The organism is Allokutzneria sp. NRRL B-24872, from assembly GCF_002155965.1.
Taxonomy (GTDB): Bacteria; Actinomycetota; Actinomycetes; order Mycobacteriales; family Pseudonocardiaceae; genus Allokutzneria.
Window position 1 is genome coordinate 1 of record NZ_MUMH01000149.1, and the last position, 42,513, is coordinate 42,513.

The window sequence follows — 42,513 nt, forward strand, 5'->3', positions numbered from 1 at the left end:
GGGCGGGCGGCGAGCAGGTTGGTGGGGGCGATGCCGGGGTGGGCGAGGTTGCTGGTGATGCCCCAGCCGCCCGCGTTGCTGCGCCTGGCGAGTTCGAGCCCGAACAGGCCGAGGGCGATCTTGGACTGGCTGTAGGCCCTGTCGCCGCTGTAGGAGCGCTCCCAGTTGAGGTCCGCCCAGTTGATGGCGTGCCGGTTGGCCGAGACGCTGATCTGCGAGGTGACCCGGGCGCGACCGGCTCGCAGCAGCGGCAGCAGCGCGGTGACGAGGGTGAAGTGGCCGAGGTGGTTGGTGCCGAACTGGAGCTCGAAGCCGTCCTCGGTGGTCTTGCGCTCGGGCGGGGTCATGACGCCCGCGTTGTTGACGAGGACGTGGATCGGCTCGTCCTCCGACAGCAGCAGCTCGGCCAGCTCGGTGACCGAGCGCAGCGAGGAGAGGTCGAGTGAGCGCAGTGCCACGTTCGCTTCGGGGGTCCGCTGGCGGATCGCGGCGATCGCGGCCTCGCCCTTGCCGGGGTTGCGGACGGGCATGATGACCTCCGCCCCAGCGGCGGCCAGCCGCGCGGCGATGCCGAGCCCGACGCCGTCGCTGGCGCCGGTGACCACGGCGCGCTTGCCGGAGAGGTCCGGGACCGTGATGTCGATCTTCGTGCGGGCCATCTGGGCTCCCTGCTCGTCGCGGCGTCACCCCACGGTCGCCCACCGCCGGGAGTTCGGCGACGGCGGCGCGGTCCGAGCCGGGTGAAACCGCCGGAAAGGGGACAAGCGGGTGCGGTGCGCGGGGCGGCCGCCGGGCAGGCTAGTTTGCCGGGGTGAGCCTCCTCGATGACGTGGCCGAGCGCGACGGCTGGCGGTGCTGGGTGTGCGACCAACCGGTCGACCCCGGTGTGTCGGTCAACGACTCGCTTGGGCCCAGCGTCGACAGCCGCACCGCCGACCGCAAGGCCAAGGTCGCTGAGCGGCTGGCGCACCGGGGGTGCAACACCCGCAAGGGCGCGGTGAAGGTGGTCATCGCCTGGCCGGAGCACCTGCACGTGGCCGACCCCGCGCCGCTGATCACCGTCGCGACCAGGCTGGAGCGCAAGGGCGGCCGGGAGCTGGTTGCCCGGTGCCCGACCAGACAGGACGCCCAGGAGGCGGCGGACTGGCTGGTGGACCGCTTCTCCCGGCTGGTGCCGGGGCTGCCGGTGACCGCGACCGTCGAGCCGGGCGGCGGGCAGTTCCTCCTCGTGCTGGCCACCGGGCGCCGCTGACCGGTGATCAGGTCGGCGGGCGGCCGAAGGCGCTGCGGAGCTGGAGCCGCACTCGCCGACTCGCCAGACGCACGGGCAGCACCACGGAGTCCCGAACCCACCGCGCCGGGGCCACGACGGACGCCCGGAACAAGCTCCGCGCTGCACGCCCGATCGGGAGGAACACCGCGCGGTGGACGAACTTCGCCGGATTGACGATCCCGTGCCGCACCACGGCGGTGATGCCGCGCCACAGGGGCAGCGCCACGCGGTGATACGCCCACCTGCCCGCCGAAGCGAACAGCCGGGCGATCAGCCAGAGCAGCTGGCCAACTCGGCGGAAGACCCACACCAGCGCGGAACCGAAGAGCCGCAGCACCGTCCACAACGCTGCCCCGATCCACCGGCCGACAGGCGCGAGAACTGATCGCCACAGCCATCGAACCGGGATGACGGCGACGGACACGACGGTGACGACTGCCTTGCCGAGGAAACGCCAGGTGGCTCGGACACCGCATCCGATCGGGACGAGCACCGCCCAGAGCGCGCGCCCGAACGCGACGGCGGCCTTGCGGATTCCTTGGCGCGCAGGACGAATCATGACGCGCGACAACACGCGGAACGACCAGGCCAATGCGCGCGACGATGCTTGGAACAACCAGACGACGCCGTTGCCCACAGCGCGAAAGCCGCTCGCGGTGGCGCGCCCCGAAGCTCGCAGGTAGCGCAGCACGAAGCGACCAGTGGCGCGCAGAGCGCGGTTCACCGGGCGCAGGAGGTAGTCCCGGAGGAAGCGCCCGATGACCGCCAGCACCGTGCCGATCGGGCTGAGCACGTAGCGCACCAGGAACCGGCCGAACAGGACCAGGCCCCATGCTGCGGGAGCGAACAGCCAGCGGACCAGGAACCCGGACATCGCTCGGCCCACCGCCTTCGTACCCCTGCCGACCGCGCGGACCGGGCGCACGAACAGCAATCGGCCGATGGCCTTGAGCCATTCCCAGGCGAGCGTGATCGGCACGACGATCACCACGGAGATCGCGCGCGCGATCCACACTGCCCACCGCGGGGCCTGAGGGTCCCTCGTGTCGTCGCTCACGACACTTGAACGCACGGGAAGCGCGTTCGGTGCCGTCAGCCCGGACCTTCGGGATGGGTGAGGTCGTAGGCGCGGGAGAGCTTCTGCGGGACCACCATCCGCCACGCGTCCACGACGAGTTCGCGGGCCTCGGCCGCCTCCAGCTCCGCGAGGTCGGCGTGCACCCAGTTGAACCGCATGTCCGACTCCGACGGCAGGTGGAACTTCTGCGGCTCCGCCGCGACGAACGCCGCGCGCTCCTCCTTCGGGAACGCGAAACCCATCACGGCCTCGTCAAGGGAGAACGCGACGTAGACGATCTGCTTGACCCGGAACTTCAACCGGCCGCGCACGAAGACCGGGTAGGAGCGCTCCAACTCCGCGCCCAGCGTGCGCACGTCCTCGACCGTCGCCATCGCGCGCCTCCAGAACGTCCGCCCAGGACGCATCCTCGCTCGCGGGCGTCGGCGGGGTCAATCGCACTGTCAGCGGTGTCAGGATGTGGTGATCGCACGATCGACCTGAGGAGCGCCGTATGACGCGAGTGGTCGTGCTCGGGGGAACCGGGCACATCGGCGGGTACCTCGTGCCACACCTGGTGGAGGCCGGGCACGAGGTCATCGTGGTGAGCAGGGGGCGCAGCGCTCCCTACCGGTCGCATCCCGCGTGGAGCTCGGTGAACACCGTTGTGGCGGACCGGGCGGCGGAGGAGCGCGCCGGGGTCTTCGGTGACCGGGTCCGGGACCTCGATGCCGACGTGGTGGTCGATCTGATCTGCTTCGACGTGGACAGCGCCCGGCAGCTCGTCGAGTCCCTGCGAGGGCACATCCAGCACTTCCTGCACTGCGGAACGATGTGGGTGCACGGCCACTCCGCCGAAGTCCCCGTCACCGAAGACGCGCCGCGACGCCCGTTCGGCGAGTACGGCGTCCGCAAAGCGGAGATCGAGCGGTGGTTGCTCGATGAGCACAGCCGCGACGGGTTCCCGGCCACGGTCCTGCACCCCGGCCACATCACCGGCCCGGGTTGGGCGCCCATCAACCCGCTCGGCAACCTCGATCTTGGCGTCTTCCACGCGCTCGCTGCGGGGGAGGAGGTCACGCTGCCCAACTTCGGGATGGAGACGGTGCACCACGTGCACGCCGATGACGTGGCGGGCGCGTTCGTCGCCGCGATGGCGGGCCGCGCGGACGCTGTGGGGCAGAGCTTCCACGTTGTGTCGCCGCGAGCGATCACGTTGCGCGGCTACGCCGAAGCGGTCGCGGAGTGGTACGGCCGACCTGACGAGCTGGCGTTCCTGGGATGGGAGCAGTGGCGCTCGCAGGTGCCGGAAGCCGAGGCCGCGCTCACCAACGACCACATCGCGCACAGCGCCCACGGCAGCATGGCGAAAGCACTGCGGCTGCTGGGTTTCCGGCCGAAGCACACGTCGTTGGAAGCGATCCGGGAGGCGCTGGACTGGCTCGTCGCCCGCGGTGAGGTCCCGCCGTTCAGAGCGCGCGGCTAGGTTGCCCGGCATGGGGATTCACGAGCGACTGGGCCTGACCAGGGTGATCAACGCCAGGGGGACGTACACGCCGTTGGGGGTGTCGCGGAGTTCGTCGGCCGTGGTCGCCGCCGTCGCCGAAGCCCTGCCGGAGTTCGTCGTGGTGGAAGAACTCGCCGACCGCGCGAGCGACGCCCTCGCCGACGCGACCGGAGCGCAGGCGGGTGCGGTGGTGCACTGCACAGCCGCGGCGATCACCGTCGCGGTGGCGGCGGCGATGGCCGGAACGGACGCTGAGCGGATCGCCGCCCTGCCGGACGCGACCGGCATGCGCGCCCGCGTCGTGGTCCCCGAGGGGCACGCGGTGGACTACGGGCAGTCCAACCTCCAGGCGATCCGGCTCGCGGGCGCCCGCGTTTCCGTTGTGCGAGAACTGGAATCAGCGTTCTCGGAGTCCTCCGAGGACGTCGCGTGCGTGGTGCTCGTGTCCTCCCGGTTGGCCGAGCCGATCGATCTCGGCGCGGCGGTCCGCCTCGCGCACGACCACGCGGTCCCGGTGATCATCGACGGCGCCGCGCAGTTCCCGAGGGTCGGGGAGCTGCTGGCGACGGGGGCGGAGGCCGTGTTGGTCAGCGGCCAGAAGTACCTCGCGTCGCCCACTGCGGGACTGGTGCTCGGCGCACGGGAGTTCGTTCGGGCGGTTCGCGCCCAGGACGGCGGGATCGGTCGCGGGATGAAGCCGACGAAGGAGGCGATCGCTGGGGTCATCGCCGCGCTCGGGGAGTGGCGCGGCGCCGCGTGGGTGGAGCGTGAGGCGGAGAAGGTCGCGGCTTTCGTGCGCGAGGCCGCGAAGATCCCGGGGATCGCGGCGCGCGAATGGCCCGATCCCGCTGGGCTCCCGGTGACCCGCGCGGTGCTGACCGTCGAGGACGCGGACCGGCTCGCGGCGGAGCTGGCGGCGGGGGCACCGCCGATCTTCGTGATGAAGCACGGCGAGGAGCTGGCCCTGGAGCTGGTCACGTTGAACGACAACGAAGTGCGCGCGATCCTGGACCAGCTCCGCGCCGCGACAGGCCCTATGCGGTGTTGACGTGCAGGACGACGTCAGTGCCGTCCAGCAGTGTCTGGTCGAGCGGGAAGTAGCCCCGCATCGGGTTGAAGGGGGCGCGCTTGCGGCCAGGTGCGACTTCGGTCGTCAGCCCCCACACGGGGAATCGGCTCTGCAGAAGGCTTTCGTAGGTGTCAGGCTCGGGCTCGGGCAGCTCGATGGTCGTGCTGGCGCCCAGGCTGGAGACGATGACGCGGTACCGCTCGCCGAGCAGGGAACCCACGATGGCGCCTGCGGAGTGGAAGGTGACGTCGTTCGCTCCCATGGACATGGTGCTCGGACTGCGTTGCAGGTGGAGGTTGTGCGAGTAGACCAGCGTCGGGCCGCGCCGCGCCTCGATCGCGCGGATGTCGAGCAGGTGTTGTGCCATAAGGGCGTCCCGCGTGGCCGTCAGCAGGGGAAGCCGCTCGGCCCGGGCGAGCGGTCGCGCGCACTGCTTGTGGTAGCGCAGCAGGTCGAGCGCGCCGGCGAGGTGGATCTTCACCCGCAGCCACTCCTCGCGCGGCATCTCGGGCGCGCGGGCGTGGAGCGTGGTCATCATGTCGTCGGCGATCACGCGCAGCTGGGCGGCCTCGGCGGTGGCGCCGGGGGACGCGGCGGGGTCCATCACAGCCTCCGCGCGGCTCCACCTGTCGTCCGCGCCGACCAGGTCCGCGAAGTCCACGTCGAGCCCGAGGCGGTCGCGGGCGTAATCGAGGTAGGGGCGCGGGCTCGGCGCGCTCATCGTCTCCGTCGGAGCGTCGAATCCGTGCAGCGACAAGCGCTCCGGAGTTGGGCGACCCTCGTTGTGCTCGCGCATCCAGGCGACGAGCTGGCGGTTGCCCTCCAGCAGGCCGAAGTCGTGGGAGAAGCCCGCGCGCATCACCTCGTCGAGCGTGCCGACGCCCTCCTGCACGTAGTCGTTCACGGCGAGCGCGGCCACCCGGTCGATCTCCAGGGCCACGGAACGGAAACCGCGCTCGACGAGCTGGGGGAGGAGTTCGTTGCGCAGCCGCGCGAACGCGGGTTCCTGGTGGGTGGGCTCGCCCCAGCCGAGCAGCTCGCACGAAGGCGGAACGAATGCGCTGATGTCCTGACTCATGAGGTTAAAATGTATCGTTGAACACCCGAGTGAGACTTCTGCCGGAAAGCAGGTGCTCCATCTCCGCGAAGTCTCAAAGCAGCGGCAGCCTGCGGTGTCCTGGAACTGGCACCTGACCTGCGCCGCCGGTGATGCCGAGATCGACGTGATCGCCTCGCCGGACCTGGAGGGCTTCCTGCTGGAGGACGACAGCGGTCGCTTCGAGATCGAGGCCGACGCGTCGACCCTTCCCGACGCGCTGGCCGAACGCCTCTTGAGCTAGGGCTGCTCGTCCCGCCGACAAGGTTGGGGCGTCAGCGTTTCCGGCTGCGGTAGGCGCGTTGTTGGCACCTTCGCGAGCAGTAGGCGCGCGGACGGCCCGAAGCGGGCTGCTCGATCGGTCCGCCGCACGTGGCGCAGGTTTCGTCACGCGTTCCCTCACGCTGCGCGATGCGCGACTCGACGCCGTCGAGCAGGAGCGCCAGACCGAACTCGAACGGGTCGGACTCCTCGAAACCGCCCGTCTCCCACAGCGCGGTGAGGGTCGGGTAGCGGCTCATCCGCGACCAGAGCCCGTCGCGCGCGCCCCAGAACTCCTCGTGGCTCACCCCGCTGTCCCGCTCGGCGCGCGCCGCGTCGACCAGCGTCAGTGCCTCGGCGTTGAGGAAGCGGCCGAGCAGTCCCGCCGCCGCCACGACCTCCGCAGGCGGCAGGGGGGTGCTCGCCAGGATGGTCAGCAGGTGCTCGTAGTGCGCCAGCGCGTTCGGCCCCGGCAGGTGCCGCGTGCTGTGCTCCTCGGCCAGCCACGGGTGGCGTTTGCGCAGTTCCCAGCCGTGCCGGACGGCGGTCTCCATTCGCTCGCGCCACGGTGCGCCGGTGTCGTCGGGCGCGGGCGCGGCCAGGACGGCGTCGCGCATGAGGTCGACCAGGTGCTCCCGGCTGGGCACGTGCCGGTACAGCGACATCGTGGTGAAGCCCAGGTGCTCGGCGACCTTGCGCATGGACAGGCCCGCCAGGCCCTCCGCGTCGGCGACCGCCACCGCGGCGGCCACCACCCGGTCCGGGCTCAACCCCGGCCGCGCGTCCTCCTCGCGCCACAGCAGTTCGACCCGCTCGTTGTCCTGCGTCACCTATTACCTCCTGTTTATAGTATAAAGGCGTTTATGGCATACACAACCGAAGTTCACGTGGCCCTCGACGGCGACGACGACGCCCCCGGCACCCGAGAGCGGCCCTTCGCCACGATCGACCGGGCGCGGCGGGCGGCCCGGGAGGCCGTTGGCGACGTGGTCGTGCACGTGCGGGCGGGCACCTACCCCGGGCCGTGGGAGTTCATCGAGGAGGACTCGGCCCGGCAGGGCGGTCGGATCACCTATCAGGCGAACGGGTTCGGCACGCCCGCGCAGGAGGAGGTGGTGATCGGCGGCGGGCGGGTGATCACCGGCTGGCGGGTGGGCGGTGACGGCGTCTGGGTCGCGGACGTCGGCACGCTCGACACCCGCCACCTCACCGTCGACGGCCGCCGTGCCGACCGGGCGGCCATCGACGGGATTCCCGGCGAAGTGAGTGAAAACGGCGATGGTTACGTCACGGATGCTCGTCTCGACTGGGGAGCGGGCGTCGAGTTCGTCCACCGGGGCGTCTACCCGTGGACCGAGGCCCGGCTCGCGGTCGAGTCGGTCGCGGACGGCACGATCACCATGAAGCAGCCCGCCTTCTCCTGGGCCCGGCAGCTCTACAACTACTCCTGGGACGGCCAGGCCTCCTCCGGCCCCGGCCTGCCGACCCGCGTGGAGAACGACCCGTCCTTCCTCACCGAACCGGGCACGTTCGCACTGGACCGCTCGCGGCCCGGCGAGCACGTCCTGCACTACCTCCCGCGCACCGGCGAGGACCCTGCCGCCACCCAGGTCGTCGCTCCGGAACGGGACACCCTGCTGACGGTGACGGGGGCAGCCGGTATCTCCTTCCGCGGCCTGGTCTTCGCCGACACCACGTGGCTGCGCCCGGCCGGTGACCGGGGCTTCCTGCACTACCACGGCAGCGGCTTCCACGACGGCGGCCGGATCGACACCGTGGTCGTCGTGGAGGGCCAGTCCTGGCTGACCGTCACCGGCGAGCCGGAGACCGTCCCGGCGTGCGCGTCCCTGCTCGACACCACCGGCATCCGGTTCGAGGGCTGCCGCTTCACCCGCCTGGGCTCGACCGCGCTCGGCGTCACCGGTGGCGCGGACACCGTCGTGCGCGGATGCGGGTTCGACACCCTCGCCGCCGGCGCCATCACCCTGACCGGGACCCACCGCGCGGTGGTCGAGGACAACGAGGTCCACCGGGTCGGGCTCGACCACTCGGGCTCGCCCGGCATCGCCCTCCTCGCCACGGTGGACTGCACGGTCGCACACAACCGCGTGGACGACGTCCCGCACTGCGGCATCGTGGGCGGCCCGGCGAAGGGCACGCGCATCCTGCACAACCACATCACCGGCGCGATGGGCGTGCTGGCCGACGGCGGCGGCATCTACCTGTCCGGGCCGCAGGGCGAATCGCACGAGGACGGGGCGGTGGTGCGCGGCAACGTCGTCACTGACACCCGCACCCCGTACAACTTCGCCCTCTACACCGACTACGGCGCGGCGTGGGTGACGGTGGCGGACAACGTGGTGCGGCGCGCTGACAACACCGCCGTGCTGCACGTCCACCCGCCGCTGGACAACGTGATCTACCGGGGCAACGTGTGGGACGCCGACCCGGTCGGCAGCGACGCCGTCCCGGACTCGGTCACCTACGAGGACAACGCGACCCTGACCGACGCGGCCGACCTGGACGCCGCCGAGGCACGCGCGCAAGCCGGACCTCGCCGACGCTGACCGCACTCGGCCCGCGGCCCGCCACGGGCCGCGGGGCCCGGGCGGCCTGGTTCCTCCGCCTGTCCTGCTCCAGCTCACCCTTCGTGACGCGGTGCCGCCGTTCGGTGGGTCACGCGCCGATCACGGGCGGGTGACGCCCGCGACCACGCCCGCGCGGGCGCTGTCAACAACGCGTAAAGGACCCGGTCACGGGCGTCAAGGACGCGTCAGGCCACCCAAGAACGCCGTTGTCCTCCTGCACCCTTCCGGGTGATGGCGCCGTCCGTGGCGCCGTGAGTGGGAGAGGAGCACGCCCGTGGCCGACCTGGCCTACGCGTTGCTGCTGATCGGTGTGTTCCTGGTGCTGGCGCTGGCTGTGCGCGGTTTGGAGCGGTTGTGAGTGGCACGGGTCTGCTGGCCAATTCGATCGGCGGCGTGCTCGCGCTGCTGCTGATCGTCTACCTCTTCATCGCGTTGATCAGGCCGGAGAAGTTCTGATGTCATCGACCGTGGCCGGCCTGCTCCAGGTCGGCCTGCTGATCCTCGCCCTGGCCGTGGTGTACCGGCCGTTCGGCGACTACATGGCGCGCGTGTACACCGGGACGAAGCACACCCGGGTGGAGCGCGCGATCTACCGCGTGGCGCGCATCGACCCGGAGTCGGAGCAGCGCTGGGGCACCTACGCGCTCGGCGTGCTGGGATTCTCCTTCGTCGGTGTGGCGCTCTTGTACGTGCTGCAACGCGTCCAGTCGCTGCTGCCCTTCGACTTCGGTCGCGGTGACGTGCCGCCGGGGATGGCCTTCAACACCGCGATCAGCTTCGTGACCAACACGAACTGGCAGTCCTACGTTCCGGAGACCGTCATGGGCCACACGGTCCAGATGGCCGGTCTGACGGTGCAGAACTTCGTCTCCGCCGCCGTGGGCATGGGTGTCGCGATCGCGTTGGTGCGTGGTTTCGTGCGCAGCAAGGCGGATCGGCTCGGCAACTTCTGGGTCGACCTGGTGCGCGGGACCACGCGCGTCCTGCTGCCGATCGCCTTCGTCTTCGCGATCGTGCTGGTGGCCACCGGCGTGGTGATGAGTCTCAAGTCCGGGGTCTCCGTGGACGGGCAGACCGTCGCCACGGCCCCGGTCGCCAGCCAGGAAGCCGTGAAGATGTTGGGCACCAACGGCGGTGGCGTGCTGAACGCGAACTCCGCGCACCCGTTCGAGAACCCGAGCGCGTGGTCCAACCTGATCGAGATCTTCCTGATGCTGGTCGTCCCGGTGTCGCTGACCCGGACGTTCGGCACGATGGTCGGCAACCGCAAGCAGGGCCACGTGCTGCTCGGCGTCATGGGCACCCTGTGGACGCTGATGCTCGCGGTGATCTGGGCCGGGGAGTCCTTCGGGCTGCGTCCCTCGGAGGGCAAGGAAGTCCGCTTCGGCATCCCCTCCTCGGTGCTGTTCGCCAACACCACCACCGGCACCTCCACCGGCGCGGTGAACTCGATGCACGACAGCTTCACCGGGCTCGGCGGCGGCGGAGCGCTGCTGAACATGCTCTTCGGCGAGATGACGCCGGGCGGCGTAGGCACCGGGCTCTACAGCATCCTGGTGATGGCCGTGATCGCGATGTTCCTCGCCGGGTTGATGGTCGGCCGCACCCCGGAGTACCTCGGGAAGAAGCTGGGGCGCAAGGAGGTCACGGCCGCGGCGGTGTCGATCCTGGCCATGCCGACGGTGCTGCTGATCGGAGCGGGCATCGCGGTTCTGCTGCCCAGCACCAGCGCCGCACTGAACAACCCGGGCTCGCACGGCCTGTCGGAGATCCTGTACGCGTACGCCTCCGCCTCGAACAACAACGGCAGCGCCTTCGCCGGGATCACCGTGACCAACGACTGGTTCCAGGCCTCGCTCGGCGTGTGCATGGCGCTCGGCCGGTTCGTGCCGATCGTCGCGGTGCTCGCGCTCGCGGGTTTCCTGGCTCAGCAGAAGAAGGTCCCGGAGACGGCGGGCACGCTGCCCACCACCGGACCGCTCTTCGGTTCGCTGCTGGCGGGCAGTGTCGTGCTCGTCGCCGCGCTCACCTTCGTTCCCGCTCTCGCACTCGGTCCCATCGCGGAGGCACTGCTGTGACCACCCCCTCGACCAGCACCGAACGCCCACAGGTCTCCGCGGGCGTGTTCAACCCCCGACAGCTGCTGACCTCCTTCCCGGAGGCGCTGCGCAAGTTCCACCCGCGCCACCAGCTGCGCAATCCCGTCATGTTCGTGGTGTGGATCGGCTCGCTGCTGGTCACCGTCTTCGCTGTCGCGGAGCCGCAGGGCTTCTCGATCGCGGTCGCCGTGTGGTTGTGGCTCACGGTGCTGTTCGCCAACCTCGCCGAGGCCGTCGCGGAAGGCCGCGGCAAGGCCCAGGCGGAGTCCTTGCGCAAGACCAAGAAGGACTCCGTCGCGCGCAGGCTCACCGGAAGCGGTGCCGAGGAACGCGTTCCCGGAACCGAACTGCGCCTCGGCGACCTCGTCGTCGTGGAGGCGGGGGAGGTGGTCCCGGGCGACGGCGACGTCATCGACGGCATCGCCACCGTGGACGAGTCGGCGATCACCGGCGAGTCCGCCCCGGTCATCCGCGAGTCCGGCGGTGACCGCTCGGCGGTCACCGGGGGCACCACCGTGCTCTCCGACCGGATCGTCGTGAAGATCACCACGAAGCCCGGTGAGTCCTTTGTGGACAGAATGATCGCGTTGGTCGAGGGCGCGCAGCGGCAGAAGACGCCCAACGAGATCGCGCTGACCATCCTGCTGTCCACGCTGACGATCATCTTCCTGCTCGCGGTGATGGCGTTGCAGCCCTTCGCCATCTACTCCGGTGGCGAGCAGTCGGTGATCGTGCTGACCGCGCTGCTGGTCTGCTTGATCCCGACCACGATCGGCGCGCTGCTCTCGGCCATCGGCATCGCCGGGATGGACCGCCTGGTGCAGCGCAACGTGCTCGCCAAGTCCGGTCGCGCCGTCGAAGCCGCTGGCGACATCGACACGCTGCTGCTGGACAAGACCGGCACCATCACCTGGGGCAACCGCCGGGCCACGGAGTTCATCCCGGTCGACGACACCGCGATGGACGCGCTGGTCGACGCGGTGCGGCTGTCCAGCCTCGCCGACGGCACACCCGAGGGTCGCAGCGTCGTGGAGCTGTGCGCTGAGCGCTACGGGCGTTCGGCGGCGGCGACGGAGCACGAGAAGACCGGCGAGTTCGTTCCCTTCACCGCGCAGACGCGGATGTCCGGGATCGACCTCGACGGCAGGCAGATCCGCAAGGGCGCGGCCAGCGCCTTCACCCTCACCCCGGCGACCCGGGCCGTCGTCGACGAGATCAGCGCGGAGGGCGGCACCCCGCTCGTCGTGGCGGAGGACGACGTCGTGCTGGGTGTCATCCGGCTCTCCGACGTGGTGAAGCCCGGCATGAAGGAGCGCTTCGCCCAACTGCGCGCCATGGGCATCCGCACGGTCATGGTCACCGGCGACAACCCGTTGACCGCCAAGGCGATCGCGGCCGACGCGGGCGTGGACGACTTCCTCGCCGAGGCCAAGCCCGAGGACAAGATGGCCCTGATCCGCAAGGAGCAGGAGGGCGGCAAGCTCGTCGCGATGACCGGCGACGGCACCAACGACGCGCCCGCGCTGGCCCAGGCCGACGTCGGTGTCGCCATGAACACCGGCACCTCCGCGGCCAAGGAAGCCGGGAACATGGTCGACCTGGACTCCGACCCGACCAAGCTGATCGAGGTCGTGGAGATCGGCAAGCAGCTGCTGATCACCAGGGGCGCCCTGACGACCTTCAGCATCGCCAACGACCTCGCCAAGTACTTCGCGATCCTGCCGGCCATGTTCGCCGCGATCTACCCGCAGCTCGGCCTGCTCAACATCATGGGCCTGGCCACGCCGCGGTCGGCGATCCTGTCCGCGGTCGTCTTCAACGCGCTGGTGATCGTCGTGCTGATCCCGTTGGCGCTGCGCGGAGTGCAGTACAAGCCCTCCAGCGCGGCAGCGCTGCTGCGGCGCAACCTGCTGATCTACGGCCTGGGCGGTGTCGTCACGCCCTTCGCCGGGATCTGGCTGATCGACCTGCTCGTGCGACTGATTCCCGGGATCGGGTGAGGACATGACCTTCGTCAAACAGGCCGTCGCGGGACTGCGCGTCCTGCTCGTGCTGACCGTGCTGCTCGGCGTGCTCTACCCGGCGAGCGTCTGGCTGGTGTCGCGGCTGCCCGGCCTGCACGCCAACGCCGAAGCCGTCGACACCACGCTCGTCGGCGTCGACCGCGAGGGCGACCAGTGGTTCCACACCCGCCCCTCGGCCGCGACCCTGCCCGCCTCCGGCGGCTCCAACAAAGGAGAGCTGAACGCCGACCACGACGCGGTGGTCGCCGAACGCCGTGCCGTGGTCTCGCAGCGCGAAGGTGTTGCGCCACAACAGGTTCCGCAGGAAGCCGTCACCGCGTCCGGCTCCGGACTCGACCCGCACGTCAGCTCTGCGTACGCCGAACTCCAGGTGCCCCGCGTCGCGCGCGCCAACGGCCTCAGCGAACAGCGCGTGCGGGACCTGGTCAGCGCGAACACCGACGGCCGCGCCTTGGGCTTCCTCGGCGAACCGGGGGTGAACGTGACCGCGCTCAACCGAGCGCTCGCGGCCGTCAGGTGAGCTTCACTTGACCGGGAAGGCCTTGGGATCGCCGTTGCTGTCAACGGCGATCCCGGCGTACTGGCTGACCCAGACCGGAGCGATCTCGACGGTGGTGGAGACGTCCTTGCCGGTCTTGGCATCGAGCACGATCGGCTTGCCGCCCACCTTGCCGTAGAGCGCTCCGTGCCACACGGTCACGACACTGGGGGCGATGCGGTTGGCGGCTTGGTCGGGCAGCGTCCACAGCTGCTGGGCGGTCTTGGAGTCGTAGCCGGTGACCCGCCCGTCGTTCGTGCAGACGAGCACCGACTGCTGGTCGTGGTAGCAGTCGCCGTAGGCCCTGCTGCCGAACCCGCCCGCGCCCTTCAGTTCGCCTTTGGCAGCACCGGAAGCGGGATCGAGGAACACCAGCGACGGCTTGCCGCTGCCGTAGTCGGTGCGGTTGACCACCACCAGCGCCGGGTCGGACGGCACGACGGAGAGCTGGCTCGCCCTGGTCGCGCCCACCCACAGCTGCGCTCCGGTCGCGACGTCCACGGCGGTGGCCTGGTTCATCGACTTGTTCTCGGCGACGTTGGAGTCCTTGCCCACCAACACGTTCCCGTTGAGGCTGCCCGCCTCGTAGTCGTGCCGCTCCCACAGCGTCGCCCCGGTGGCGGCGTCGAGGGCCACGGTGAAGGACTTGTCGCTGTGGGAGTAGCTGGCGACCACGGCCTTGTCGCTGATCGCGGCGACCTTGGTGATCGATCCTTGGCCACCACCGCCGTAGGTGTCCGTGGCGACCTTGACCTTGGCCTGCCACGCCTTCGTCCCGCTCGCGGTGTCGGCGGCCACGACCGTCAACGCCGTGAAGCCGGGCGTGGTCCCCTGACCCGGCTCCGCCGTGGCCACCGCCGCCGCGGCGAGCTTGTCCGTCACCGCGGGCGGTCTGGGGCCGACCGGGTTCACGAACGGCCCGCTCTGCGCGTACGGGTCCGCAGGCCTGCCCTCGATGCCGACGGACCAGTTCTCCTTGCCGGTGAGGACGTCCACCGCCGAGAGCTTGTCCGACGCCACGATGTAGGCGGTCCGCTCGCGCAGGGTCATGAACCGGGAGACCGCGCTGCCCGCGAGATTCGCCCGTAGCGCCGCCTTGGGCAGCGTCACTCCGGCGGTGGCGAACTGGAGGGGCGGATCGGCGGTCTTGGCGGGCGCCACGGACGCCTTCGTCGGCTGCGCGTCCGTCCCCGGCTCCGTCGGCACACCGGGCGTTGCCCCACCGCACCCGGCCAGCGTCACCGCCGCCAGGCTCGCCGCCGTCACCCACGCCACCGTCACCGCTCCGCGCCGCACGCGAGTTCTCCCTTTGTCGGCTCGTCCTCGTTCGAGCGCGGACCCTAGGGCGCCGCGCTTGCGACTTTCTGCAATGCGCTGCTCAGCGCCGGTTCCGTTCCTGGCTGGAGCGTTTCAAGACCCTCTTGTCGACCCGAGCGTCGTTTCCGGAAACCACCCTCATGTTTGGTCCGCGGCTGCTACTTTCCTTGCGGGTGGCCGATTTCCTGGGGGGCGGGACATGGTTGAGGTGGACGAGGCCGAACTCCGGCACGAACTCGCCTGGTGGTGGTGGCCGGTGATCTACGCACTGGCTTTGGCGGCTGTGGACTCCGCCAACTTCGAGCCTTGGCCGATCGGTCTGGCGGTGCTGGTCCCGGTGCTCGGGTTGGTGCTCGCGGTCAGGTTGGTGCGCAAACACCGTCCGGTGCTCGCCGCGCGCTTGGGGTTGCCGATGGTCCCGCGCCGCTCGTTCTCGATGCGGTTCAGTGTCGGGTTCGTCCTCGCGTGGCTTGCCGCCGTCGTGATCGTGCTGCTGGTGATCGGTACGTCACTGGGAAGGTTCGGGTTCAAGGCGAGCTGGGTCCTGCTGACGATGCTGTTCTGGATACCGATCTACTACGCGGCGTGTCGCGACCGGCGCTACTGGCCGTGACCCGGTGTGTCCACAATGGACGGCAAGGTAATTCGCCGCGCTTGAAGGCCGCTCTTGTCTAGATTGAGCGCATGGAGACCATTGCGCACAGTCCGACCGACGGTGTCTACGCCGCCACCAACGACTACGTGCACGCATTGGAGGTGCGCGGCGCGCAAAGGCTGTTGTTCGTCGCGGGCACGATGGGGCTCGATCCGCAGGGCGTGCCCGGAGCCACGATCGAGGAGCAGCTCGCGCTCGTCTGGGCCAACCTGCGCGCCATCCTCGCTTCCGCCGGTATGACGGTCGACAACATCGTGCGGCTCACCAGCTACCTGCGCGACGCCTCCTACGCCGAGGCCAACGCCCAGGCACGCGTCGCTGCGCTGGGTGGGCGTGTCGTCCCGACGACGGCCGTGGTCGCGCAGACGCTCGACAGCCAGTGGCTGGTCGAGATCGAGGTGACGGCGGCGGGATGATGACCCCGGCCGATGCTCGCGAAGCCCTGCTGTTCCACTCGTGCGCGCATCCCGACGTGGACGATCCGCGCTGGCAGCTGGGATTCCTCGGATCGCTGCGCCCCTTCACCGGCCTGCGCGAGGAGAACTTCCACGAGGTCATGTCCGCGCTGCGGAGCCTCGCCGAGTCCCTGGACGCCGACCTGGTGCCGCGCGAGGTGGTCTCCGCCGTGGTCGGCATCTGCCACTTCGCCCGAGCCTGGGGCATCGCCCCCGGAGGCATGCTGCGCCGCAACGGCTTGATCAGCGATGCGGACGCCGCTCGGCTGGAGACGTGGGTGTGGATCATCTCCTACGCGCTGACCATGGTCCTGGACGGCGGTGTCGTGGAGGCCTTCGACGAGTACGACCGGGAACACCGCAAGGGCTGAGGCGGGGTTCGCGTCCCGCCTGGGTGAGCAGCACCTCGTGGTCGCTGGTGAGGTCAGCGTCGGACCGCCCGTCCTCGCCGCGCACGGCTGAGCCCGTCCCCGAACGTCAGCCGAGGACAGTGGCCTCCCGCTGCCGCAACCGTTTCAGGCAAGATGTGCGCAGGGGGGGCGAGAACATGAAGCCGATGAGGCGAACGGCGTTCGGCGCCGTGGTGGTGTGCGTGCTGGCCGCTGTCTCCGCGTGCCGGGAGGAGCCGCCACCGCCACTGCCACCGCCGCCACCACCCGGCGCCTCGGTCACCGTGGTGAACCTGAACGCCGCCATGGGTTTCCAGATGAAGAAGGGCGAGAAGGGCGGCACCAACGCCACCCCCGAGGACATCGCGTTGCTGGCCGAGGACGTCCTCAAACACCCCGCCGACATCGCGAACCTGCAGGAGATGGCGTTGCCCGCGGCGCGGGAGCTGCGCGAGGTGCTGGCGAAGCGGACGGGTGCCGTGTGGGAGCTGAACTGGGCGCACTCGACCTTCGCGGACTACTACGCGGGCAAGGACCCGGCGGAGGCGCCGGTCTGGCGGAACGTCTCCGCCGGTAACGCGCAGCTGATCCGCATCGGCGCGGGTGTCCGCTCGCAGAAGCCGATCACGGTGGACGGCGACCGGCCCGGGGGAGAGCCGGACCAGGGGATCATGCTGCCGTCCTCGAAGGAGCCGGACCGGGGTCGCTCCTACCAGGGGGCGGAGGTCGTCACCGAGCACGGCACGATCGACGTCTACAACCTGCACCTGGCACTGGCCAAGGACAACACCGACGAGGAACGCGCCAGGGACGTCGAGACGATCCAGCGGTTCACCGAGTCGCGCACCAATCCGGCGATCATCACCGGTGACTTCAACGAGGAGCTCGACTCCAGCGATCCCAACTCCGGCGAGCACCACTTCCCCAAGACCTACGCGGCCCTGATGGCGTTCATGGACACCTACGGCTACGCCGACGTGGCGAGGCGCCTTGGTGTGACGAGCAATCGCCAGCCGCAGTACGAGCTCCAGAAGCTGATGCGCGTGCGGATCGACTACATCCTCGCCCGAGGGCTGCGCACCCAGGGCACCGCGAAGATCACGAGCACGAAGTCCGACCACTGGGGCCTGGTCACCACCGTCGAACCGGGCTCCGAGCGCACGGCACCGGCTCCCGCGCCCGACCCCGGGGTGTCGGCGGAGCGGTTCCGGCACGAGCTACCGGGTGGCGGGACGTTCTACTTCTTCACCGCGCTCGACTACATCTGCGCCGTGGTCGACGAACAGGCGGTTTGCCAGGGCAGGACCAAGCCGGTTCCACCCGCCCCCGCCTCCTGCCGCGGCGGGCCCGGTTGGGGGCACGGGATGTTCGTCGCGGCGAGCGGGAAGGTCGACTTCGTCTGCGCGGGCGGGCTCCTCTACGCGCCCGTCGACCGCGCACCCGACGACCGCGACGTCCTCCGCGCGGGGCAGAGCTTCACCGCGCTCGGCTTCACCTGCGCCGCCGAGGCGAAAGGCGTCCGGTGCAAGCACAACGCCTCCGCTCACGGCTTCTTCATCGCGCCGGACAGCAACGAACGGTTCTGAGGCTGAGCGGGTGACCGGAGCGACCGAGGCACTCGCGCAGAGGCCGACCCGCACGGTGTGCCTGGCCGAGCCCGCGACAACGGGTTTCTCGTGGCAGTGCTGCTCAGCCCGGAACGGGTGCCCAGTTCGACGAAGCAGTTCGCCACCGCGCTGCGCACCCTGCACGGCCTGCTGGAGCGAGCCATCAACCGGTGACGAGGTCGGGGCGCGTTCACCACGAGTAGGAGAAGGTGTACCAAGGGCCGCTGATGTACTCGAACGTCGTTCCCTCGCCGCCCTTGGCATCGTTGACCGGCGGCCGGTCCGGGCAGTGCGCGAAGCCGGCGGAGCCGAGGAACCCGGCGTCCTTGATGGCGAGCAATGTGCACCCGGCGGTGTGGCGTGCGGTCGCGCTCGACACGGCGAACAGTCCAACGCGCTGGTTCACCAGTCGCTGATCGGGCGCGGCCGCGACATCGGCGACCAGGCTGTGCAGGCCGGGGCGGTGCATCTCGAAGATCGCGCGGCTGAGCACACCGGAGCCCGCCAGCAGGAGCACTCCCGCGAACACCAGGGGGAGGACCAGCAGCGAACGCAGCTGTCGGAGGTGCGCGCGGCGTGGCTGAGGCAGCGCGAGAACGGCTCGAACGGCCATGACGAGCCACACCACGCCGGTCGCCAGCCAGCCGCAGAACGCCGCCAAGGCGATGCCGAAGTAGCCGCCGGGCGGGCTGACCGCCCACACCGTCAGCAGGAACGACACCACCGCCAACGCCGTCGCCAACCATCGTGCGCGCGACCGCTTCGGTGGCACCGGACGACCTTGAACATCGAGCACGAGCCCTCCTCTGTCCCGTGAGAGACGGCGGAACGGACCGCCGGGTTCCCAGGTGCGGAAGGGGAACTCAGCGCGCCACTAGTTGCACAGGACGGTGGTGATGATGTTGGAGGTGTCGTGCACGCGGTGCCACCCCGGCCGCCACGACACTCCGCTGCCTCGGGTCAGCAGGCAGCCCTTCGGGACGTGCACCGCGTCGGTGTCCTTGAACTTTCGCGATGATGACTGACTTGTGCGACGCCTTCGAGAGTCGGATTCGCCCGCGCAGGGGACCGGTGCACGTTCCGCGTTCGGTGACTTCGCTCGCGCCGTGGCTCGGTGCCTCGGCGGCACCGGCGGGTGCTGCCGAGGCCACGCCCGCACCAGCGACCCCCAGTGCCAAAGCCGCAGTCGCGATCTTTCTGTATCGCATGCCGTTCCCTTTCAGTCGTGTGAGCGAGCCCCCGCTGCGGACTCCACCGTCCACGGCGGGGAAGCTGAGACGAAAACCGGCCCTGTACCAGCGGAAACACGTCGCCATGGAACGCGATGGCGCAAATGAGATTGCTCGTGCGGCGACACTGGTCGGTATGACCGAGCAGTGGGTGCTGGTGCCGCCCGAGAACTTCGAGGACCACGACTGGCTGGTGGCCGAGTCCCGAGGTGTGTTCCTGGCCGGACACCTCGGACACGGAGACCGCCGGTTCCCGGTGATCGTTTACGACCGGCACCGGCTCGCTCTGGACGCTGAGCGCGAGACCGTCGTCGGACTGTTCTACGAGCCCAACCTCATCCTCGTTCCGGAGGTGACCGAGGAGTCCGTCACCAAGGAGCTCGACCGGCTCGCTCGGAACGGTCGTCTGGACTGGCTGCTGGCGCTGACGGCCGAGCAGGAGACCGTGTGGTCGCTGGACCTGCCGGACGCCTTGGACCGGGGTGTCATCTCCGCTCGGCTGCGTCACGGCGAGCGGACGTTCCCGGTGCTGCTGTGCGACCCGGAGGGAGCCGCTTCGGTCGCCGGGCGCGACGTCGGGCCCTACGAGGAGAACATGATCGTGGTGCCGGAGCTGACCGAGGAGACGATGCGGCGCGCCGTCGAGAAGCTCGGAAGCGCCGGTCAGTTCCGCTGGATGCTCAACTGATGGCGTCCCTGGGTTCACCACCGCGGCGCGTCACCGTCGACACCGACCAGGCCCGCCGGTTGATCGGCGAGCAGTTCCCGCGGTGGGCCGAGCTGCCGATCCGGCCCGTGGCCAAGAGCGGTTGGGACAACATCACCTTCCACCTCGGCGACGCGATGCTGGTGCGGCTGCCGAGCGCGGCCGAGTACGCCTTGGCGGTCGAGAAGGAACAGCGGTGGCTCCCGGCGCTCACGCCCCAGCTGCCGCTGCCCGTTCCCGTTCCCCTGGCCCAAGGCGTTCCCGGCGCGGGCTACCCGTTCCCGTGGTCGATCTACCGGTGGCTCGACGGCGAGTCCGCGAGCCCTGACGGCGTCGGTGATCCCGTCCGCTTCGCGCTCGACCTGGCCGGGTTCCTGGCGGCCTTGCAGAGCGTCGACGCCGCCGAAGGTCCCCAGCCGGGCAAGCACAACTGGTTCCGGGGCGGCACGCTGCGCACCTTCGACGACTTGGTGCAGCGCGCGCTCGCGACACTGGGCGGGCACGTCGATGCCGATGTGGTGCGCGAGATCTGGAAGACGGCACTGGAGGCGCCTTGGGACGGTGTGGACGTCTGGTTCCACGGTGACGTCGCACCGGGAAACCTCTTGCTCTCCAAGGGGAATCTGTCGGCAGTCATCGACTTCGGGTCCTGCGGTGTCGGCGATCCGGCCTGCGACACGGCCATCGCCTGGACGCTGCTGACCGACGAGGGACGGCGGGCCTTCCGCGACCGCCTGGCGGTGGACGAGGCGACCTGGGCGCGCGGGCGCGGCTGGGCTCTGTGGAAGACGCTCCACACCTGTGCGCAAACCCTGGGCGAGGCTGATGAGGAAGCCCGGCGCGTCCTCGACGGGATCTTGGCCAACGGCTGACTGCGGAGGGGGCGCCACTTCGACAGGAGTGCAAGCGCCTCACGAGTTCGTTGCCCCTCGTGGTCGAGTCGCCCTACGGTCGGCTCCTCCGATCACGAGGGGGACGAAACATGAAGCGCTCCAAGGCATTCGTCGTCGCGGGGGTCGCGGCTCTCTGCGCGCTCGTCGCACCGGGTCTCGCTGCGGCGGTGCCCGCGCAGCTGACCATCGAGAACTACTGCGGCGGTACCGGGGTCATCAACGACCAGTCGCGCCAGATGGCGTTCCAGATGTTCCACACCGGTTCCGGACCCGGGTGGCGCTCGTACAACGCCCACTACCTCAGCGGGCAGTTCTTCAAGTCCACGCACAACTCCTGCTAGCAAGGGTTTGGCGTGCACGGCGCCGCCGCGGCCACGCGGGCGCTCTCAGTCGGTGACCCAGTCCATGTGCTCGATCCACAGGTCGAGCATCGCCCGATCGCCCCGCACCTCCAGCCCGGAGGCGGTTTCCAGCGAGCCGCGCCTGCTGAGCACGAGCAGCAGCTGGTCGGCCGGGCCGCTCAGCGTGACGTCGGCCTCGCCGCCGGTGCGCTCCAGGACGATGCCGTCCCGCTCCCGGCGCGCCAGCCAGGCAGCGCCCGCGTCGGACGCGTGGAAGTGCAGCGTCTGGCCGGTGCCGCGCAGCGCGTCGGCGAAGTCGGGCCGGTTCTCCCAGTAGCCGCGGGAGGTCAGCGTCTCCAGCCAGTCCTGGATCGCCTCGGCGGCGGGCCCCGGCTCCAGCTCGTAGGTCGCGCCGACCGTCGCGGCGGCGTCCGCGCGGTGCACGCTGATCTCCCCGAACAGCCGGCGCGACCAGAACGGGACGCCCGCTTCGGCTCCGGAGGGGTCCCACACCGGAGTGTCGTCGGAGACGGACTCGAACGCCCGTTCCGCCGCCGCGGCGCTGCCGGTCAGCCAGGCGCGCCACTCGGCCGAGTCGGCCGGAGCCGGGACGTAGCGGGCGAACGCCTCGTCGGGCTGGCTCATCCGCTCACCCACGAGCATCGCCACCATGCGCTGCGTCGCGGCGACGTGGTCGACCAGGTCGGCCAGTGTCCACTTGGGACAGGTGGGTACCGGGGCCGTCGCGTCGCGGCCGTCCACCCAGTCGGCGAACACGCGCGTCTGGTCGACGACGGCCTTCAGGTACGCGGAGGTGTTCATGTGCTTCTCCATGTCTGTCGAACGTGCGGTGTGACGGTCTTGGCTCAGCTCCCGGCCGGGCGGTAACGCAGCTGCACGACCCCGGAGCGGTAGGGCGTCGCCGCGATCAGCTGGAGTCGGATCGGCCCGACGCCGTCGAAGACGCGCGGCCCGGCGGGCCAGAGGTGCGGGTTCACGGTGAAGCAGAACTCGTCGACCAGTCCCTGCCTGGCGAGGGAGTGCGCCAGCTCCCCGCACCCGGAGACGATCAGGTCGCCGGAGTGCTTCTCCTTCAGCGCGGAGACGGACTGGACGAGGTCACCGTCGAGGGCGGTGGCGTTCCAGTCGAGCGGGCCGGAGAGCGTCCGGGTGGCGACGTACTTCGGCATGCTGTTGATCCGCTCGGCGAAGCGACCGATCGTCGGGTCCTCGCCCAGGTGCGGCCAGACGGCCGCCAGGCCCTCGTAGGTCTTGCGGCCGAGGAGCAGGGCGTCGGCCAGGACCAGTTGTTCGAGGCTGGCGTCGTTGCTGTCGGCGTCGAGCTCCAGCCAGTCCTCGGGTGTCGGCGCCTCGAAGGAACCGTTGACGGTGACCTGGTTTCGGACGATGACCTTTCCCATGGCGGTGAGGCTAGGAGCCGCCGCGCCGCGCCCGCATCGGTCGAACGACTTGCCGGCGGACCGCGGGCGCGGCGGCCGTCATAGGTCGAGCTGCCCCAGCTCCGCCCGTCGTCTGACCCGCAGTTTCGGGTACGCCTTGTAGAGGTGGTGGCCGACCGTGCGCGGGCTGAGGAACAGTTCGGCGGCGATCTCCCGGTTGCTCATCCCCTTGGCCGCACGCCGCACCACCTGCAACTCCTGGGGCGTGAGCCCGTCACCGCCGCCGGGGGCGGGTTCTCCCGGAGCGGCCTCGCCGAGCGCGGTCAGTTCGGCGCGCACGCGTGGTAGCCAGCCGTGCGCACCGATCCGGTCGAACACCTCGTGCGCCTCGAACAGCTGCTCCCGCGCGGCGCTTCGGCGGCGGTGCCTGCGCAGCCACGTGCCGAACAGCAACCGGGTCCGCGCTCGGTCGTACTGACCGCAGCCCTCGATGGCCAAGGATTCCTCGAACAGTCGCTGCGCCCCGTCACCGTCGTCGAGCAGGCCCTGGCAGCGCAGCAGGAGCGCGGCCGCCACCGGGCTCCGCGTGCACCGCGCCCAGTCGGCGAGCACGGGCAGGAACCGGTGCGCGCGAGCGGTGTTGCCGGCCCGCACCGCCGCCTCCACGTGGTCGGGGACCGCGCGCACCGTGACGTCGCGGCCGGGCGCGCCCTCGCAGACGCCCTCGAACCGGTCGAGCGCGCGCTCGGGGTCGCCGCCCATGAGGTCGATGAGCCCGAGCGCCCAGGTGGCCTGCGCGACGGCCATGCCGTGCCGCCGCGAGTCGTCGAGCACTGTCGCCGCGAGCCGCTCCGCCCTCGCGCCGTCCCCGCGCACGGCGGCCAGCCATGCCGACACGGCGGAGAGGACGACGGCTTGGAACCGCTGGCCCAGCTCCCCTGCCAGCGCGATCGCCTCCTCGACGTTGCCGTCCGCGTCGCGAATCCGGCCCGTCACCATCTGCGCGAGCGCCAACGGCTCCTGGGCGTAGGGCAGCCAGCCCAGCGCTCCCCGGCCGCGCAGGCGCCGCACGTGGGCGTCGAGCAGCGCGACGGCCGATTCGTCCTCGCCGATCAACAACCCGATGAACCCGGCGTTCAAGCTCTCCAGCGAGTCCCCGCGCGCGGTGCGGAAGGCCCCGCGCATCGGCTCGACGGCGGTCGCGACGTCACCGCAGAGCAGCTCGGCGAAGCCCACCAGCCCGTCGATCACCGGCGTCGGCCCCGAGGGGATCGCGCGCAGCCGCTCCGCGCAGCGGCGCAGCAGGGCCTGGTCCGCCGTGTCCCGCGCGCACCAGGTGGCCTCGGTGAGGATCGAGACGGCGAGGCCCGGCTCGGTCACCAGCACCGGCTCGGCGGCGTCGAGGGCGAGCCGGGTGGCCTCGGCCGGGGACGCGTGTTCGTAGGCCACCTGCGCGCGGACCCAGCCCGCCTCCGCCACGTCCGTGGGCGCGTCGGTCAGCTCGGTGCCCGCGGTCGCCAGCGCGACGGCTCGGTCGAGCTGCCCGGCGTCGTAGGCCGCCCGCGCGGCGGCGACCAGCCGTCTGCCGCGCGTGCCCGGCGAGGTGGTCAGCTGCGCCGCCCGGTCGAGCGCCCTCGCCGCCGCGGCGGCGGCGCCACGCCCTGTCGCCCGTCGCGCGACCTGCTCAAGTCCGTCCGCCGCCGCGTCGTCCGGTCCGCCAGCGGCGGCCGCGACGTGCCAGGCGCGCCGGTCGGCGTCGCGCGGGTCGGACAGCGCGCGGGCGAGCGCCCGGTGCGCCGCGATCCGGTGCGCGAAGGGAGCTTCCTGGTAGACAGCCGATCTGATCAGGGGGTGGCGGAAGACCACGCCCTCGGCCGTGACGCTGACGAGCCGGCCCCGCTCGGCGGGCTCGAAGTCGACGGTGCCGCCGTCGAGCTCCTCGGCGGCGGAGACCAGCGTCGGCAGGTCCGAGCCGTGGTCGGCCGCGGCGAGCAGCAGGACGGTCCTCGTCGGTTCCGCGAGCTCGCGCACCTGGCGGCGGAAGTGCTCCTCCAGGCGCCCCGCCGCCGACAGCGGGGTGATCGGCGCCGGGACCGCGGGCGCGTCGGCCGCGTGGGCCGCCAGCTCGACGACGGCCAGCGGGTTGCCCTCGGCCTCCGTGACGATGCGGTGGGTGACGTAGCTCGGCAGCGCCGCCTCGGCCGTCGCGATGCGGGCGGCGTCGGCGGTGCCGAGCCGGGGGAGCGTGACGCTGTCCACCCCGAGCACGGGGAAGGCGTGCTCCCCGTCCCTGGCGGCGAAGACCAGCGCGACCGGATCGGCGTGCAGGCGGCGCGCGGCGAAGACCAGCGCGTCGATCGAGGACTGGTCGAACCACTGGGCGTCGTCGAGCAGGCACAGCAGCGGCCGTTCGGTGGAGATCTCGGACAGCAGCGACAACGTCGCCGCGCCCGTCAACCCCCGCTCGACCGGCGCGCTGCTCCCGCCGAAAGCGGCCCGCAGCGCCTCCGCCTGCGCGCTGGGCAGCGCGTCCACCCTGTCGAGGTCGCGCATGAACAACAGGTGGAGCGCCGCGTAGGCCACGTCGGCCTCCGACTCGATCCCCACCACCCGCAGCACCCGCATCCCACCCGCGACGCTCTTGGCGTAGTCGAGGAGCGTGGTCTTGCCGATGCCGGCTTCCCCGCGCAGCACCAGGGATCGACCGCGGCCGTCCTTCGCGTCGGCGACGAGGCGGTTGATCCGCGACTGTTCCGCCGCGCGCCCAACAATCACAGCCGGCACGCTACGCGCCGGTGACCAGTCCACATGACACAACTGCGTCGCCAACGCGACACGATTGGTGCGCACAAGCGCGCGGATCAGCTCGGCGGGCGGCCGAAGGCGTTGCGGAGGTGGAGGCGGGCGCGTCGGCTCGCCGAGCGCACGGGCACGATCACGGAGTTCCGCACCCATCGCGCCGGGACGATGACGACCGCCCGTGCCACGCTGCGCACCGTGTGCCCGATCGGGACGAGCACCACGCGGTAGATGACCTTCGCCGGACGGATGACCACGTGTCGCACCACCGTGACGATGCCGCGCCACAACGGAAGCGCCACGCGCCGGTAGGCCCACGTGAACGCCGAGACGATCACCCGGCCGAGCAGCAGCAGCCCTCGCCGGGTTCGGCGGTAGGTCCACACCAGAGCGCGGCTGAAGGACCGGAACACCGTCCGCAGCCCCGCGCCGAAGGACCGCAACCCCGTGCCGCAGAGCCGGAACACCGTCCGCAGCGCCGCGCCCAACGACTGGAACACGGTCCGCAGTGCCGTGGCGGAGAGCCGGAACACGGTCCGCCACGCCGAGCGGGTCCACCGGCCGCCCGGCACGAGCGCGGAGCGCCACACCCAGCGAACCGGGAAGAACACCGTGCGGAGGGGCTTGCCGACGGCGACGCTCACGACCAGCACGCCGCGGCCGATCGGGGCGAGCACCACCCAGACGACACGCAGGAACGCGATGATCACAGCCAGGACAGCTCGCCCGAACGCGTTGGCGCCATTGCGAACTCCTTGGCGCGCTGGGCGAACCACGCGGCGCGAGAGCGCTCGGAACAGCCAGAGCACCCCGTTGCCGAGTGCACAGACACCGCGCACGGCGCCTCGGCCTGACGCACACAGTGCGACACCGATCGGCCGGAGGAAGTAGCGCAGAACGAACCGCCCAGTGGCTCGGAGGGCCGCAGCAGCCGGGCGGAGCAGGAAGCGGCCTGCCGTGAGAAGCCCGCTGCCGACAGCACGGAAACCCCGCACAACGGGAGAGAACACACGCGCTGTCCACCTGCGAACCGCGCGGAACGGACGCACGACCAGGCGGCGGCCCACGGCCTTCAGCCATTCCCAGGCCAGCGTTGCCGGCACGACGATCACCACGGAGATCGCGCGCGCGATCCACACCACCCACCGTGGCGGCTGCGGGTCTTCCACAGCACCCCTCTCGCCCATGACAGGAGAACGTGCGCGTGGTGCCGGTGCCCCGGGGAGATGGGGCACCGGCACCAGGGGTCAGGTTCTGATCGGGACCACGAAGACGTGGCTCATGTCGGAGTTGTGGGTCTTCGTCGAACCGCGCGAGTCCGTCAGGCCCACGGCAGTGCCCTGCACGCCACCGTCCATGCCGTCCTGCCACTTCACCTGCACGTAGGCGTTGAACCGCTGTTCGCAGTCGGGCCGCACCGGGAAGTCGGGCAGGTGCAGCGGCACGTAGTGGTGGTGCACCGAGTACGACATCTCACGGCTCGTGGTGGTGGTGTTGCTGGACTGGCAGAGCTTGTCGCCGTTCCACTGGTTCACGTAGAGCGTGAAGGTGGCCGTCGAGGTCGGTGGCTTGTTGCAGTCCTTGCCCTGACCCGGGTAACAGGTCTTGTACTCGGTGTCGGCGAAGACGCTGAGCTTCTTGGTTCCCGGTGCGAGCGTGAAGAACGGCAGCGCCGGCTCGCGCGCGACGTCCTCCGGGCCGACGCGCACGAGGCCGCGCGGCGTGGAGCGCTGAGCGGGCACACCGGCGGTGGTGTTGTCCACGGAGGTGTCCGCGAACTCGAGAAAGCCGCTGTGCAGCTGGAACCTGGCGTCGAGCTTGTCCCGCAGCGTGGCGGCGCGGACGTAGGCGGTGCAGGTGACCTTCGCGGCGACGCCGGGGTGGAGCAGGAAGCGGGTGGTGAGCTGGACGTCCTCCTTGTCCGGCTCCGCGGACGCGCCCTGCTGCAGGATGTTCTGCCCCGTCACGAAGTTCTGCTCGCCGCCGGGCCAGGTGCACCGCACCTCGTTGTCGAACAGCGAGCGGTAGGTGGCGGAGTTCGCGCGCATCACCGAGCGGACGTAGGCGGTCTGCGTCGCCGACATCTGCAACTGCACGCTGCCGAGCGCCTTGACCTCCTGGTCGAACTTCGGCTGCCCGGGCTCGGGCACCTTCGGCGCGAGCACTGATTGCGCTGTGAAATCGACGCGGGTCGCCGCACTCGCGTTCGCCGCCGGGGGCAGCACCGCCAGCAACAGCGCACCGAGAACGAGGAACGGTATTCGCTTCACCTGTGGTCTCCTCTATCTCTCAGCGGCTACGGCAGCAGGATCTTGTCGATCTTGTCGTTCCAGCTCCCGAGCAACTCGTAGTCGCCGTTGTAGGTCTTGTGCTGGTCCGGCCACGCGCCGAGCACGTTCGTGGCGCGGAAGCTTCCCGCGCGCTTGTCCCTGATGCTGGAGGCCTTGTCGCGGAAGCCCCAGTCCTCCAGCTTCTTCTCGCCCGGCAGGTTCCACTTCAGCATCCGGCCACCGAAATCCCTGTGCTCGTACAGGCACACGTATCCGGAAGGGCACACCTGGCTCGCGGTCTCAGCGTTGGCGGGCGTAATTGCCGTGGCCGTGGCCGCCAGTGTGAGAACGGCGGCAGCGCCGATCTTGAAGAGCTTCATCGATCGATCCCCTCAGAGCGAGAACTTCTGACGGAGCGACCGTAGGAAGCGGTCTGACGACGAGGGAAGAGCCCTGGTTTGACCACGGCCAAACCAGGGCGTAGGCGCAGGTCAGTGATTTGGCCAGCGGGACGGCCGGTCCGGTCAGGGCCTGGCGGAGCCGGTGCAGAACCAGTGCGCGCCCGGCAGCGACGAGCTGTCCTGACTGCTGTCTCCGGCGCGAATGCTCCGGACGTTCTTCTTCGCCGAATCGTAGAAGTGCGCGGCGACCGGAAGGTTGTTGTCGTAGGAGAAAACGGCGTCCTGCAAGTGGTAGATGGCCAGCTGCCAGCAGAAGTTCTGGCGCTGGGTCCGGAAGTTCATGTCGTCGAAGCCGATGTTGCGGTACAGGCACAGCGACCCCGCCTCGCACGGCTCGGCGATCGTGGTCGGCGCCGGTCCTGCCGTGCGCGGCCACAGCACGACCACGGGCAGCAGGCCGAGCGCGGCCACCGCGCCCAGCGCCCACCACCCGCGCCGCCTGGTCCGAGCTGGCGCCGGGGGAGGCTCGGCGGGAGGTTCTGCCTTGGCAAGGACTTGGGCGTTTGCCTGATCCCACCGCTGTCGCCACTGCGCGTGCACCCGGTGCTCGTCCTGGCCGAGCACGCCGACCGCGAGCGGCCGGACGAACTCCCAGGTCGTGTCCCAGGACGGCAGTTGCGCACCGCGCGCCGCCGCCGACAGAGCCGATTTCGACGCCAGGGCACCGTGGTCCTGGCGCATGGCGTCGTAGGACGGATCGCCCGCGTGCTGCTTGAGCTCCCACAACTGCCGGGCGAAGACCGCGGCCGGCTCATCGCCCTCCGGTGCCCTGGACACCCGTCCCCTGCGCCCGGCTCTCGTCGTCTCGCCACCCATGGTTCCCCCCACGTCACGGACCGCCGACCCCGCAGTATGGCAGCTACCCTCTTCGACGAGGGGAGTACTTCCGCTTGGGTCTGCCCGGTCAGTACGGACGCCTGGACGGTGTCCTCGGGAGGCCGCCCGCTCAGGGTGAAGGAGACCTCGAACGCCGAAACGTTCGAGGAGGACGTGTGTCCGCATCTCTCACGATCGCCGCTCCGGTGGCTTCGATCGGCTCCGGTTGGCTCTGGGCCGCCAGCATCGCGGTGCTGCTGGCCCTGCTGGTCGCCGACTTCGCGGTGACCCGCCGCCCGCACGAGGTGTCCCTGCGCGAAGCCGTTGGCTGGTCGGTGTTCTACCTCGCCCTGCCGCTGCTGTTCGGGCTCTGGCTGTGGTCGGCCTTCGGCGGCGCGCCCGCGCTGGACTTCGTCACCGGCTTCATGGTCGAGAAGTCGCTGTCGGCGGACAACCTGTTCGTCTTCATGCTCCTGCTGTCCGCGTTCGCCGTGCCCACCGAGGTCCAACAGCGCGTGCTGCTCTACGGCATCGCCGGAGCCCTCGTGCTGCGCGCGGTGTTCATCGCGGCCGGTGCCGCGCTGCTGCAGGCGGGCACGTGGGCCTTCCTGGTGTTCGGGCTGGTCCTGTTCCTCTCCGCGATCAAGATCCTGCGTCAGGCGCTCTCCGGCGACGACGGCGAGCAGGACACCTCGCGGATGCGCTCGGTTCGCCTGCTGCGCAAGCTGATGCCCGTCACCGAGGACTACCGCGGGACCCGCATGGTGGTCCGGGAGAACGGGCGGCGCGCGCTGACGCCGTTGGCGGTCGTGGTGGTGGCGATCTTCGCGACCGACGTGGTGTTCGCCGTCGACTCGGTCCCCGCGGTCTTCGGCATCACCGACGACCCGTACCTGGTGTTCACCACCAACGCCTTCGCGCTGCTGGGCCTGCGGGCGCTGTACTTCGTGCTGCGCTCGGCGCTGACCAAGCTCGTGCACCTCAACCACGGGCTCGCGATCATCCTGGCGTTCATCGGCGTCAAGCTGGTGCTGCACTGGGCGCACGGGATCTGGCCCGCGGTGCCCGAGGTGCCGACTCCGCTCTCGCTCGCGGTCATCGTGCTCGTCCTCGCCGCCGTCACGCTGACCAGTTGGCTGGCCCGCCGCAGGAGCCTGCGATGACCGTCCACGTGCTCGTCGACGTCGGCGCGGCGCTGCTGCTGCTCCTCGCGCTGCTGATCACCTGCGCCGCACTGAGCGACCTCGGCCCGCATCGCTGATTCCGCTGCGGCGCAACGAAACGGCGTGGTGAGCTCGCACCACGTCGGGATACACCCGCGCGCTCGGCGGCTGTGGTCGCGCCCGCTGTCGGAGTTGACCGCGGTGGCGTGCCTGCACTGCGGGCACACGAAGTTCTTCGCCGCCGACCTGGCGCTGCTCCAGGAGGAGGCCCGGGAACACCCCGAGCGCTTCACCTGGTGAACGCGCGCGAACGTGTCCTAAGTGGACTGAGTGGACGGTGTCGGCGCTGACGACGCCGTCCAGCTGGCGAGGAGGTTCATGGCCCTGCGCGAGGGTGATCCGTCCTCGGTGGTGTAGACGAACAAGGTGGTGTCGGGATCACCGGGCGGTGAAAGGGTTTCGTACTCGACGGTCAGCTCTCCGACGAGCGGGTGGCGCAGCCGTTTCGAGCCGTGCGTGCGCTGGTGGACCCGGTGCTGCTCCCACCACCGGGTGAACTCGCGGCTGTGCTCGCGCAGCTCCGCCACCAGCTCGGCGGTGGCCCGGTCGTCGGGGTCGCGGCCGACCTCGAAGCGCAGGCTCTCGACGGCGGCCCTCGCCTGGTCCTGCCAGTCCACGAACAGCGATCGCGCGTCCTGGTCCAGGAACATCCAGCGGGCGTAGTTGCGCCGTGGCGCCGGAATCCGGTCGAAGTCGGCGAACAACGCCTTGGCCATCCGGTTCGCGGCGAGGATGTCGGTACGGCGGCCGAGGACGAGCGCGGGCTCGCCGTCGAGGGAGTCGAGGAGTTGGTGGAGGCCGGGGCGCACGCGCTGGGCGTCGCGGGTGCGGGGACGGGTCGGCGTCGAGGTCAGGCCGATGAGGTCGTCGAGGTGCGCACGCCCGGCGGCGTCGAGTTCGAGCGCGCGGGCGATCGCCTCGACCACGGCCGAGGACGGCACGATGCGCCGACCCTGTTCCAGGCGGGCGTAGTAGTCGGTGGACACGCCCGCCAACCGCGCGACCTCCTCGCGCCGCAGACCGGGAACTCGGCGCACGCGCCCGTCCGGCGGCAGTCCCGCTCGCGCCGGGTCGACCTGTGCGCGTGCGCGTCGCAGGAAATCGGCGAGTTCGCGGTTGGTCCCGGCCACGCGTCCATTGTCGTCGACGCGCCTCGCCGCCGCCTGGACCTGTGAGTCCTAGGTTGCCGCGACCGAGTCCGCGCGGGGCTCGCGATGGGCGTCCGGAGCGGGCTCGGCTCGGACAGCCTTGAACGGCGCGGACAAGCACCGTCCGCGACCGACCAGCGAAGGATCGATCTCGTGAGCAAGGTTCTGATCGTCATGTCCGCGGCGAGCACGTGGGAGCGCACCGACGGCTCGCTCTACCCGACCGGTTACTGGGCCGAGGAACTCGCGGCGCCGCACGAGAAGTTCGTCGAAGCGGGCCACGTGGTCGACTTCGCGTCGCCGGGAGGGGTGGCGCAGCCGCTGGACCAGCACAGCGCGGACCCGGAGATCGCCGGTCCCGACTGCGCCCGTCACGTCGCGCACGCCGAGCGGGCGCTGCGGGAGTTCGGCCCGCTGCTCGAGCTCGGCGAGATCAGCATCGACGACTACGCCGCTGTCGTCCTGCCCGGTGGGCACGGTCCCGTCGTCGACCTCTACCAAGACGCCGACCTCGGCCGCCTGCTCATCGAGGCCGACACCTCGGGCAAGCTCATCGGCGCGGTCTGCCACGGCCCGGCCGCGCTGCTCTCCGCTGTGGCCCCGGACGGCCGGTGGCACTTCGCCGGGCGGGCGATGGCGGCGTTCACCGACGAGGAGGAACAGCTCTTCGGCACGGCTGAGGGAGCACCGTGGCTGCTGGCCAGCCGACTGCGCGAACTGGGCGCCAAGCACTCCGGCGGACCCGCGTACCAGCCTTTCACCGTGGTCGACGGCACCCTGTTCACCGGCCAGAACCCGGCTTCCAGCGGGCCGATGGCGGACGCGATGGTCACCGCGCTGCGCCAGCGCGAGGCGTGAAGGCACGCCCCCTTTCATCGCAGTGTGAAGCCTTTGCGGGTCGGTTTCGTGACGGCTAATTTGCGCGGAGAAATGCTTTAAAATGTGAAAGGAACTGGGGTTCACGTGGCTATGAGGTTGTTGTCCGCCGCGCTCGTGCTGTCCGCGTCCACGCTCGCACTGGCTGGTACCGCTCACGCGACGGAAAGGGCGGCGGCGAAGTTCCCGTGCGGCTACCACGTCGTTGACGGCTCCGCTTTCTACAACCACTGCGGATCGGGGAATGTCCTCATCCACATCGACAAGTGGCCTTTCAGTGACGAGGAGCAGTGCGTCAGCCCGGGCAACACGATCATCGGCAGGCAGACGTTCACCCCGTTCGCCTACTATCTCCGGCCTTGCTGATCGAGGAACCGTTGGCGCGGCGGCGGTCCTGGTGATCGCCGCCGCGTTCTCCTTCGCCTCATGAGCGGGTGAGGCGCACCGCCGAGGCGAGGAAGAACAGGCCGCCGACGGTGGCGTACCCGGCCAGCGTGGTCAGCGAGGCGTCGGGCTGCGCGGCCTGCACGACGAAGTACGTTCCGACGATCGCGGAGAGCCCGCCGCTGAGGATCATCGCCCACTGGCCGCCCATGGCGCGGCGGCTGACGCCGACGGCGAGCTGGACCAGGCCCGAGGCGATCGCCCAGATTCCCCACACGCGCAGGACCGCCGGGATGCCGGAGGTGACGGCCACGGCGAGGCCGATACCGGCGAGCCCGCTGATCGCGATGTTCACGTACAGGCCGAGGGTTCGTGCCGAGCGGAGGTCGACGACGGCCGCAAGGACGTCGAACAGGGGATAGGCGACGAGCAGGGCGATGCTGAGCGGCCCGAGCGCCGACGCGCTGGTGAACAGCAGGCCCGCCCACACGAGGGCGAATCCGAAGCGGAAGAAGTACAGGCGGCGCAGCGCGGGGGCGGCGGGCGCTTCGGTGGCGGTGGTGCTCACGGGGACTCCTCGGGGGTAGGGAGAACGTTCGTTCTTGCGGTGAGCGTGCCACCTGGCGTGCGCGCGCGTCAAGACCGAACGTTCTCCCTCCTGCTATCCTCGGCTCGTGACGAACGTCCAAGGGCAGGTCTCCGAAGCGCGGTCCCGGCTGCTCGCCACGGCGACCCGGATCTTCTACGCGGAGGGCATCCACTCCGTCGGCGTCGACCGGATCGTCGCGGAGGCGAAGGTGACCCGGGCGACGCTGTACCGGCACTTCCCCGGCAAGGACGACCTCATCGCCTGCTACCTGAAGGAGGCCGACCAGGCCATTCGGCAGCAGGCGGCCGCCGTCGCCGCCAAGGGGATGTCGGCGTCGGAGACCCTGTGGGCCGTCGCCGAGTCGATCGCGGAGGGCATCCGGTCCCCGGGTTTCCGGGGGTGCGCCTTCCTCAACGCCGCCGCCGAGTACCCCGACCCGGCGCACCCCGTGCACCAGGCCGTCCTCGCGCACCGCGAGTGGTTCGCCCGGATGGTCACCGAGCTGCTGGCCCGCGTCGGGGACACCCCCGCCGAGCCCGCCGCGCGGCACCTCGTCCTGCTGCGGGACGGCGCGATGGCCACCGGCTGCCTGTCCGATCCCGAGCCGGTCTGCGAGACCTTCCTCCGAGGGGTCGAGGGCCTGCTGAAGCTCCGCGCCAGCTGAGGACGCCGCCCTCCGGGAAAGGTGTGAATCCCCGGCTGCGGCACCGGCGGCGTCGCTAGGGTCCGCCCCCATGAAGACGAGCATTGTCGTCGCCTTGCTGCTGAGCTTCGTGCCAGCACCGGCGGCGGAGACCTACGACGAGTTCTCCATGATGCGCGCCAAGTCCGCCGGGATCGTCGTGGACAGCGCGGGCAACCCCGCCAGCCAGTGGGCGTGGCGTCCGCAGGGCTCGGACAGGTCGGTGATCAGGTGGGCCGCGCCGAAGGACTGGAACCGGCCGGGTGACGGACTGGAGCACTTCGTCCGCGACGGCGACTGGCTCTACCTGGACGGCTACCAGAACCTGTCCAGCGGCAGCTACAACCCGCAGCGGGTGACCTCCGAGCAGATCGGGGACGGCGACTGCGCCAACCTCCAGCCCCTGCCCAGCCACAACGGTCAGCAGCACTACGTGCGGTGGACGATCCCGGAGAAGGCCTACTGCCTGATCGCCGAGGGGACCATCGCCACGCCGCAGGGTGTCGTCCGGTTCCGGCACCGCCAGGTGTGGTCGCCGCCGACGACCTGCCAGACGCGGTTCCACGGCGCCGTTCGGTGCGTCCGGCAGGTCGAGAGCTGGTGGGACGACAACGGGCACCCCTTCGAGCTGCGGATCGAGCGTTCCCAGGACCTCGGCAAGGGATTGGGGATGGGGCTGGCCATCCGCTCCACGGTCGGCAACGGCAAGCCCATCGACTGGCGGGCCGAGCTGCGCAACGTCTGGACGTGGACCTAGCGATGGCGCAGCGCCCGCTCGCGGAGTCCTGGCGCCTGATCGACAGCTGGCTGGCGAAGCACGTGCCTTCGGAGTTCGCGCTGCTGAACCCGCCCGCGCCGCCGGAGGAGATCGAGGGGGCTGAGCGGGTTCTCGGTGTTCGGCTGCCCGGCGATCTCGTCGAGTCCCTGCTGTGCCACAACGGCATGTCCACCTGGACGACCGTGTTCCCGGAGCAGTCGCCGCTGCCGGTCAGCGGGATCGTGGACCAGTGGCGGACCTGCATGGAGGTCGCGGCGGACAACGACGGCCTGACCGTTCGCCCGTGGGACGACGAACCGTGGTGGCACCCGTTGTGGATTCCCTGGGCGGGCAGCGCCGGTGGCTCGCTTCAGGTGATCGACCTGCGCGCGGGGCCCGGCGAGGGGCGCCTGGGCTGGGCGGGGCACGGCGGTGGCGGCGACTTCACCGAGTCCTGGCCCGATCTGGCGAGCCTGCTGCACGCGGTCGCGCACGCGCTGCACGAGGGCGGGGGAGTCGGCGGGTTGCACCCGTACCTCACCTCGCGGGGCGAGCTGTGGTGGGACGAGCCGGGAAGCGCGGAGCTCAACGGTCAGCCCGTCACCCCCGCTCCGCTGGGAGTGGACTAGGGCGGGGTTCGCGCATTCTTGTGCCGATTGATTGGCGGGGATTCTTTCTTTTGTGTCAGTGATTTTGTGGGGTTCGAACTCGAACGTGGTTCTCCGTGTACTCGAACGGCGGTACCCGCTCCGCTTTGCCTGCGCAAACGTTGAATGCGCGTCGCCCTGGTGTGGCGCGGATACCGGGGGGTGTCCGTGGGGCGATGGGACAACCAAGGGGGATTGGTTCTCATGCGCAATCGCGCGATGAAGCTCGCTGTCGCGGTGTCGGCGTTCGCGGTGGCTCTGGCCGGGCCCGCCGCCGCGGCCGAGACCGAGGAGTCGGCTCCGCAGTCCGCGCTGGGCGAGGGCAGCGGCACGTTCGAGGTGATCGCCACGCCGGCCCCGGGGGCGCCCGGAGCCCTGGCGGTGATCCGCTGCGTCGGCGGCACGGACAACCCGCACAAGTCGCACACCGATCCGCGGCGGGCGAACGTGCACGTCAACATCACGTGCTCGGCGAACGTCGCGAGGATCGCGGTGCGGGGCGCGATCTACCGCGACGGTGCGCTCGCGGGCACCTCGGCCCGCAACCACGTCACGACGGGCAAGCGGAGCGCGGCCAACCACGCGAACACCGCGTGCCGCAACAACCACCTGTACGAGAGCTGGGTGGGCGGGGAGATCAAGTTCCCGCCGAACTACGTGCCGCCGACCGGGCGGATCTCGGCGTTCGGCAGGTCCGCCCGGATCACCAACTGCTGATGGGGAAGCAGATCGCATGACGGCACAACCGGTACCGGCGGCGACCGCTCGCGCTTCGGCGTGGGCGGTCGCCGCCGACCGTGATTTCGGTGGCACGGTGGGAGATCTCGTGCGCGCCCGGTTCCCGGCCCACGCGCGGGTCTTCCACCCCGCCCACCGCGCCGGTGCTCCGGTGCGGTGGAGCGAGGTGGCCGCCGCGAGCGGGCGCGCCATGCACCCGCTCGCGCAGTGGGCGCAGCTGAACCCGCCTTCACCCGGTGAGACCGCGCGGCCCGAGCAGTGGGGCAGCGATCTCCGGCCGATCAGGGCTCGGACGGCGGTGTGGGACGAGGAGCCCGTGCTGGGGTCGATGCCCACGACCGTCGCCGCTGAGCTGGTCTCTGTGCTCACCGGGCACACCAGGACGCCTGGCCGGTGCTGGTTCGCGGTGTGGGACGGCTACGGCGCGCTGTCCTCGCGCTGGCGCGCCGCACCGTCGTTCGAGCTGTTCGGACGTGACCTGCTGCTGCTCTCCGGCAGCATCGCGTCAGCGGCCTTTCCCTTGTCGGACAAGCCTTTCGAGGATCTGTACGCCAACATGTGGTGGCCGAGCGACCACGCGTGGTGCGTGGCGACCGACGTCGACATGATGACCACCTACGTCGGCGGGAGCGTCGAAGCAGTCGAAGCGCTGCTGCGCGACGACGTTCTGGAAGCACTGCCCGCGGCGGCCGAGCACTCGGTGCGGTGGGACTCCGACGTGGTCAACCTCGCGCGGCCCTGACGGCTGTGCTAGCTCCGCGGGCGGGGGAGCAGGCCGGTGGCGAGGACGTCGCTGGCGGCCGCGAGCAGGCGGCGCAGCCCGGCCTCGTCCTGGCGGAGGTCGTCGGGGCGCCAGTGCAGGCTCATGATCCCGTTCCACGTCGCCCACAGCACGGTCGCGGTCTCCTGCGGGTCGACCGCGCGCAGTTCGCCCGCCTCAACGCCCTCGCGCAGCGTGGCGACCAGCCGTGCGTTCTGCTCGTGCACCGCGCGCGCGAGCCTCGCCGCCAGCTCCTTGCCCGCCGCGTAGTGGCCGGGTGCCTGGGGGAAGGCCAGCATCCTGAAGTAGTCGGGATAGCTGAGGTAGAAGCTCAGGTAGGCGTCAGCGGCGGCGTAGATGCGGTCGAGTGCGCTGCCCTCGCGCTGGTAGGCGTGGTCCATGTGGTCGCGGTTGCCCTCGATCGCGCGCTCGACCACCGCGGCGTGCAGACCGGCCTTGGAGCCGAAGGCGTTGTAGATGGACCCGACGGCGACTCCGGCGCGCGCGGCGATCTCCTCGACGGTGACGTCGTCGACGGAGCGCTTGCGGAAGATCTCCTCGCCCGCGCTGAGCAGCGCGGCGAGCGTGCGTGCCTTGCGGGGGTCCATCGCGTCCTCTCGCTCAACGGAGCAGGGCGTCAGCCTATAGCTCGCGCGTCAGAAGGTGTTCCAGCGCGCGGGAAACAGCTTCGGGAGCCTTCTCCATGACGAAGTGCCCGCCGCCCTCGACGAGGGTGAGTTCGGCGCGCGGAATCCCGGCCGCGAGCTCCGTGGCGATCGTGGTGCTGAGGTAGGTGTCCGGAGTGCCCCAGACGATCGCCGTCGGGCACCGGATCTCGCCGAGGGCGTCGGCGAGGTCCTTGCGCGCGGAGACCCGGTAGTGGCTGAAGAAGTGCAGCAGCCAGCGGGCTCCGTCCTTTGTGGACATCCAGCCCAGGTAGTCGTCCAGGGTCTCGCGGTCGATGGCACCGGTGCGCGCCATGCCGAGCCGGTTGAGCTTCGCCACCGGCAGCAGCGGGCCGAGGGGGCCGCGCCCGAGCAGGCTCACCGCGCTGAAGATCGCGTACCACGTCGGCGTGAACGTCCGGTGCGCGCGGCTGTTGAGGATCGCGAGCCTGCGCACACGGGCCGGGTTCCGTTGGGCGAAGCCGAGTGCGAGGAACCCGCCGTAGTCGTGGCCGACCAGGTCGCACGCTTCGACGCCGAGCGCGTCCAGTGCGCGACCGAGACGGGCCACCTCGGTGTCGTAGTCGAAGCGCAGGTCCGTGCGCCGTTCGGACCGACCCCAGCCGAGCCAGTCGAGCGCGAGGACGCGGCGGCTCTCGGCGAGCGCGGGCAGCTGGTGCCGCCAGCAGCGGTGGTTGGCCGGGTAGCCGTGCAGCAGTACGACCGGCTCCGCGGCGGGGGCACCGAGTTCGGTGTAGGCGAGCCGGGCGCCGTCGACCCGCACCGAGCGCATCTCGTTCACATCCACTCCTCGAGAGCACTGTTGAAAGCATTGCAATTGTCACTTTAGCCACGGTCGAAGTTATCTTGCAATGATTGCAAGAAGCCTTGTACGGTCCCGGTTCCATCCACGACCACGAAACCTGGAGAGAACATGCGATTCGCACGAGTTCCCCTGATCGTCGGCGCTCTGCTCGCCGGGACCGTCGCCGCGAGCGGCTCGGCGGGGGCGGCGGCGAGCAAGTGCTACGTCGTCGCGAAGCAGGACGCGCCGATCTTCGACGCGAGTTCGCTGAAGGAGACCGGGAAGCTGAAGAAGGGCAAGACCAGGGACTCCGCCTGCTCGGTCGAGCAGCACGAGAAGGTCCCGAACGTGGTGTACCTCAAGGGGCGCAAGGAACTGGTCTCCAAGGGACACGTCGACATCCGTCGTCGCTGACCGGGTCGTCACGAGGACCTCGGCGGTGCGGCAGTGGCTGAGCTGGCCGACGAGGGACTTCGGGCGGAGCCGACCAGGGACGCGGTGTCCTGCTGGGCCGTCGTCGACCCCCACTGACCGGCGATGATCCGCTCGGCGCGCTGATCGTCCGACTGACCGCCGCCCACGGCGACCGGCGTCGGGTCGGACGCGGGACGGGCCGCCGAACTCGCCGATCCGAGCGCTCGCGTCGGGAACACGGAGCGCTGGCCGCGACACCGCCGCTCGCACTCGGCTGAGGAGCAGGAGAAGCTGGGCGCGAGCGACTGATCGGATCGGTTCGCTGCGGTCGGGCGCGGCCGGGGCGCGCTCGGCCAGAGTCGACGGCGAAGGGGGACCACATGATCTCGGCGCTCAACCGGCTCGTCGACCTCGTCGAGGAGCACCTCGGCGAGGAGTTCGACCTCGGCGGACCGGCCGCGGCGCTCGGCACGACCGAGTACCACCTGCGGCGGATGTTCTCCTCGCTGGCGGGCATGCCGCTGTCGGAGTACGTCCGCCGCCGTCGGATGACCGTGGCCGCCGCCGACGTCGTGCGCGGCAAGGACGACCTGCTGAGCATCGCCGTCCGGTACGGCTACGGCTCGACCGAGGCCTTCGGGCGCGCGTTCCGGGCGGTGCACGGCGCCAACCCCGGTGACGTCCGCCGCGACGGCGGCCCCCTTCGCACCCAACCGCAGCTCAGGTTCCGCCTGACCGTCGAAGGGAGCGTCCCCATGGACACCCGCATCGCCGACCGCCCCGCGTTCCGGCTCGTCGGGCACGCGAAGCGCGTCCCGCTCATCCACCAGGGCGTCAACCCGCACATCCAGCAGCACATCGCGGGGCTGCCGAAGGAGGAGCACCTGCGGCTGAAAGCGCTCGGTGACGGCGAGCCGCACGGCCTGCTCCAGGTCTGCGACGACCTCGATCCGGACGGCGCCGAGGGCAGCGAGCTGACCTACCTGCACGGAGTCGCCATCGCCAAGGAAACGCCGGTTCCCGACGACCTCGACGCCATCGAGGTGCCGGCGGGCAGATGGGCGGTGTTCCGCACGGCCGGGGCGTATCCGAAGGCCCTCCAGGACACCTGGGCGGCGACCGCGACCGAGTGGTTCCCGTCGAACCCGTGGCGCCTGCGGCCAGGCCCCTCGATCGTCGCGGTCCTCGACCGAGCGGAGGACTTCAGCTCCGCGACGTGCGAGCTGTGGCTCCCGGTCGAACCGGCTCTCAGCTGATCAGGAGGGTGGCCAGCGCCGGGCCGAACGCGCCGCCGAGCTGGTAGCAGAGCGTGAACAGGCTGAGCGCCGTCGACCGGTGCGCGGTCGGCGTCGCTTTGCCCAGCTCTCCGGCGTACCAGGCCATCGCGGCGGTGGCGGCGAACACCGCGAACCCCGTCGCCGCCGCGTGGGCCTGCGGCCAGGTCGTGGCCAGCGGCAGCGCCACCGCGAGGCCCCCGGAGACGACGAGCGCGGCCCGCACGAGCACCGGCCCGAGCCGGGAGGCGTAGCGCGTGACCAGGAGCGAGGCCGTGGAGCCCGCCGCCAGCGTGATGAGCGTGGTCACGCCGATCCGCTCGGCCGACCAGTGCGGTTGCAGCAGGCGCGGCACGGTGTAGAGCAACGCGAAGTAGGCGGTCGAGTACGCGCACGCCACCGTCGCCGCGACGCGGAACGCTCGTGACCGCACCACGCTTCGCGGGACGAACCCGTCGGGACGGCGGGTGACGTGTCGAGCGAGCAGGACGCCCAGCACTGCGCCGAAACCCAGTCCTGCCAACGGAAATCGTGGGACGAGCACCAGCGCGCTGGCCAGCGCCAGGACCAGGGCGAGGCCGACCGGGTCCCCGATGCCCGCCTCGCCGGGCGCGTGGTGCGCGGGAACGCGGCGCAGCACCGCCGGGACCGCGAGCAGCGCGGGCAGGGACAGGCAGAGCGCCACGCGCCAGGAGATCTCCGACAGCGTCGAGCCCGCAAGCGGTCCGAAGGCGCCGAGCAGCCCGATGCCCGCGGTGATCGCGCCGGTCCGCTGGGGCGTCGAGGCGAGCCCGATGGCGAGGGTGACCAGGCCGCCACCTCCCGCGGCCTGCGCCGCCCGCCCGGCGAGCAGGACGGACAGCGTGGGGGCCACGGCCACGAGCAGCGTCCCGATCAGGATGAGCGCCGCGTTCACCAGGACCGTGACCCGGGGACCTCGGCTGCGCAGCAAGCCCGCGGTCAGGGGCGCGCCGATGACCGCGGCCCAGCCGAAGGCGGTGGCGGTCCACGTCGCGTCGGCGGTGGAGACGTGCAGCTCGCGCGCCAGGTCGGGGATGACGGTGGTGGCGCTGTTCGCGCTGAGCGAGGTCGGTGTGGCGAGCAGGGCGAGCAGGAGGACGGGCACCCGCCGGTCGCGAGAAGTCGGAGCGGTCACGCCACTAAAGTACACCGACTAGTGCAAAGAGTGCACTGAGTGGTTTACTTCAGGTCGCTGATCGACTCGACCGAACGGAGAAGGACATGCGTGAGCTGACCGTCCTCGCGATGTCAGGCAGTCTGCGCGCGGGCTCGCACAACACCGCGCTGGCGCGCGCCGCCGTCAAGCTCAACCCCGGCGGCCTGGCGATCGAGATCGAACGGGATCTCGGCGGGCTACCGCTCTACGACCAGGACCTGGACACCGGTGCGCCACCCGCGCCGGTCGCGGCGCTGCGCGCGCGGATCGCCGCGGCCGACGCGCTGCTGATCACGACGCCGGAGCACAACGCATCGATCCCCGCAGCGCTGAAGAACGCCATCGACTGGATCAGCACCGCGCCGGGCGGCCTGCTGCTCGGCAAGCCGGTGGCCATCGCGGGTGCCTCCCCCGGGCCGTTCGGCTCGGTGCGCGCGCAACTCGCCCTGCGCCAGATCCTCGCCTCGGTCGGCGCGGAGGTCGTGGTCAAGCCCGAGGTCGTGGTGTTCCGGTGCGACACCCGCATCGGCGACGACGGTGCGCTGGCCGACCCGTACACGGCCGAGCTGCTCAGGGAACTGCTCGGCGCGCTCCGGCACAAGGCGAGTCAGCTCCTCGTAGACTGCACCGAGTAGTTCTGTTCGAGGGGAGTTTTTGGAGAGGGGGAGGCGTCGTGGCCGCTGGGCAGTCCGAGTCGCACGGCAGGCCGGAGAAGCGGCGGGCGATCACCCGGGCCGCGCGCAAGGTGTTCGGCCGCGAGGGCTACACGCGGGCCAGCGTCGACGCCATCGCGGCGGAGGCCGGGGTCTCGAAGCGGACGATCTACAACCACTTCGCCGACAAGGAACGGCTGTTCCTCGACGTCGCGCTGGAGGGGGCCAACGAGGTCACCGCCGCCATCGCCCAGATCATGGACCGGCACCTGCACAAGATCGTCGACCTCGAACAGGACCTGATCGACTTCTCCCTGGACCGGGTCGCCGCCGTCACCGCTTTCCCCGACCACTTCGCACTCGTCCGCGCGATCGAGGCGGAGGCGGCGCGCATTCCGGGACCGGTGCTCAAGGCGTGGGTCGACGCGGGTCCGCAGACCGCGCACCTGCGCCTCGCCCCGCACCTGCGCCGGATCGCCGACCGCGGCCTGCTGGAGATCGACGACGCCGAACGGGCCGCCGCCCACCTCACCCTGCTCACCATCACCGACGTCAACCAGCAGAGCTTCTACGGAGCCGTCCCGCTGCCTCCCTCGGAGATCAGCAAGATCGTCGCGGCCGGTGTGCAAACGTTTTTGCGTGCCTATCGGAGCTGAGCGCTTCCCGGAAATCTGGAAAAACCGCCATGATCTTTCTTGTTCGGTGAATCGATCTGGTAATCCACGCTTTCACGCGTGCCTGAATTCGCTGACAGTCCCTTGCGTCGTGGCTACCGTTCCGCGTGCTCAGCCCGTCCGGCACGAAAGGAGAGCTTCATGCGCAGGAAAATCCAGGCCGCCATCGTGCTCGCGGCGACGGCCGTCGCCACCGC

General features: G+C 70.7%; 49 protein-coding genes. 29 read left to right on the forward strand and 20 right to left on the reverse strand.

Going from position 1 to position 42,513, the window contains the following annotated elements; all coding sequences use genetic code 11:
* The coding region (locus CCN37_RS31565; RefSeq protein WP_086827907.1) for an SDR family oxidoreductase at nt 1-659 on the reverse strand (659 nt) is incomplete at its 3' end.
* A gap of 152 nt (nt 660-811) precedes the next feature.
* On the opposite strand from CCN37_RS31565, the gene CCN37_RS31570 reads away from it, so the two are divergent.
* Complete coding sequence (locus CCN37_RS31570) at nt 812-1,252, forward strand: hypothetical protein (RefSeq protein WP_086827910.1); 441 nt, start codon at nt 812-814, stop codon at nt 1,250-1,252.
* A 7-nt stretch (nt 1,253-1,259) separates the two neighbouring features.
* Here the strand turns inward: CCN37_RS31570 and CCN37_RS31575 are convergent, their stop codons facing one another.
* Together CCN37_RS31575 and CCN37_RS31580 are read right to left on the reverse strand one after the other, a co-directional pair.
* Nucleotides 1,260-2,288 (reverse strand): hypothetical protein, encoded by a 1,029-nt coding sequence (locus tag CCN37_RS31575; protein WP_086827911.1) that lies wholly within the window; start codon nt 2,286-2,288, stop codon nt 1,260-1,262.
* Between the two features lie 77 nt (nt 2,289-2,365).
* Nucleotides 2,366-2,725: an MmcQ/YjbR family DNA-binding protein gene (locus CCN37_RS31580; RefSeq protein ID WP_086827913.1), complete on the reverse strand. Its 360-nt coding sequence runs from the start codon at nt 2,723-2,725 to the stop codon at nt 2,366-2,368.
* Between the two features lie 119 nt (nt 2,726-2,844).
* Between CCN37_RS31580 and CCN37_RS31585 the strand changes: the two genes are divergently transcribed.
* The gene (locus tag CCN37_RS31585) at nt 2,845-3,816 is read left to right on the forward strand and encodes an NAD(P)-dependent oxidoreductase (RefSeq protein WP_086827916.1); all 972 of its coding nucleotides are present in this window, start codon (nt 2,845-2,847) and stop codon (nt 3,814-3,816) included.
* A 10-nt stretch (nt 3,817-3,826) separates the two neighbouring features.
* Nucleotides 3,827-4,885, forward strand: a complete 1,059-nt coding sequence (locus tag CCN37_RS31590) for a threonine aldolase (RefSeq protein WP_086827918.1) — start codon at nt 3,827-3,829, stop codon at nt 4,883-4,885.
* Here the strand turns inward: CCN37_RS31590 and CCN37_RS31595 are convergent.
* Complete coding sequence (locus tag CCN37_RS31595) at nt 4,872-5,984, reverse strand: erythromycin esterase family protein (RefSeq protein ID WP_086827920.1); 1,113 nt, start codon at nt 5,982-5,984, stop codon at nt 4,872-4,874. The two genes, CCN37_RS31590 and CCN37_RS31595, sit on opposite strands and share 14 nt — an antisense overlap.
* A 94-nt stretch (nt 5,985-6,078) precedes the next feature.
* Here CCN37_RS31595 and CCN37_RS40245 point away from each other — a divergent pair, with 94 nt between their 5' ends.
* A complete protein-coding gene (locus CCN37_RS40245; protein WP_168200950.1) occupies nt 6,079-6,246 on the forward strand; it encodes a hypothetical protein in 168 nt (55 codons plus the stop codon).
* Between the two features lie 31 nt (nt 6,247-6,277).
* On the opposite strand, the gene CCN37_RS31600 is transcribed toward CCN37_RS40245, so the two are convergent.
* Nucleotides 6,278-7,093, reverse strand: coding sequence for a TetR/AcrR family transcriptional regulator C-terminal domain-containing protein (locus tag CCN37_RS31600; RefSeq protein ID WP_086827922.1), 816 nt, complete (start codon nt 7,091-7,093; stop codon nt 6,278-6,280).
* 33 nt (nt 7,094-7,126) lie between these two features.
* Between CCN37_RS31600 and CCN37_RS31605 the strand changes: the two genes are divergently transcribed.
* From CCN37_RS31605 to CCN37_RS31625, 5 genes are all read left to right on the forward strand, one after another.
* The gene (locus CCN37_RS31605; RefSeq protein WP_086827925.1) at nt 7,127-8,830 is read left to right on the forward strand and encodes a right-handed parallel beta-helix repeat-containing protein; all 1,704 of its coding nucleotides are present in this window, start codon (nt 7,127-7,129) and stop codon (nt 8,828-8,830) included.
* Nucleotides 8,831-9,205: 375 nt separating this feature from the next.
* Nucleotides 9,206-9,307, forward strand: coding sequence for a K(+)-transporting ATPase subunit F (gene kdpF / locus CCN37_RS31610; protein WP_086827928.1), 102 nt, complete (start codon nt 9,206-9,208; stop codon nt 9,305-9,307).
* Nucleotides 9,307-10,929, forward strand: a complete 1,623-nt coding sequence (gene kdpA / locus CCN37_RS31615; RefSeq protein WP_086827929.1) for a potassium-transporting ATPase subunit KdpA — start codon at nt 9,307-9,309, stop codon at nt 10,927-10,929. Before kdpF ends, kdpA begins: the two co-directional genes overlap by 1 nt.
* Nucleotides 10,926-12,950, forward strand: coding sequence for a potassium-transporting ATPase subunit KdpB (gene kdpB, locus CCN37_RS31620; RefSeq protein ID WP_086827931.1), 2,025 nt, complete (start codon nt 10,926-10,928; stop codon nt 12,948-12,950). Before kdpA ends, kdpB begins: the two co-directional genes overlap by 4 nt.
* 4 nt (nt 12,951-12,954) lie before the next feature.
* The gene (locus tag CCN37_RS31625) at nt 12,955-13,494 is read left to right on the forward strand and encodes a potassium-transporting ATPase subunit C (protein WP_086827933.1); all 540 of its coding nucleotides are present in this window, start codon (nt 12,955-12,957) and stop codon (nt 13,492-13,494) included.
* Between the two features lie 3 nt (nt 13,495-13,497).
* Here the strand turns inward: CCN37_RS31625 and CCN37_RS31630 are convergent, their stop codons facing one another.
* On the reverse strand, nt 13,498-14,808 hold the full coding sequence (locus CCN37_RS31630) for a PQQ-binding-like beta-propeller repeat protein (RefSeq protein WP_086827935.1): 1,311 nt from the start codon (nt 14,806-14,808) through the stop codon (nt 13,498-13,500).
* A gap of 220 nt (nt 14,809-15,028) precedes the next feature.
* Here CCN37_RS31630 and CCN37_RS31635 point away from each other — a divergent pair, with 220 nt between their 5' ends.
* The 4 genes from CCN37_RS31635 (at nt 15,029) to CCN37_RS31650 (ending at nt 17,914) form a co-directional block, all read left to right on the forward strand.
* Nucleotides 15,029-15,442, forward strand: coding sequence for a hypothetical protein (locus tag CCN37_RS31635; RefSeq protein WP_086827938.1), 414 nt, complete (start codon nt 15,029-15,031; stop codon nt 15,440-15,442).
* Between the two features lie 71 nt (nt 15,443-15,513).
* Entirely contained in the window at nt 15,514-15,900 is a 387-nt protein-coding gene (locus CCN37_RS31640; protein WP_086827940.1) for a RidA family protein, read from the forward strand.
* A complete protein-coding gene (locus CCN37_RS31645; RefSeq protein ID WP_210408296.1) occupies nt 15,897-16,310 on the forward strand; it encodes a hypothetical protein in 414 nt (137 codons plus the stop codon). The genes CCN37_RS31640 and CCN37_RS31645 overlap by 4 nt, the downstream gene beginning before the upstream one ends.
* 185 nt (nt 16,311-16,495) lie before the next feature.
* Nucleotides 16,496-17,914, forward strand: coding sequence for an endonuclease/exonuclease/phosphatase family protein (locus CCN37_RS31650; RefSeq protein WP_086827944.1), 1,419 nt, complete (start codon nt 16,496-16,498; stop codon nt 17,912-17,914).
* 211 nt (nt 17,915-18,125) lie between these two features.
* On the opposite strand, the gene CCN37_RS31655 is transcribed toward CCN37_RS31650, so the two are convergent.
* Nucleotides 18,126-18,707, reverse strand: a complete 582-nt coding sequence (locus tag CCN37_RS31655) for a carotenoid biosynthesis protein (RefSeq protein ID WP_168200951.1) — start codon at nt 18,705-18,707, stop codon at nt 18,126-18,128.
* A gap of 593 nt (nt 18,708-19,300) precedes the next feature.
* On the opposite strand from CCN37_RS31655, the gene CCN37_RS31660 reads away from it, so the two are divergent.
* From CCN37_RS31660 to CCN37_RS31670, 3 genes are all read left to right on the forward strand, one after another.
* On the forward strand, nt 19,301-19,852 hold the full coding sequence (locus CCN37_RS31660) for a hypothetical protein (protein ID WP_086827949.1): 552 nt from the start codon (nt 19,301-19,303) through the stop codon (nt 19,850-19,852).
* Entirely contained in the window at nt 19,852-20,742 is an 891-nt protein-coding gene (locus CCN37_RS31665) for an aminoglycoside phosphotransferase family protein (protein ID WP_086827952.1), read from the forward strand. Before CCN37_RS31660 ends, CCN37_RS31665 begins: the two co-directional genes overlap by 1 nt.
* Nucleotides 20,743-20,852: 110 nt before the next feature.
* Entirely contained in the window at nt 20,853-21,104 is a 252-nt protein-coding gene (locus CCN37_RS31670; protein WP_086827955.1) for a hypothetical protein, read from the forward strand.
* A gap of 45 nt (nt 21,105-21,149) precedes the next feature.
* On the opposite strand, the gene CCN37_RS31675 is transcribed toward CCN37_RS31670, so the two are convergent.
* The 7 genes from CCN37_RS31675 to CCN37_RS41145 all read right to left on the reverse strand — a co-directional run bounded on the left by CCN37_RS31675 (nt 21,150) and on the right by CCN37_RS41145 (nt 28,811).
* Nucleotides 21,150-21,926, reverse strand: a complete 777-nt coding sequence (locus tag CCN37_RS31675; RefSeq protein ID WP_168200952.1) for a maleylpyruvate isomerase family mycothiol-dependent enzyme — start codon at nt 21,924-21,926, stop codon at nt 21,150-21,152.
* A 44-nt stretch (nt 21,927-21,970) separates the two neighbouring features.
* Entirely contained in the window at nt 21,971-22,525 is a 555-nt protein-coding gene (locus tag CCN37_RS31680) for a dihydrofolate reductase family protein (RefSeq protein WP_086827960.1), read from the reverse strand.
* A gap of 78 nt (nt 22,526-22,603) precedes the next feature.
* Nucleotides 22,604-25,279 (reverse strand): helix-turn-helix transcriptional regulator, encoded by a 2,676-nt coding sequence (locus tag CCN37_RS31685; RefSeq protein WP_168200953.1) that lies wholly within the window; start codon nt 25,277-25,279, stop codon nt 22,604-22,606.
* Between the two features lie 86 nt (nt 25,280-25,365).
* Entirely contained in the window at nt 25,366-26,490 is a 1,125-nt protein-coding gene (locus CCN37_RS40250) for a hypothetical protein (protein WP_168200954.1), read from the reverse strand.
* A gap of 60 nt (nt 26,491-26,550) precedes the next feature.
* Nucleotides 26,551-27,573: a hypothetical protein gene (locus CCN37_RS31690; protein ID WP_086827966.1), complete on the reverse strand. Its 1,023-nt coding sequence runs from the start codon at nt 27,571-27,573 to the stop codon at nt 26,551-26,553.
* Nucleotides 27,574-27,599: 26 nt separating this feature from the next.
* The gene (locus CCN37_RS31695) at nt 27,600-27,953 is read right to left on the reverse strand and encodes a peptidase inhibitor family I36 protein (protein WP_086827969.1); all 354 of its coding nucleotides are present in this window, start codon (nt 27,951-27,953) and stop codon (nt 27,600-27,602) included.
* 144 nt (nt 27,954-28,097) lie between these two features.
* Nucleotides 28,098-28,811 carry a peptidase inhibitor family I36 protein gene (locus CCN37_RS41145; RefSeq protein ID WP_210408297.1) on the reverse strand — a complete coding sequence of 238 codons (714 nt, stop codon included), beginning with the start codon at nt 28,809-28,811 and terminating at the stop codon, nt 28,098-28,100.
* 215 nt (nt 28,812-29,026) lie between these two features.
* On the opposite strand from CCN37_RS41145, the gene CCN37_RS31705 reads away from it, so the two are divergent.
* Nucleotides 29,027-30,013, forward strand: a complete 987-nt coding sequence (locus CCN37_RS31705) for a TerC/Alx family metal homeostasis membrane protein (protein WP_086827972.1) — start codon at nt 29,027-29,029, stop codon at nt 30,011-30,013.
* Between the two features lie 123 nt (nt 30,014-30,136).
* Nucleotides 30,137-30,313: a hypothetical protein gene (locus tag CCN37_RS40255; protein WP_168200955.1), complete on the forward strand. Its 177-nt coding sequence runs from the start codon at nt 30,137-30,139 to the stop codon at nt 30,311-30,313.
* Between the two features lie 17 nt (nt 30,314-30,330).
* On the opposite strand, the gene CCN37_RS31710 is transcribed toward CCN37_RS40255, so the two are convergent.
* Nucleotides 30,331-31,203, reverse strand: coding sequence for a helix-turn-helix domain-containing protein (locus CCN37_RS31710; protein ID WP_086827975.1), 873 nt, complete (start codon nt 31,201-31,203; stop codon nt 30,331-30,333).
* Nucleotides 31,204-31,374: 171 nt separating this feature from the next.
* On the opposite strand from CCN37_RS31710, the gene CCN37_RS31715 reads away from it, so the two are divergent.
* Nucleotides 31,375-32,079, forward strand: coding sequence for a type 1 glutamine amidotransferase domain-containing protein (locus tag CCN37_RS31715; RefSeq protein WP_086827977.1), 705 nt, complete (start codon nt 31,375-31,377; stop codon nt 32,077-32,079).
* A gap of 111 nt (nt 32,080-32,190) precedes the next feature.
* Entirely contained in the window at nt 32,191-32,463 is a 273-nt protein-coding gene (locus CCN37_RS31720; protein WP_086827980.1) for a DUF6355 family natural product biosynthesis protein, read from the forward strand.
* A gap of 58 nt (nt 32,464-32,521) precedes the next feature.
* Here CCN37_RS31720 and CCN37_RS31725 read toward each other — a convergent pair whose 3' ends face one another.
* Nucleotides 32,522-33,049 (reverse strand): hypothetical protein, encoded by a 528-nt coding sequence (locus tag CCN37_RS31725; protein WP_086827983.1) that lies wholly within the window; start codon nt 33,047-33,049, stop codon nt 32,522-32,524.
* A gap of 106 nt (nt 33,050-33,155) precedes the next feature.
* On the opposite strand from CCN37_RS31725, the gene CCN37_RS31730 reads away from it, so the two are divergent.
* The 5 genes from CCN37_RS31730 to CCN37_RS31750 all read left to right on the forward strand — a co-directional run bounded on the left by CCN37_RS31730 (nt 33,156) and on the right by CCN37_RS31750 (nt 36,636).
* Nucleotides 33,156-33,734 (forward strand): TetR/AcrR family transcriptional regulator, encoded by a 579-nt coding sequence (locus tag CCN37_RS31730; protein WP_086827986.1) that lies wholly within the window; start codon nt 33,156-33,158, stop codon nt 33,732-33,734.
* A 70-nt stretch (nt 33,735-33,804) separates the two neighbouring features.
* Complete coding sequence (locus CCN37_RS31735) at nt 33,805-34,509, forward strand: hypothetical protein (protein WP_086827988.1); 705 nt, start codon at nt 33,805-33,807, stop codon at nt 34,507-34,509.
* Nucleotides 34,500-35,138 carry an SMI1/KNR4 family protein gene (locus CCN37_RS31740; protein WP_210408298.1) on the forward strand — a complete coding sequence of 213 codons (639 nt, stop codon included), beginning with the start codon at nt 34,500-34,502 and terminating at the stop codon, nt 35,136-35,138. Before CCN37_RS31735 ends, CCN37_RS31740 begins: the two co-directional genes overlap by 10 nt.
* 222 nt (nt 35,139-35,360) lie before the next feature.
* Complete coding sequence (locus CCN37_RS31745; protein ID WP_086827992.1) at nt 35,361-35,873, forward strand: hypothetical protein; 513 nt, start codon at nt 35,361-35,363, stop codon at nt 35,871-35,873.
* Between the two features lie 16 nt (nt 35,874-35,889).
* On the forward strand, nt 35,890-36,636 hold the full coding sequence (locus CCN37_RS31750; protein ID WP_086827994.1) for a hypothetical protein: 747 nt from the start codon (nt 35,890-35,892) through the stop codon (nt 36,634-36,636).
* 8 nt (nt 36,637-36,644) lie between these two features.
* Here the strand turns inward: CCN37_RS31750 and CCN37_RS31755 are convergent, their stop codons facing one another.
* A complete protein-coding gene (locus CCN37_RS31755; RefSeq protein WP_086827998.1) occupies nt 36,645-37,262 on the reverse strand; it encodes a TetR/AcrR family transcriptional regulator in 618 nt (205 codons plus the stop codon).
* Between the two features lie 34 nt (nt 37,263-37,296).
* Entirely contained in the window at nt 37,297-38,112 is an 816-nt protein-coding gene (locus tag CCN37_RS31760; RefSeq protein ID WP_168200957.1) for an alpha/beta fold hydrolase, read from the reverse strand.
* 141 nt (nt 38,113-38,253) lie between these two features.
* On the opposite strand from CCN37_RS31760, the gene CCN37_RS31765 reads away from it, so the two are divergent.
* Nucleotides 38,254-38,538, forward strand: a complete 285-nt coding sequence (locus CCN37_RS31765; protein WP_086828000.1) for a hypothetical protein — start codon at nt 38,254-38,256, stop codon at nt 38,536-38,538.
* A gap of 8 nt (nt 38,539-38,546) precedes the next feature.
* Here CCN37_RS31765 and CCN37_RS39295 read toward each other — a convergent pair whose 3' ends face one another.
* Nucleotides 38,547-38,777 (reverse strand): hypothetical protein, encoded by a 231-nt coding sequence (locus tag CCN37_RS39295; RefSeq protein ID WP_143261900.1) that lies wholly within the window; start codon nt 38,775-38,777, stop codon nt 38,547-38,549.
* 141 nt (nt 38,778-38,918) lie between these two features.
* Between CCN37_RS39295 and CCN37_RS31770 the strand changes: the two genes are divergently transcribed.
* A complete protein-coding gene (locus CCN37_RS31770) occupies nt 38,919-39,794 on the forward strand; it encodes an AraC family transcriptional regulator (protein WP_086828003.1) in 876 nt (291 codons plus the stop codon).
* Here CCN37_RS31770 and CCN37_RS31775 read toward each other — a convergent pair.
* On the reverse strand, nt 39,787-40,968 hold the full coding sequence (locus CCN37_RS31775) for an MFS transporter (protein WP_168200956.1): 1,182 nt from the start codon (nt 40,966-40,968) through the stop codon (nt 39,787-39,789). The genes CCN37_RS31770 and CCN37_RS31775 overlap by 8 nt on opposite strands.
* Before the next feature lie 86 nt (nt 40,969-41,054).
* Between CCN37_RS31775 and CCN37_RS31780 the strand changes: the two genes are divergently transcribed.
* Entirely contained in the window at nt 41,055-41,624 is a 570-nt protein-coding gene (locus tag CCN37_RS31780; RefSeq protein WP_086828007.1) for an NADPH-dependent FMN reductase, read from the forward strand.
* 38 nt (nt 41,625-41,662) lie between these two features.
* A complete protein-coding gene (locus tag CCN37_RS31785; RefSeq protein WP_086828009.1) occupies nt 41,663-42,298 on the forward strand; it encodes a TetR/AcrR family transcriptional regulator in 636 nt (211 codons plus the stop codon).
* Nucleotides 42,299-42,513 lie beyond the last annotated feature (215 nt).

Excerpts from the sequence above, each read along its gene's own strand:
- CCN37_RS31580 (WP_086827913.1), bottom strand. The coding sequence starts at position 2,725 with ATGGCGACGGTCGAGGACGTGCGCACGCTGGGCGCGGAGTTGGAGCGC.
- CCN37_RS31585 (WP_086827916.1), top strand. The coding sequence starts at position 2,845 with ATGACGCGAGTGGTCGTGCTCGGGGGAACCGGGCACATCGGCGGGTAC.
- CCN37_RS31590 (WP_086827918.1), top strand. The coding sequence starts at position 3,827 with ATGGGGATTCACGAGCGACTGGGCCTGACCAGGGTGATCAACGCCAGG.
- CCN37_RS31595 (WP_086827920.1), bottom strand. The coding sequence starts at position 5,984 with ATGAGTCAGGACATCAGCGCATTCGTTCCGCCTTCGTGCGAGCTGCTC.
- CCN37_RS31605 (WP_086827925.1), top strand. The coding sequence starts at position 7,127 with ATGGCATACACAACCGAAGTTCACGTGGCCCTCGACGGCGACGACGAC.
- kdpA (WP_086827929.1), top strand. The coding sequence starts at position 9,307 with ATGTCATCGACCGTGGCCGGCCTGCTCCAGGTCGGCCTGCTGATCCTC.
- CCN37_RS31625 (WP_086827933.1), top strand. The coding sequence starts at position 12,955 with ATGACCTTCGTCAAACAGGCCGTCGCGGGACTGCGCGTCCTGCTCGTG.
- CCN37_RS31635 (WP_086827938.1), top strand. The coding sequence starts at position 15,029 with ATGGTTGAGGTGGACGAGGCCGAACTCCGGCACGAACTCGCCTGGTGG.
- CCN37_RS31640 (WP_086827940.1), top strand. The coding sequence starts at position 15,514 with ATGGAGACCATTGCGCACAGTCCGACCGACGGTGTCTACGCCGCCACC.
- CCN37_RS31645 (WP_210408296.1), top strand. The coding sequence starts at position 15,897 with ATGATGACCCCGGCCGATGCTCGCGAAGCCCTGCTGTTCCACTCGTGC.
- CCN37_RS31650 (WP_086827944.1), top strand. The coding sequence starts at position 16,496 with ATGAGGCGAACGGCGTTCGGCGCCGTGGTGGTGTGCGTGCTGGCCGCT.
- CCN37_RS31660 (WP_086827949.1), top strand. The coding sequence starts at position 19,301 with ATGACCGAGCAGTGGGTGCTGGTGCCGCCCGAGAACTTCGAGGACCAC.
- CCN37_RS31665 (WP_086827952.1), top strand. The coding sequence starts at position 19,852 with ATGGCGTCCCTGGGTTCACCACCGCGGCGCGTCACCGTCGACACCGAC.
- CCN37_RS31670 (WP_086827955.1), top strand. The coding sequence starts at position 20,853 with ATGAAGCGCTCCAAGGCATTCGTCGTCGCGGGGGTCGCGGCTCTCTGC.
- CCN37_RS31675 (WP_168200952.1), bottom strand. The coding sequence starts at position 21,926 with ATGAACACCTCCGCGTACCTGAAGGCCGTCGTCGACCAGACGCGCGTG.
- CCN37_RS31680 (WP_086827960.1), bottom strand. The coding sequence starts at position 22,525 with ATGGGAAAGGTCATCGTCCGAAACCAGGTCACCGTCAACGGTTCCTTC.
- CCN37_RS40250 (WP_168200954.1), bottom strand. The coding sequence starts at position 26,490 with ATGGGCGAGAGGGGTGCTGTGGAAGACCCGCAGCCGCCACGGTGGGTG.
- CCN37_RS31695 (WP_086827969.1), bottom strand. The coding sequence starts at position 27,953 with ATGAAGCTCTTCAAGATCGGCGCTGCCGCCGTTCTCACACTGGCGGCC.
- CCN37_RS31720 (WP_086827980.1), top strand. The coding sequence starts at position 32,191 with ATGAGGTTGTTGTCCGCCGCGCTCGTGCTGTCCGCGTCCACGCTCGCA.
- CCN37_RS31735 (WP_086827988.1), top strand. The coding sequence starts at position 33,805 with ATGAAGACGAGCATTGTCGTCGCCTTGCTGCTGAGCTTCGTGCCAGCA.
- CCN37_RS31745 (WP_086827992.1), top strand. The coding sequence starts at position 35,361 with ATGCGCAATCGCGCGATGAAGCTCGCTGTCGCGGTGTCGGCGTTCGCG.
- CCN37_RS31750 (WP_086827994.1), top strand. The coding sequence starts at position 35,890 with ATGACGGCACAACCGGTACCGGCGGCGACCGCTCGCGCTTCGGCGTGG.
- CCN37_RS31755 (WP_086827998.1), bottom strand. The coding sequence starts at position 37,262 with ATGGACCCCCGCAAGGCACGCACGCTCGCCGCGCTGCTCAGCGCGGGC.
- CCN37_RS31760 (WP_168200957.1), bottom strand. The coding sequence starts at position 38,112 with ATGCGCTCGGTGCGGGTCGACGGCGCCCGGCTCGCCTACACCGAACTC.
- CCN37_RS31765 (WP_086828000.1), top strand. The coding sequence starts at position 38,254 with ATGCGATTCGCACGAGTTCCCCTGATCGTCGGCGCTCTGCTCGCCGGG.
- CCN37_RS31770 (WP_086828003.1), top strand. The coding sequence starts at position 38,919 with ATGATCTCGGCGCTCAACCGGCTCGTCGACCTCGTCGAGGAGCACCTC.
- CCN37_RS31780 (WP_086828007.1), top strand. The coding sequence starts at position 41,055 with ATGCGTGAGCTGACCGTCCTCGCGATGTCAGGCAGTCTGCGCGCGGGC.